This is a genomic window from Leuconostoc sp. UCMA20149 (genome assembly GCF_030400235.1).
GTDB lineage: Bacteria > Bacillota > Bacilli > Lactobacillales > Lactobacillaceae > Leuconostoc > Leuconostoc pseudomesenteroides.
In genome coordinates this window covers 1-56,683 of the sequence record NZ_VJYC01000001.1, presented here as the reverse complement: position 1 = coordinate 56,683, position 56,683 = coordinate 1, and the positions used below count along the sequence as shown (strand labels likewise).

64 protein-coding genes, 18 tRNA genes and 1 rRNA gene (1 of these 83 cut by a window edge) are annotated in these 56,683 nt (G+C 40.8%); 5 read left to right on the top strand and 78 right to left on the bottom strand.

Annotated features, from left to right (window positions below):
- Positions 1-446, top strand: partial view of a YigZ family protein gene (locus FF105_RS00415; RefSeq protein WP_010279364.1) — the 3' portion only. It extends 190 nt beyond the left edge of the window; only the last 446 of its 636 coding nucleotides appear in the window; the start codon falls outside the window, past its left edge; its stop codon occupies positions 444-446.
- A gap of 159 nt (positions 447-605) precedes the next feature.
- Here FF105_RS00415 and FF105_RS00410 read toward each other — a convergent pair whose 3' ends face one another.
- The 7 genes from FF105_RS00410 to FF105_RS00380 form a co-directional block, all read right to left on the bottom strand.
- Positions 606-1,577 (bottom strand): Ppx/GppA family phosphatase, encoded by a 972-nt coding sequence (locus FF105_RS00410; RefSeq protein ID WP_010278909.1) that lies wholly within the window; start codon positions 1,575-1,577, stop codon positions 606-608.
- Entirely contained in the window at positions 1,574-3,706 is a 2,133-nt protein-coding gene (locus FF105_RS00405; protein WP_010278912.1) for an RNA degradosome polyphosphate kinase, read from the bottom strand. The genes FF105_RS00410 and FF105_RS00405 overlap by 4 nt, the downstream gene beginning before the upstream one ends.
- A gap of 9 nt (positions 3,707-3,715) precedes the next feature.
- Positions 3,716-5,194: a Ppx/GppA phosphatase family protein gene (locus tag FF105_RS00400; RefSeq protein WP_010278917.1), complete on the bottom strand. Its 1,479-nt coding sequence runs from the start codon at positions 5,192-5,194 to the stop codon at positions 3,716-3,718.
- An 89-nt stretch (positions 5,195-5,283) separates the two neighbouring features.
- On the bottom strand, positions 5,284-5,898 hold the full coding sequence (locus FF105_RS00395) for a DNA-3-methyladenine glycosylase I (protein ID WP_010278921.1): 615 nt from the start codon (positions 5,896-5,898) through the stop codon (positions 5,284-5,286).
- Positions 5,899-5,970: 72 nt separating this feature from the next.
- Complete coding sequence (eno, locus tag FF105_RS00390) at positions 5,971-7,296, bottom strand: phosphopyruvate hydratase (RefSeq protein ID WP_036067776.1); 1,326 nt, start codon at positions 7,294-7,296, stop codon at positions 5,971-5,973.
- Between the two features lie 107 nt (positions 7,297-7,403).
- Positions 7,404-8,213 (bottom strand): triose-phosphate isomerase, encoded by an 810-nt coding sequence (gene tpiA, locus FF105_RS00385; protein ID WP_010280115.1) that lies wholly within the window; start codon positions 8,211-8,213, stop codon positions 7,404-7,406.
- Positions 8,210-8,545 carry a bZIP transcription factor gene (locus tag FF105_RS00380; RefSeq protein WP_010280114.1) on the bottom strand — a complete coding sequence of 112 codons (336 nt, stop codon included), beginning with the start codon at positions 8,543-8,545 and terminating at the stop codon, positions 8,210-8,212. The genes tpiA and FF105_RS00380 overlap by 4 nt, the downstream gene beginning before the upstream one ends.
- Positions 8,546-8,657: 112 nt before the next feature.
- Here FF105_RS00380 and FF105_RS00375 point away from each other — a divergent pair.
- Positions 8,658-8,743 (top strand) — tRNA-Leu (locus FF105_RS00375).
- 88 nt (positions 8,744-8,831) lie between these two features.
- On the opposite strand, the gene FF105_RS00370 is transcribed toward FF105_RS00375, so the two are convergent.
- The 13 genes from FF105_RS00370 to FF105_RS00310 all read right to left on the bottom strand — a co-directional run bounded on the left by FF105_RS00370 (position 8,832) and on the right by FF105_RS00310 (position 17,833).
- A tRNA-Gln gene (locus FF105_RS00370) sits at positions 8,832-8,903 on the bottom strand.
- 39 nt (positions 8,904-8,942) lie between these two features.
- A tRNA-Tyr gene (locus FF105_RS00365) sits at positions 8,943-9,025 on the bottom strand.
- A gap of 55 nt (positions 9,026-9,080) precedes the next feature.
- Complete coding sequence (locus tag FF105_RS00360) at positions 9,081-10,169, bottom strand: DUF871 domain-containing protein (protein ID WP_010280112.1); 1,089 nt, start codon at positions 10,167-10,169, stop codon at positions 9,081-9,083.
- A gap of 134 nt (positions 10,170-10,303) precedes the next feature.
- Positions 10,304-10,927, bottom strand: coding sequence for a hypothetical protein (locus FF105_RS00355; RefSeq protein ID WP_228934794.1), 624 nt, complete (start codon positions 10,925-10,927; stop codon positions 10,304-10,306).
- A 622-nt stretch (positions 10,928-11,549) separates the two neighbouring features.
- Positions 11,550-11,945: a 30S ribosomal protein S9 gene (gene rpsI / locus FF105_RS00350; RefSeq protein WP_004912888.1), complete on the bottom strand. Its 396-nt coding sequence runs from the start codon at positions 11,943-11,945 to the stop codon at positions 11,550-11,552.
- An 18-nt stretch (positions 11,946-11,963) separates the two neighbouring features.
- A complete protein-coding gene (gene rplM / locus FF105_RS00345; RefSeq protein WP_004912891.1) occupies positions 11,964-12,407 on the bottom strand; it encodes a 50S ribosomal protein L13 in 444 nt (147 codons plus the stop codon).
- Between the two features lie 137 nt (positions 12,408-12,544).
- Complete coding sequence (locus FF105_RS00340; RefSeq protein ID WP_290045892.1) at positions 12,545-12,955, bottom strand: pyridoxamine 5'-phosphate oxidase family protein; 411 nt, start codon at positions 12,953-12,955, stop codon at positions 12,545-12,547.
- Complete coding sequence (locus FF105_RS00335; RefSeq protein ID WP_010293115.1) at positions 12,952-13,458, bottom strand: hypothetical protein; 507 nt, start codon at positions 13,456-13,458, stop codon at positions 12,952-12,954. Before FF105_RS00335 ends, FF105_RS00340 begins: the two co-directional genes overlap by 4 nt.
- Before the next feature lie 15 nt (positions 13,459-13,473).
- Positions 13,474-14,244, bottom strand: coding sequence for a tRNA pseudouridine(38-40) synthase TruA (truA, locus tag FF105_RS00330; RefSeq protein WP_010293117.1), 771 nt, complete (start codon positions 14,242-14,244; stop codon positions 13,474-13,476).
- Positions 14,245-14,268: 24 nt separating this feature from the next.
- Positions 14,269-15,384, bottom strand: a complete 1,116-nt coding sequence (locus FF105_RS00325) for a GNAT family N-acetyltransferase (protein WP_010293121.1) — start codon at positions 15,382-15,384, stop codon at positions 14,269-14,271.
- A gap of 1 nt (position 15,385) precedes the next feature.
- Entirely contained in the window at positions 15,386-16,189 is an 804-nt protein-coding gene (locus FF105_RS00320; protein WP_010293123.1) for an energy-coupling factor transporter transmembrane component T family protein, read from the bottom strand.
- Positions 16,182-17,039 (bottom strand): energy-coupling factor transporter ATPase, encoded by an 858-nt coding sequence (locus tag FF105_RS00315; protein WP_010293125.1) that lies wholly within the window; start codon positions 17,037-17,039, stop codon positions 16,182-16,184. Before FF105_RS00315 ends, FF105_RS00320 begins: the two co-directional genes overlap by 8 nt.
- The gene (locus FF105_RS00310) at positions 17,015-17,833 is read right to left on the bottom strand and encodes an energy-coupling factor transporter ATPase (RefSeq protein WP_010293126.1); all 819 of its coding nucleotides are present in this window, start codon (positions 17,831-17,833) and stop codon (positions 17,015-17,017) included. The genes FF105_RS00315 and FF105_RS00310 overlap by 25 nt, the downstream gene beginning before the upstream one ends.
- A 174-nt stretch (positions 17,834-18,007) precedes the next feature.
- Between FF105_RS00310 and FF105_RS00305 the strand changes: the two genes are divergently transcribed.
- Together FF105_RS00305 and FF105_RS00300 are read left to right on the top strand one after the other, a co-directional pair.
- The gene (locus FF105_RS00305; RefSeq protein WP_010293128.1) at positions 18,008-19,678 is read left to right on the top strand and encodes an NAD(P)/FAD-dependent oxidoreductase; all 1,671 of its coding nucleotides are present in this window, start codon (positions 18,008-18,010) and stop codon (positions 19,676-19,678) included.
- Between the two features lie 67 nt (positions 19,679-19,745).
- The gene (locus FF105_RS00300; protein ID WP_010293134.1) at positions 19,746-20,744 is read left to right on the top strand and encodes a polyprenyl synthetase family protein; all 999 of its coding nucleotides are present in this window, start codon (positions 19,746-19,748) and stop codon (positions 20,742-20,744) included.
- 56 nt (positions 20,745-20,800) lie between these two features.
- Here FF105_RS00300 and rplQ read toward each other — a convergent pair whose 3' ends face one another.
- From rplQ to rpsL, 38 genes are all read right to left on the bottom strand, one after another.
- Positions 20,801-21,184, bottom strand: a complete 384-nt coding sequence (rplQ, locus tag FF105_RS00295) for a 50S ribosomal protein L17 (RefSeq protein ID WP_004899394.1) — start codon at positions 21,182-21,184, stop codon at positions 20,801-20,803.
- A 37-nt stretch (positions 21,185-21,221) separates the two neighbouring features.
- Positions 21,222-22,166, bottom strand: coding sequence for a DNA-directed RNA polymerase subunit alpha (locus tag FF105_RS00290; RefSeq protein WP_004911224.1), 945 nt, complete (start codon positions 22,164-22,166; stop codon positions 21,222-21,224).
- Positions 22,167-22,213: 47 nt separating this feature from the next.
- Complete coding sequence (rpsK, locus tag FF105_RS00285) at positions 22,214-22,600, bottom strand: 30S ribosomal protein S11 (RefSeq protein WP_004899402.1); 387 nt, start codon at positions 22,598-22,600, stop codon at positions 22,214-22,216.
- A gap of 127 nt (positions 22,601-22,727) precedes the next feature.
- Complete coding sequence (rpsM, locus tag FF105_RS00280; protein WP_002816010.1) at positions 22,728-23,099, bottom strand: 30S ribosomal protein S13; 372 nt, start codon at positions 23,097-23,099, stop codon at positions 22,728-22,730.
- 73 nt (positions 23,100-23,172) lie between these two features.
- Positions 23,173-23,292 (bottom strand): 50S ribosomal protein L36, encoded by a 120-nt coding sequence (rpmJ, locus tag FF105_RS00275; protein ID WP_002816013.1) that lies wholly within the window; start codon positions 23,290-23,292, stop codon positions 23,173-23,175.
- Positions 23,293-23,337: 45 nt separating this feature from the next.
- Complete coding sequence (gene infA, locus FF105_RS00270; RefSeq protein ID WP_002816015.1) at positions 23,338-23,553, bottom strand: translation initiation factor IF-1; 216 nt, start codon at positions 23,551-23,553, stop codon at positions 23,338-23,340.
- 103 nt (positions 23,554-23,656) lie between these two features.
- Entirely contained in the window at positions 23,657-24,223 is a 567-nt protein-coding gene (locus tag FF105_RS00265) for an adenylate kinase (RefSeq protein ID WP_010296127.1), read from the bottom strand.
- The gene (secY, locus tag FF105_RS00260; protein WP_147651110.1) at positions 24,216-25,550 is read right to left on the bottom strand and encodes a preprotein translocase subunit SecY; all 1,335 of its coding nucleotides are present in this window, start codon (positions 25,548-25,550) and stop codon (positions 24,216-24,218) included. Before secY ends, FF105_RS00265 begins: the two co-directional genes overlap by 8 nt.
- A complete protein-coding gene (gene rplO, locus FF105_RS00255; RefSeq protein WP_004911235.1) occupies positions 25,550-25,984 on the bottom strand; it encodes a 50S ribosomal protein L15 in 435 nt (144 codons plus the stop codon). The genes secY and rplO overlap by 1 nt, the downstream gene beginning before the upstream one ends.
- Positions 25,985-26,013: 29 nt before the next feature.
- Positions 26,014-26,196: a 50S ribosomal protein L30 gene (gene rpmD / locus FF105_RS00250; protein ID WP_004911238.1), complete on the bottom strand. Its 183-nt coding sequence runs from the start codon at positions 26,194-26,196 to the stop codon at positions 26,014-26,016.
- Between the two features lie 11 nt (positions 26,197-26,207).
- Positions 26,208-26,714, bottom strand: coding sequence for a 30S ribosomal protein S5 (gene rpsE / locus FF105_RS00245; protein ID WP_004911239.1), 507 nt, complete (start codon positions 26,712-26,714; stop codon positions 26,208-26,210).
- 19 nt (positions 26,715-26,733) lie between these two features.
- Positions 26,734-27,087 carry a 50S ribosomal protein L18 gene (gene rplR, locus FF105_RS00240; RefSeq protein WP_004911242.1) on the bottom strand — a complete coding sequence of 118 codons (354 nt, stop codon included), beginning with the start codon at positions 27,085-27,087 and terminating at the stop codon, positions 26,734-26,736.
- A 79-nt stretch (positions 27,088-27,166) separates the two neighbouring features.
- Positions 27,167-27,703 (bottom strand): 50S ribosomal protein L6, encoded by a 537-nt coding sequence (rplF, locus tag FF105_RS00235; protein WP_004911247.1) that lies wholly within the window; start codon positions 27,701-27,703, stop codon positions 27,167-27,169.
- A 24-nt stretch (positions 27,704-27,727) separates the two neighbouring features.
- The gene (gene rpsH / locus FF105_RS00230; RefSeq protein ID WP_010280531.1) at positions 27,728-28,126 is read right to left on the bottom strand and encodes a 30S ribosomal protein S8; all 399 of its coding nucleotides are present in this window, start codon (positions 28,124-28,126) and stop codon (positions 27,728-27,730) included.
- A 133-nt stretch (positions 28,127-28,259) separates the two neighbouring features.
- A complete protein-coding gene (gene rplE, locus FF105_RS00225) occupies positions 28,260-28,802 on the bottom strand; it encodes a 50S ribosomal protein L5 (RefSeq protein WP_004911253.1) in 543 nt (180 codons plus the stop codon).
- A 23-nt stretch (positions 28,803-28,825) separates the two neighbouring features.
- Positions 28,826-29,134 carry a 50S ribosomal protein L24 gene (rplX, locus tag FF105_RS00220; protein WP_002816025.1) on the bottom strand — a complete coding sequence of 103 codons (309 nt, stop codon included), beginning with the start codon at positions 29,132-29,134 and terminating at the stop codon, positions 28,826-28,828.
- 23 nt (positions 29,135-29,157) lie between these two features.
- Entirely contained in the window at positions 29,158-29,526 is a 369-nt protein-coding gene (gene rplN, locus FF105_RS00215) for a 50S ribosomal protein L14 (protein WP_004911257.1), read from the bottom strand.
- Between the two features lie 48 nt (positions 29,527-29,574).
- On the bottom strand, positions 29,575-29,841 hold the full coding sequence (rpsQ, locus tag FF105_RS00210; RefSeq protein WP_004911259.1) for a 30S ribosomal protein S17: 267 nt from the start codon (positions 29,839-29,841) through the stop codon (positions 29,575-29,577).
- A gap of 22 nt (positions 29,842-29,863) precedes the next feature.
- Positions 29,864-30,070 (bottom strand): 50S ribosomal protein L29, encoded by a 207-nt coding sequence (gene rpmC, locus FF105_RS00205; RefSeq protein WP_002816028.1) that lies wholly within the window; start codon positions 30,068-30,070, stop codon positions 29,864-29,866.
- The gene (gene rplP / locus FF105_RS00200; protein ID WP_002816029.1) at positions 30,070-30,483 is read right to left on the bottom strand and encodes a 50S ribosomal protein L16; all 414 of its coding nucleotides are present in this window, start codon (positions 30,481-30,483) and stop codon (positions 30,070-30,072) included. The genes rpmC and rplP overlap by 1 nt, the downstream gene beginning before the upstream one ends.
- A 14-nt stretch (positions 30,484-30,497) precedes the next feature.
- Entirely contained in the window at positions 30,498-31,169 is a 672-nt protein-coding gene (gene rpsC / locus FF105_RS00195) for a 30S ribosomal protein S3 (RefSeq protein WP_004911266.1), read from the bottom strand.
- Complete coding sequence (gene rplV, locus FF105_RS00190) at positions 31,169-31,525, bottom strand: 50S ribosomal protein L22 (protein ID WP_004911267.1); 357 nt, start codon at positions 31,523-31,525, stop codon at positions 31,169-31,171. Before rplV ends, rpsC begins: the two co-directional genes overlap by 1 nt.
- A gap of 14 nt (positions 31,526-31,539) precedes the next feature.
- The gene (gene rpsS / locus FF105_RS00185) at positions 31,540-31,818 is read right to left on the bottom strand and encodes a 30S ribosomal protein S19 (RefSeq protein WP_002816034.1); all 279 of its coding nucleotides are present in this window, start codon (positions 31,816-31,818) and stop codon (positions 31,540-31,542) included.
- Positions 31,819-31,835: 17 nt separating this feature from the next.
- On the bottom strand, positions 31,836-32,669 hold the full coding sequence (gene rplB / locus FF105_RS00180) for a 50S ribosomal protein L2 (RefSeq protein ID WP_010296466.1): 834 nt from the start codon (positions 32,667-32,669) through the stop codon (positions 31,836-31,838).
- Positions 32,670-32,691: 22 nt separating this feature from the next.
- The gene (rplW, locus tag FF105_RS00175; RefSeq protein WP_010296468.1) at positions 32,692-32,979 is read right to left on the bottom strand and encodes a 50S ribosomal protein L23; all 288 of its coding nucleotides are present in this window, start codon (positions 32,977-32,979) and stop codon (positions 32,692-32,694) included.
- Positions 32,979-33,602: a 50S ribosomal protein L4 gene (gene rplD, locus FF105_RS00170; RefSeq protein WP_290045867.1), complete on the bottom strand. Its 624-nt coding sequence runs from the start codon at positions 33,600-33,602 to the stop codon at positions 32,979-32,981. Before rplD ends, rplW begins: the two co-directional genes overlap by 1 nt.
- 32 nt (positions 33,603-33,634) lie before the next feature.
- Positions 33,635-34,321 carry a 50S ribosomal protein L3 gene (gene rplC / locus FF105_RS00165; RefSeq protein ID WP_010296472.1) on the bottom strand — a complete coding sequence of 229 codons (687 nt, stop codon included), beginning with the start codon at positions 34,319-34,321 and terminating at the stop codon, positions 33,635-33,637.
- Positions 34,322-34,396: 75 nt separating this feature from the next.
- Positions 34,397-34,705: a 30S ribosomal protein S10 gene (gene rpsJ / locus FF105_RS00160; protein WP_002816040.1), complete on the bottom strand. Its 309-nt coding sequence runs from the start codon at positions 34,703-34,705 to the stop codon at positions 34,397-34,399.
- Between the two features lie 244 nt (positions 34,706-34,949).
- Positions 34,950-36,032, bottom strand: coding sequence for an acyltransferase family protein (locus tag FF105_RS00155; protein ID WP_147651111.1), 1,083 nt, complete (start codon positions 36,030-36,032; stop codon positions 34,950-34,952).
- A gap of 7 nt (positions 36,033-36,039) precedes the next feature.
- The gene (locus tag FF105_RS00150) at positions 36,040-37,809 is read right to left on the bottom strand and encodes a membrane protein (RefSeq protein WP_010292939.1); all 1,770 of its coding nucleotides are present in this window, start codon (positions 37,807-37,809) and stop codon (positions 36,040-36,042) included.
- Positions 37,810-37,837: 28 nt separating this feature from the next.
- Complete coding sequence (locus FF105_RS00145; RefSeq protein ID WP_010292937.1) at positions 37,838-38,917, bottom strand: ABC transporter substrate-binding protein; 1,080 nt, start codon at positions 38,915-38,917, stop codon at positions 37,838-37,840.
- 1 nt (position 38,918) lies between these two features.
- Positions 38,919-39,746, bottom strand: a complete 828-nt coding sequence (locus tag FF105_RS00140; protein WP_010292935.1) for an ABC transporter permease — start codon at positions 39,744-39,746, stop codon at positions 38,919-38,921.
- Between the two features lie 9 nt (positions 39,747-39,755).
- A complete protein-coding gene (locus tag FF105_RS00135; protein WP_031941314.1) occupies positions 39,756-40,577 on the bottom strand; it encodes an ABC transporter permease in 822 nt (273 codons plus the stop codon).
- Positions 40,564-41,667 (bottom strand): ABC transporter ATP-binding protein, encoded by a 1,104-nt coding sequence (locus FF105_RS00130; RefSeq protein WP_010292931.1) that lies wholly within the window; start codon positions 41,665-41,667, stop codon positions 40,564-40,566. The genes FF105_RS00135 and FF105_RS00130 overlap by 14 nt, the downstream gene beginning before the upstream one ends.
- A gap of 93 nt (positions 41,668-41,760) precedes the next feature.
- Entirely contained in the window at positions 41,761-42,948 is a 1,188-nt protein-coding gene (locus tag FF105_RS00125; RefSeq protein WP_010292929.1) for a CynX/NimT family MFS transporter, read from the bottom strand.
- A gap of 80 nt (positions 42,949-43,028) precedes the next feature.
- On the bottom strand, positions 43,029-45,140 hold the full coding sequence (fusA, locus tag FF105_RS00120; protein ID WP_139968045.1) for an elongation factor G: 2,112 nt from the start codon (positions 45,138-45,140) through the stop codon (positions 43,029-43,031).
- 152 nt (positions 45,141-45,292) lie between these two features.
- Complete coding sequence (gene rpsG / locus FF105_RS00115) at positions 45,293-45,763, bottom strand: 30S ribosomal protein S7 (RefSeq protein WP_004899475.1); 471 nt, start codon at positions 45,761-45,763, stop codon at positions 45,293-45,295.
- A gap of 15 nt (positions 45,764-45,778) precedes the next feature.
- A complete protein-coding gene (gene rpsL / locus FF105_RS00110; protein ID WP_004911305.1) occupies positions 45,779-46,192 on the bottom strand; it encodes a 30S ribosomal protein S12 in 414 nt (137 codons plus the stop codon).
- Positions 46,193-46,435: 243 nt separating this feature from the next.
- Between rpsL and FF105_RS00105 the strand changes: the two genes are divergently transcribed.
- A complete protein-coding gene (locus FF105_RS00105; protein ID WP_010275974.1) occupies positions 46,436-47,086 on the top strand; it encodes a prepilin peptidase in 651 nt (216 codons plus the stop codon).
- Between the two features lie 34 nt (positions 47,087-47,120).
- Here FF105_RS00105 and FF105_RS00100 read toward each other — a convergent pair whose 3' ends face one another.
- The 20 genes from FF105_RS00100 to rrf form a co-directional block, all read right to left on the bottom strand.
- Positions 47,121-49,601 (bottom strand): ATP-dependent Clp protease ATP-binding subunit, encoded by a 2,481-nt coding sequence (locus tag FF105_RS00100; protein ID WP_010275971.1) that lies wholly within the window; start codon positions 49,599-49,601, stop codon positions 47,121-47,123.
- A 148-nt stretch (positions 49,602-49,749) separates the two neighbouring features.
- Positions 49,750-50,868: a peptide chain release factor 2 gene (gene prfB / locus FF105_RS00095; protein ID WP_010275969.1), complete on the bottom strand. Its 1,119-nt coding sequence runs from the start codon at positions 50,866-50,868 to the stop codon at positions 49,750-49,752.
- 50 nt (positions 50,869-50,918) lie between these two features.
- Positions 50,919-53,333: a preprotein translocase subunit SecA gene (gene secA / locus FF105_RS00090; protein WP_010275967.1), complete on the bottom strand. Its 2,415-nt coding sequence runs from the start codon at positions 53,331-53,333 to the stop codon at positions 50,919-50,921.
- Between the two features lie 128 nt (positions 53,334-53,461).
- Positions 53,462-54,769, bottom strand: coding sequence for a serine--tRNA ligase (serS, locus tag FF105_RS00085; protein ID WP_010275963.1), 1,308 nt, complete (start codon positions 54,767-54,769; stop codon positions 53,462-53,464).
- 328 nt (positions 54,770-55,097) lie between these two features.
- Positions 55,098-55,171, bottom strand: a tRNA-Ile gene (locus tag FF105_RS00080).
- A gap of 22 nt (positions 55,172-55,193) precedes the next feature.
- Positions 55,194-55,264, bottom strand: a tRNA-Gly gene (locus FF105_RS00075).
- 30 nt (positions 55,265-55,294) lie between these two features.
- A tRNA-Phe gene (locus FF105_RS00070) sits at positions 55,295-55,367 on the bottom strand.
- A gap of 20 nt (positions 55,368-55,387) precedes the next feature.
- A tRNA-Asp gene (locus tag FF105_RS00065) sits at positions 55,388-55,461 on the bottom strand.
- A 2-nt stretch (positions 55,462-55,463) separates the two neighbouring features.
- A tRNA-Met gene (locus tag FF105_RS00060) sits at positions 55,464-55,537 on the bottom strand.
- A 29-nt stretch (positions 55,538-55,566) separates the two neighbouring features.
- Positions 55,567-55,656: transfer RNA gene (locus FF105_RS00055), tRNA-Ser, on the bottom strand.
- 22 nt (positions 55,657-55,678) lie between these two features.
- Positions 55,679-55,752 (bottom strand) — tRNA-Ile (locus FF105_RS00050).
- 13 nt (positions 55,753-55,765) lie between these two features.
- Positions 55,766-55,839 (bottom strand) — tRNA-Met (locus tag FF105_RS00045).
- 29 nt (positions 55,840-55,868) lie between these two features.
- Positions 55,869-55,942: transfer RNA gene (locus FF105_RS00040), tRNA-Pro, on the bottom strand.
- 67 nt (positions 55,943-56,009) lie between these two features.
- Positions 56,010-56,083, bottom strand: a tRNA-Arg gene (locus tag FF105_RS00035).
- A gap of 5 nt (positions 56,084-56,088) precedes the next feature.
- Positions 56,089-56,172: transfer RNA gene (locus FF105_RS00030), tRNA-Leu, on the bottom strand.
- A 5-nt stretch (positions 56,173-56,177) separates the two neighbouring features.
- Positions 56,178-56,249: transfer RNA gene (locus FF105_RS00025), tRNA-Gly, on the bottom strand.
- 8 nt (positions 56,250-56,257) lie between these two features.
- A tRNA-Thr gene (locus tag FF105_RS00020) sits at positions 56,258-56,330 on the bottom strand.
- 46 nt (positions 56,331-56,376) lie between these two features.
- Positions 56,377-56,449: transfer RNA gene (locus FF105_RS00015), tRNA-Val, on the bottom strand.
- Between the two features lie 4 nt (positions 56,450-56,453).
- A tRNA-Ser gene (locus tag FF105_RS00010) sits at positions 56,454-56,544 on the bottom strand.
- A gap of 35 nt (positions 56,545-56,579) precedes the next feature.
- A 5S ribosomal RNA gene (rrf, locus tag FF105_RS00005) occupies positions 56,580-56,683 on the bottom strand; the annotation flags it as partial.

Below are 56,683 nucleotides of genomic sequence, written 5' to 3'. Positions count from 1 at the left end.
AAATACAACGTTTTAGTGACAATGGTGAACCTAATGGTACGGCCGGTGTACCAATGTTAGAGGTCCTCCAGAAAAATAAAATTCACGACGTTGTGGCCATTGTGACGCGTTATTTTGGCGGTGTCAAGCTAGGGGCTGGGGGCTTAATTCGTGCTTATGCTAGCACAACAGCAGACGGGTTGAAAGCAGCTGGCTTTGTCGAACGACTAGCGTTGCATCAAGTGACTATTACAATTGCCTACAAGCACGTTGATAGCCTAATTTACTGGTTAACACAAAATGACTATCAAATTATGAGCACAAATTACGATGAAAACGTTCATTTAATCGTCCCTGTGTCTGAAGAAGGGCTGCGTAGCTTTCAAAATACACTGACGAATCAATTTGCCGGTAACATTGTCTTTGATATTGGTGACATAACTTTCTTTGAAATTCCGGTCAAATAGGCTATAATTAAATAGTTATGATCCGCTAGTGTAATGGATCGCACGCAAGATTCCGGTTCTTGAAATCCGGGTTCGACTCCCGGGTGGATCATTATAAATGCTATGATATAACTTTGTAGCAAAAAAGCTGATACTGTTGATACAGTATCAGCTTTTTTATTAATCAATTGTCATAGCTGCCGGCTCTGGCGCTATGACATCATGTCCAGTTTCACGTTTGATTGTTTCAAATAAAATTCCTTCACGTAGACCAGACTGAGAGAAAATGACTTGCTGACCACTCAATAGAATCAGTAATTCCATCAAGGGTAGTAACCCACCAATAATAATGTCCCCACGTTCTTTAGCTAAACCAGCCATTTTTTTGCGTTCATCTAGATCTTTGCTTAAAATCATCTGATAAATTGCAGTAGCATCTTGCGTGCTCAAATGGTAGCCATGAACTGGTAAATCAACAATCTTCTTTTGTCGACGCGAAATCTTTGCTAATGTTCTATTGCTGCCCCCTAGCGCAACCAAAGGTAAATTTGCTGCCTCATTGAGCCATGAGACATCACCAAACATTCGCCGTAAGGCGACAGTGGCTTCAAATAATGAAGCAGCGCTCACGATATCTTTTTCTAGGTAACCTTCACTAATTGTGACAGCGCCAATGGGCAAACTCACTTCATGTAACGCTTCCTTGTTTCTGACTAGCACTAATTCAGCCGAAGCACCACCAGTGTCTAGTATCAACGCATCATTGATGTTAAGCGTATTGACAATACCAACGTAATCAAAATGCGCTTCCTGTTCACCAGTTAATACTTCCAACGGCCACACCATTGTGTTTTTAAATGCTACTAGAAATTCATCTTGATTAGCCGCCTGACGCACTGCAGCCGTCGCTACTGCCCTAACATTGATGTCGGCCTCAGGATAAACTGATAACGCTTTTTTAAAATGTTTTAACGCGTCTAGTGTTCGTGCAATAGCTTCGGGCTGCAAAATTTTATCCTCGCCCATGCCTTCGGACAAGCGTACCATTTCTTGATAACGCTCCAAAACCTCATAGTGACCATCCTGATGGTACTTACTAATCGTCATACGGACTGAGTTAGATCCTAGATCTATCACCGCTAGTATTGTCATACTTCCTCCCCTGTAAATGGATTATTAATTGGTTCAAAATCTCGGCGCCGATGTAACGCCTCTTCACGTTGTTGTAATTCAATTTGTTCTGCCAATGAAGCCGCAATAAAAAATTCTTGGGAGTTGCTGGCTGACAAACCGCGTCGATCTATTTTTTCAAACACACCATCGTCTTGTAAAACACGCGTTTTAACGTTGTCTTCCCACATGGTTTTGAAAATTGATAAGACACGTTGCCGAAGGGTAAGGTTCTTAATAGGAAACAACAATTCTACTCGGCGGTCCAAATTTCTAGTCATCAAATCCGCTGATGATAGGTAAACTTCTGGATCGCCATCATTTTCAAAACTATAAATACGACTATGCTCCAAAAAACGACCAACAATCGAATGTACTTCAATTTTATCACTAATTTTTGGAATCCCGACACGCAACATCACAATGCCGCGGACAATTAATTCAACTGGTACACCAGCTTCACTGGCTTCATATAAATGTCGAATCATGTGTTCATCTGAAAGTGAGTTAAATTTCATTTTAATACCTGCTGGTTTGCCAGCTTTTGCATTGGCCATTTCAGCGTGAATTTTGTCGTAAATAAACTCACGAATACCTTCCGGCGACATGTGCAATTGGTGGAAATACACGGGATCTGAATAGCCAGTCAAAATGTTGAAAATAGAAGCCACATCTGCCCCCAACTCACCATCACTGGTAAACAAGCCAAGATCTGTATAAAAATTAGCTGTCACATCATTATAATTACCGGTTCCTAGATGGACATACCGTCGAATGGTATCATCTTCCCGACGAACCACCAAGGCAACTTTGGCATGAACTTTTAAGCCTCGTAATCCATAGACAACATGAACACCTTTTTGCTCTAATTCCCTCGCCCAGTGAACATTATTTTCTTCATCAAAGCGGGCTTTAATTTCAACTAGTACCGTCACTTGTTTTCCTTGTTGCGCTGCGTCTGCCAATGCTTTGATGATTGGTGAATTACCTGAAACACGATAGAGCGTCATTTTAATTGCCAAAACATTTTCATCGCGAGCAGCCGTTTGAATAAACTGCACCACTGGTTTGAAAGTGTCATAAGGATGGTGCAATAGATAATCACGTTGTTTGATACTGGCAAACATTTTTTCGGGTACCAAATCAGGATTTTCATAGCCTTTAAAATGTGAAAACTCTAGCGTGGGGGCATCAATTAATTTAAGCCAAGCATCTAAAAACGTTAAATCGATTGCGCCATTCACATCATACACACGTTCATCCGGTACTTCTAATGCTTTAATTAGCTTATTCATCAACGTTTTGCTGGTATTGGCACTAACAATGACGCGAATAACGCGGCCACGCTCACGTTCTTGCAATTTACTTTGTACTTCCTGCAAAATGTTTGGCGTATCTTCATCATCAGCGACGTCTAGTTCCATATCACGCAAAATATGGAAGACTGTTGACTCTTTAATCGTATAGCCTTGAAATAGTGCGTCAAGAAACTGCTGGACGACTTCTTCGATCAAAATGACTTGATTAGACTCTGGCAATGCAATCACACGTCCTGATGTTGTTGGGACCTGCAAGACAGCTATATGCTTTTCTGATTTTTCATCGTCTTTTTTTAAGCGAACACCAATGTTTAACGTATCATTTGCCAAAAATGGAAACGGGCGCGTGCTGTCAATTGCCATTGGCGTTAAAACCGGTAACAATTCCTCATCAAAAAAACGCTTTAAAAAGCTTAACTGTTCGGCACTTAAATCATCTGCATGCTTTAACTCATAACCATTTCGTTTGAGTGCTGGTAAAATACTGCGATTTAATACTTGGTACTGGTTTTTAATTTGTTCTCCAGCTGCCTCAGAAATAATGTCTAGCTGCTCTTTGGGCAATAGTCCAGCTGCATCAGGTTTGTCATGGCCAACAAAAAATTGCTGCTGTAGACTCGCTACACGCACCATGAACCACTCATCCATATTTTTTTGCGTGATAGCTAAAAACTTGGCTCGTTCTAATAATGGATTTTGAGTATCTCTTGCTTCCTCTAAAACACGGTCATTGAACGCTAACCAACTTACTTCTCGATTGACATAGTATTTTGGTAATTTTAATTCACTCATAATCGTTACTTAGCCTCTCTTCCCTTGTCGTTTCAACACAATCGGCATGCCAAACACTGCCTCAAAAAATCTTGCTTTTTTAGTGAAAACATAAATTTCTAATTGCAAATCTAACGGTGTGTGTCCTGTCACAACAATTTTTTCTGCTTGCACAGACACCGTTAATTTAGTAATTTTTTGCAAGCGGCTATCATCCAACGCATCTGCTAATCTTAGCAGCGCGGCCATCTTAGCAATTCGGATACGTTGCCTTGGGGAAAATTCATTGGTGGCACGTAAAGCATTGTCCGGTGTTTCAGCGCTATGGTAGCGTGCTATGGCTGCAATCATGCGTTGTTCCGACGTCGACAAGCCATGAAAGTCAATTCCCTCCAATATTTCTTCCGAATACTGGTAATGTCGCTGTGAATTAATAAAACTACCAACATCATGTGTCAAGGCGGCAACCCCTAGCAAAAGACGATCGCGCGGGTCCAAACGATGAATCTTTTTCAGCCGATCAAATAATCGCCATGCGTACTGTAAAACAATTTCACGATGCTTATCCTCAACCATGTAACGATCAGCAATCCCACGTGCCGCCGTAATAATATCTTGTTGCGCCGTTGTGTCTTTAACAACTAACCCATCCAATACGGTTAAATTACTAATATGCAACTTTTTGGCAGAGACAGCAGACATCACATTGAGCACTAAAACAGCTTCCATGTAAATCATCCAAATATCTTTATTATCAATCGTATACTCTTCCGAAATTGCTTGATTATTCATACGCGTAAAATTTGTCACCAGATTCTCAACATCTTTTTTTGTAATGGTCACTGATGATTGGTGCACCAGAAACACATTGTTTAAAACATCGGCGCCTAACAAAACAACACTGTCGGCTTGATGAAAAGGTGGTAACATATGCCAAAAATCAGCAAGTTTACTATTAATAAATTCAGGTACAAGATCTGAAATTTGTGTGATTTCCGCTGTCATTTTGCGAATTGATTGGGTTAATCTAACTGGTCCAATAGCAGAATGTTGTGAAAATTTAAACTGTTCATCTTCAAAATATGACAAATCTATTCTTGTAGAACTAACACCTAAAACAAAAGCATTTCCGCCACTTAAAACCTTTTGTTCATGCATCCGTAATGCTAATTGCCGGTAGTAATTTTCTTGGTTAGCATTTAACCAACGCAATGTTAATCCTGTCACATTTTCTACCTGATCAACAAAGTACACAGCATTAGGCATTTTTGACAAATTTTCACTACCAAATAGACGAACAGTCGTCACATCGTAATCCCGCAATAACTGCTGAAAACGTTGTAATTGGGATAAAGCACGCTGCATGACCTCGGTTGAAAAGTGCCTCAGCTCTAAATCATTTTCACTGTATTCTCGTTTAACAGTTTCAATTTTATGACCACTGCCATCAACAATTTGTAATTCTGCAACACCTGAGTTGAGTAAAATAATACCTTGTAATTTCGCCATTAAAAGTGTCCTCTCTGGCTAGTTTAACATATTTTTGTAAAGATATTGTTTACAATTATCATTAAAATACCATAATAATATTCTGACACTCATTCTGGATTAAAAGCACATGCCGCCTCATGGTCGTTAATAACACCCATCGCTTGCAAATAAGAATATATCGTCACCGGACCGGCAAATTTAAACCCCTGTTTTTTCATATCCTTAGCCACCCTTTGAGATAATTCATTCTGCGCGACAATCTCTGATAGTCGCGTAATATGATGATTAATGGTTTGATTATCAGTGAAGTGCCACATATATTCAGATAAGCTACCAAAAGTAGCCTGTAAATGCTGAATAATCCGAGCATTGTTAATTGTAGCCGCAATTTTTAAACCATTACGAATGATATTTTCATCTTGCTTTAAACGCAAAACATCCGCTTCCGTCATACTTGCGACGCGGTCAACGTCAAAATGAAAAAAAGCTTCGTTCAATCCAGAGCGCTTTTTTAATGATATTTCCCAACTTAACCCAGCCTGAAATATTTCCAAAGTGAGCAATTCAAATAACTTAACATCATTATCCCGTAATGGTTGTCCCCACTCAGTATCATGATATTTTGTCATCATGTCAGTGGCTGAATAGTGGCTAACCCACTCACATCGTTTAATCGTATTGTTAGTCGAAGCGGGTTTTAAAAGATTATCTGTTGGTACCATGATTATTTTACCCTTTTGATTTTTTAGATACTAAAAAATCATCTCTTAACGAGATGATTTAGTAAAGTTAAATTACTTGTTTTCAATTGCTTCGCGAGCATCAGCTGACAAGTTGTAGAATGAGTGGATACCCTTATACTTTGCAGTTGTGTCCAACAATTCTTCAATACGGATCAATTGGTTGTACTTTGCAATACGGTCAGTACGTGACAATGAACCAGTCTTGATTTGACCAGCGTTAGTAGCAACAACCAAATCAGAAATTGTTGTATCTTCTGTTTCACCTGAGCGGTGTGAAACAATAGCTGTGTAGCCAGCTTCTTTAGCCATTTCAATAGCTTCCAAAGTTTCTGTCAAAGTACCAATTTGGTTAACCTTGATCAAAATTGAGTTAGCGGCACCCATCTTGATACCCTTAGCCAAGTATTGTGTGTTAGTAACGAAGAAGTCATCACCAACCAATTGAACTTTTTTGCCCAATTCAGCAGTAATTGTAGCCCAGTCTTCCCATTCATTTTCATCAATAGGATCTTCGATTGAGATGATTGGGTAACGATCTGCCAAATCTTCAAGATACTTGATAAATTCAGGTGTTGTGAATTCTTCACCTGTTGACCAACGCAACTTGTATGTCTTTGATTCTGCATCATACAATTCTGATGAGGCAACATCGACAGCAATCGCAATATCTTTTCCTGGCTTGTAACCAGCAGCTTCAATCGCACGAATCAAGTACTTCAAAGGTTCTTCGTTATCAGCAAAGTCAGGGGCAAATCCACCTTCATCACCAACTGAAGTTGCCTTACCGTCAGCTTCCAACAATTTCTTCAAAGCGTGGAAAGTTTCTGAACCATAGCGAATTGCTTCTTTAACTGTTGGGGCACCAACAGGCATAATCATGAATTCTTGGAAGTCAACTTTGTTAGCTGAGTGAGCGCCACCGTTGATAACGTTCATCATTGGTGTTGGCAAAACGTATGAGTTCATACCACCAATGTATGAGAACAAAGGCACACCTAATTCATCAGCAGCAGCACGAGCAGCAGCAATTGAAACGGCCAAAATAGCGTTGGCCCCCAACTTACCCTTGTTTTCTGTACCGTCCAATTCGATCATAGCTTGGTCGATAGCGCGTTGATCAGTAACATCAAACTTACCAACCAATGCCTTTGCGATAACATCGTTAACATTGGCAACAGCCTTTGTTGTACCCTTACCTGAGAAACGTGACTTGTCGCCATCACGCAATTCAACAGCTTCGTGTTCACCTGTTGAAGCACCAGAAGGCACCATACCACGACCAAAGCCACCTAATTCTGTGATAACTTCAGCTTCAAGTGTAGGGTTTCCACGTGAGTCAAGGACTTCGCGTGCGATAATATCAGTGATTAAAGACATGTGTCTATTCTCCTTTGGTTTTCGGTTTTATACCATGTTTATTATATCACACAGCAACGATAATTTGCCAAAAATTGATAGTGGGATCACGACCAAATAATTGTTGATTAAACCTCTTCTGTATTAAAATCAGGAATAGTCGGGTTGTGGGCAATCGCTACCAATTCCAAAAACTTCTGTGGATCCAACGCTGCGGTACCGACCAGCACCCCATCAATATCTTCTTGGAGCATAATTTCTCGGGCATTTGCGGGTGTAACAGAGCCACCATATAAAATTCTAACTTGTTCCGCAATGACTGGTGAATAAAGTTTGGCTAACGTTTGTCTGATCAAATGAGCAGCTTTTTGTGCTTGGTCTGCACTTGCTGCTTCTCCCGAGCCAATCGCCCAAGTTGGTTCGTAAGCCAATGTGACATTACGAATTTGATCAACTGAAACACCCGCCAATGCAGCCGCAACTTGTGCCACAGATGGTTCAGCATCCATAAATTGGGCATACGTACTCATATCTTCATCAACATCAATAATAGGACGTAAGCCGTTACGTAAGGCAGCAGTTACTTTTAGGTTAACCGTTGAATCGGTTTCATTGAAAAACTTGCGTCGTTCAAAATGGCCAATCAATACATATTTAGCACCAATATCCTTGAGTGCCTTAGGGGAAGTTTCTCCCGTATAGGCGCCACTATCTTCCCAGTGAACATTTTCTGCTACCACATGAATAGGCGACTTTTCTGTGGCACGTACCATGTCTGCCAAGAATAAATCTTGAGCAGCAATACCAGTTTCGACAACTTTTTGGTCAGGTACTTTGTCGTTAACCTCATTCAAAAACGCCATCACATCTGCCTGCAACTTATTAATTTTCCAGTTAGCAACCACGAATGGCACACGTGCCGCTTTATGTTGACTCATTTTTCGTCTCCTTTGAGCATCATGAAAATAAATGCTGCTTCAATTAACAGTAACCAAATAATATCGCGTGATGATTCACCAACGACTGACAGTAGAATATAACTCAAAAACAAAGCGGCTAGTCCGCCACCTGTCTTAACCAACGTCCGATAATATTTGCTTGTTGTTAGCAATTCGGAAAGACGCGTATTTTCGGCTTTAAGTTCAGTGACATCAAGCTTCAGTGCTTCTATTTGGTCTAGTAAATCATCGTTTTCATTTTGTAAAATTTCAGTTTGCGCCTTAATTTCAGGATTATCTTCTTCGGCTTTCTTGCGATTAAAAAATTTCATGTCATTTCTCCATTACCTCCATTTTATCAAACTTCGAGGTGTCGCGTCAGTAGAATTCTATTGACGTGTCAGCATTAAATGGGTATAATTATAGAGTTGCCAATTATAATATGCAGCTGTGGCGGAATTGGCAGACGCGCAGGATTAAGGATCCTGTGCCCGTTTTAGGGCGTGCGGGTTCGACTCCCGCCAGCTGCACTACGAACGTTCACATTAGTGAGCGTTTTTTTGTGGGCACTATAATTAATCAAAGAAAAAAAGCCCCTATGGTAAGAGGCTTTTTAGATTGCCCCTGCTGGATTCGAACCAGCGCATGTCGGTACCAAAAACCGATGCCTTACCGCTTGGCGAAGGGGCAATAGTTAATTTATTTTGCCGTTAACTATTAAATCGGCAATGGGAGCGGTAGGATTCGAACCTACGAACCCGAAGGAACGGAGTTACAGTCCGTCGCGTTTAGCCAGACTTCGCTACACTCCCATATCTCAAACAACTCTACTATCATATCAAATATCGTTGTTCTTGACAACCCCTTTTAGCCACGTATCAAATCAAAATTGCCCCATGGTTGAATTAGTGGTAATAAATTCAAGTCATCTTCATGAATGTGTCCAACTATGTTGATGCGACCATCATTAGGTAAATCGCGCAACGCAATTTGCAACTCGCCTTTATATTGACCAAATTCATTATTGTCAATTAATAGGTCACCACGTTTAATCGCGTCGGTGTGTTTAGCTGGAAAATCTTCGTCTTTATAGATAACACGTGTCATGGAAGACCGCAAAACATAGTCAGATTTGTCGCCACGATACATTTGTTCTTGATTAAAGAGCACCGCTTGCTCTGCTTGACTCAAGTCACTTTCTGTCACAACGCGTAATTGTGGACGTCCAAGCTTGAAGGCATCACTAGCCGCTTTTAAATCGAGCTCAGAAGCAAACGCATTACCTATGATAACATCATCGATTAAACCGCCCAGCCGTAGTTCTTGAATCTGTGTTGCGATTGGTAAGCTACGATGATCTTCAAGTGACACGAGACCATCCGATACTGGCCAAGGACCAAAAGTGCCACTAGGCGCATTTACGAATGCGGCTGTCCGTAAGTGATGATTACGATATTGTGTTGACGTGTTCGCAAAATAGTCACGTCCCAATCCCGTAAATCGCTGTGGGTAAAAATTATGTGACCCAATCAAGTTATCACGATTTGGCACATAATCAACGATTTGATCAATATAGTGTGTTCCTCGAGACATATTGACCTCGATTTTGAGACCATAGGGATTTTGCGTCATTGCCGCTTCTTCTTGCCCTGTAAAACCCAAATCAAGCCGTATGCCCCAAGCGCCCAAGTCAGCAAAGAATTTCAAATTGTTGTAATCAACACCCAATTGGTCAAAAAGGGCTGGATTGATGTCAAGGATTGTTTTCATCCCCAAGTCATTACCAACAGCAATTATTTTTTTAAAATCAGCAATAACTGCCTCAGCATCACCTTTTATTTCTAATAACGATGTAAAAATTCTTGTAAAACCAAACTGTGCAGCTTGCTTTAGATAAGCTGCATTATCTTCAAAACTTGCTTGTGATGGATAAATTGATAGTCCTAATTCTGGCATTTATTCGCTCCTTTTCCATTAATACTATTATAACGTAACCGCTTACATTTTGTTGTTTTTTATTAGGAGAAAACAACAAGCGTCTAATACAAGGATTAGACGCTTTGGAATCACCAGAGAGATTATCTGTGATCTTAAACAACTGTTGAATCAGCATTTTGAGTTACTGGCTTATTTTGATTGACAGTGCCTTTACGCAAAACCAACATATAAATGATCGTACCTGTCAGAATAACGATCCATAGTAAAGGTATAAAGACTGTATTAAAATTGATATTTGAAGCAGCTATAATGCTTAAAATCATAGCTGCGTCTCCCCATACATATAGTTCAAGGTTTTCTGAAAATGGTGCTTTTTTAATTTTCTTAATAGTTGGAATAATTGCTAAAGCTTCAATAATTGCCAAATCAATAAGTAACCAACTTAAAGGAATTACGTTTAAAAGAGATAGTGCCGTTGGTACTACTATGAAGAAAGCCATAGTGCTAAGAAACTTAGCTGAGATAGGCTGTTGCTTGATAAACTTGATGCCCTTTAAACCAAAGAAAAAACAAAATACTGTTGTCACAACTGTTGACGTTGCAGCCCAACCTCCATGGCTACTCAAAATAATGATTGCCTCAATAAATGAAATAGTAGCCCAGATAAAGCAGGTTGGTGAACTAGGCTGAAACGTTCCTTTTTTCAGAGCAATTAGTGCAGGAACATTTCTATAAATGATTGCCCCCATTGCGATGACACCTAGAATTGAATGCACAATATGTAAATTCCTTTCAAATATAAGTAATAAATAGCGACTTTCCGAAAATTATTATATCACCTCAATTTGCCGATTAAACGGAATTCACAATTTGTTCGATTACTATTCACAAAGCCCAATGCATTTTTCATCACATAAGTACATGACCGAAAGACAAATTTTTGTGTTATTCGTATAAAACTTTGAGCTGCATAATAATGCGTTTCAATATTCCTTAATTTATTCCTGATAAGATTACATTACTAACCCACATTGTAAGCCTTCTAAAATATGTGTATTTATGTCATGATTTATAGAGGCGTACATATCAAGCAGCACTATACCAACCCTACAATATTTCGTTACTTGTTAATAGCTTCGCTTCCCACATATTTCAACATCATCCTAAATCAATCAACTGTTTCAATGAGTTCCTTATAAACTTCCGTTAGTTTAACTGGCACATATCTTACCAACGGCGCTATTTAATTTAGCAAATTATATCCAATCCAAAATCATAAACTATTACATTTATTAAAAATGCAGTAAAAAAGTGCTGAACGAATTTCGCTCAACACTTTTAATCACGCTATAAATCAAAAACGCTTATATATTAAGAGTCTATATAACCAATAAAATATTAACGCTTTGAGAACTGTGATGCCTTACGGGCTTTCTTCAAACCTGGCTTCTTACGTTCCTTCATACGTGAGTCACGAGTCAACAAACCTGCTGCCTTCAATGCTGCACGGAAATCAGGATCTACTGTCAACAAAGCACGGGCGATACCGTGACGAGTTGCACCAGCTTGACCAGAATAACCACCACCAACAACGTTAACTAATACATCGTAGTTACCCAATGTTTCAGTTGCGTTGAATGGTTGCAAAACAACTTCACGCAAGTTAGCGAAAGGAATGTATTCTTCGATTGCCTTGCCGTTCATTGTAATTTGGCCATTACCTGGAACCAAACGTACACGAGCAACTGAATTCTTACGACGACCTGTGCCGGCATATTGTACTGCTGTAGCCATAATTCAGATTCTCCTTTCTTAAACCAACTTGTTGATGTCAAGTGCTTCAGGCTGTTGTGCTGCATGATCATGTTCTGATCCTGCATACACGTGCAAGTTCAAGCCTTGCTTACGACCCAAAGTGTTCTTTGGCAACATACCCTTAATTGATAATTCAAGCAACTTTTCAGGGTTGAATTCACGGTAGTTACCTGCTGTGCGAGCTTTCAAGCCACCTGGGTGGTTTGAGTGGTGGTAATAAATCTTATCAGTAGCTTTCTTACCAGTCAACTTAACTTCGCTTGCATTGATGATGATGACATTGTCACCCATGTCAACGTTTGGTGTAAACGTTGGCTTGTTCTTACCACGCAAAATTGAAGCTACTACTGTTGACAAACGTCCCAAAACGACGTCTTTGGCATCAATAATATACCACTTCTTTTCGATTTCACCTGGTTTTGCTAAAAATGTTGTACGCATGTTTGCGCTCCTTTGATTAGTTGTTTACAGGCTCGGCCGTTCCTTGCCAAGCAATTACAATAAGTTTCCGGGGCTTATCGTGAGGTAAACAATACCGTCTACAATCTTACCTAAAAAACCGTGCAATGTCAATGGTTTTAATCAAAATTAACTATTTCCGTCCCAGCATATGAAGCAAGACGAGCTGAGTGAATTTCTAATACTAAAATCACTTCATTTTCAACATCTGGATGTGCGTGAAGATAGGGCTTATTGTTTGCAAAAAGGTCTTTAATGTCAGCCCATTTTTTATCCGATCGACGCATTGTGGCGTGATTAGATTCAATTCTGGCACCATTTTGGTTTAGTGGCGTTATGATTGAAACGTTCTCATTAACCGCCAAGTCAATCATCTTCTCAGTATTTGGCTTCGAATTAAAATACCAAATATTTGGTTGATCAGGATCAGGCGCAAACCCCATAATACGTACACTTGGTTGATTTTGTTTGCTAGTGGCAACAAATGCTAATCCTCGTGATGCTTGAATATACTCCTCAAAAAGTGTCATAAATTTTTTCCTCCAAATAATAGTTCATCCCAATTTTGTTTCACAACAAAATAAGTACCTCGAACATCTCCAGCTAATTTAGACCGTTGATGCGCAAATTTAAATTTACCAACTAAAGCATCTGGTATTTCCGCCCCTTCGACCAGAACAATTCCCACTGCTCGCTTAGGATTTTTGCCATCTTGACCGTGCTTTTCATACAGTAAATTTAGCACCATACCATTTTGATAATAAAATTCGGGCCAGAAAACATCCGCATCCTCATACAGTGCCACTGCGATAATGGGTGAATCAAATATTAATTGCCGCTCCTCTAGTAATATTTGATTGAAATGCGAGATTTCCCTTTTCTTTTCATCAGGAGAAAATGAGACATAGTGTGAGTGATATTTTCGCGAAAAATACTTCGCCTTGCCGGCACGAAAGCCTGCTAGTGAAGCTGATAATGATGAATCCGTTAGCCCACTGTCACTGACGATTTTAAAATCAACCACATCACTCATTTTTCATTTACCTCTTTAGTCATTATAAGAAATTTCGTCTAAATATAAACCACTGGCAGGTGCTGTAAAACGTGCTTGCTCCCGATCTTTAACCGCAATTAATCTTTGAATATCATGAACAGGCCGTCGTCCAGTGCCAATTTCTAGCAAAACGCCAACCATAATTCGAATCTGATTATATAAGAAAGCATTACCCTCAAAAACCAAAACCAGTTCATGTTCTTCAGCTTTCTCAGTTAATTCAACGCGTGTAATTCGGCGCACGGTGGTAGCCGTTTCGTTACCAGAAGCGGCAAAACTAGCAAAATCATGTTCACCTATGAAATCAGGCAACGCTGATTTCATGCGATCGACATCTAAATGCCAATGAAAATGTCCAGTATAATGCCGTTTGAACGGATCTGTATAGTCTAACGTTGAAATTCGATAAATATAACGCTTGGCATGCGTATTAAATCGCGCGTGAAAATCATCAGACACGCGTGTCACAGATTTAACCAGAACATCGCGAGGCAACAAGGTATTCAACCCCTTGCGAAAGTTATCCGATGCAATATCATAAGGAAAATCAAAATGCACGACTTGTCCAAATGCGTGTACGCCCGTGTCTGTTCGTGATGCGCCAACCACTTTAATGGGTGGTTGAGGCTTTTTAGCCATTTGGTTAACCACTTTGTTAAGTTCACCTTGGACGGTACGAGCTGACTCAACGCCGTTTTTTGTTTGAAGTTGAAACCCAAAAAAATCTGTACCATCGTAGGCAACAATTGCTTTATAACGTGGCATACTGTATTTTTACCTCTATCTGCTTTAAAAATAATCTGCTAAAACAGGTCGTTGACTGAAATCAATGACCTGATCTAATCTGCGGGCTGATTGTATATCACCACGCAATTCACCGGTTTGTAACAATATTTCTGCGCAACGCGCATGCAACAAAACTTTTGTCCATGCTTGAACCGTACCACTCAATTGGGCGGTTGCGGTTGATCTCTCACCATTGATTTGCCAATGACCGGCGTTTTGTTCAAAATCATCAGTAACATCAATGACCATTTCGACTGGTAAGGCAAGTATCCTTAGCAAAGCAGCTATATTGACAATGCGTACCATCATACCTGCCTGTTGTTGTATCTTTACTGCCATTGGTTCTGCAGATAAATCACGCCAATCACGAGTTTGCCCGTCCGTTAGTTGAAATTGCTTGAATGTGCCTGCTCGACTACTAATAAAACGCCACAATGCCAGTTCAGCATCATGAGTAAGCGTAACTAATTCCTGTATGATTAGCTTCTCACCTTCAAAACGATACATCACGTAACCATTTTCAGTCGTAGCGATTTTTAAATCAGAGAGGCGCACTGTGTAGCGAAACCGCCACCACCAATCATCTCGCGCTAAAGCACCAAATTGAAAATCTGGGTGCTGTCCGATAATTTTTTTCATTGTAGGTAACGCTTCATCAAACGATGCTCGCTTGACTGGTGTTGTTTTGGCACCTATTGGAACCGTATGATCGTCCCAAGTATACTGTTTTTGATCAAATAGCCACTCATAGCCAAATTGACGATAGAATCGATACGAAAACGGCGCCAAGTAAGACAGTATAGCGCCATCTTCATAAGCATCAGACTGAATTTGTGCCATAATGCGACGGATGGCGCCATTACCGCGAACTTCAGGATATGACGCAACATTGCCAATGCCAACCATTTTAACAGTTGCGGTATTAAGCTTAACATGCAACGGTAACGCGAACACTTGACTAGTGATAGTGTCATCATTAATATCACCATAAACCGTCGCGTTCTTAACAAGCTCACGACGATACATTGTCTTAGTCCCCACTGGATAGCCAAAAGCATCGGCATCCAGAGCAAGAATTTGCTCAAAGTTCGAAGGCGTGATAGCAACTGTTTTAATCATATTAAACCCCACTTATTTTGATACCGATAAAAATTAAAACGAAAATTAGTGTACCGATAAATGCTACGACATCCTGTCTGCCATACAACAAAATACGATACTTTGTTCGTGATGCTGCATCCTTGAAACCACGAATTTCCATCGCGTTGGCAAGATCAAGAGCACGCTGTAAGGCCCCAACAAATAAGGGAATCAAGAGCGGTACAATAGCACGAGCTCGTTTGATGGGTCCACCAGTAGAAAAACTCATGCCTCGTGATTTCTGCGCATTCATAATTTTTTGTGTTTCATCCATTAAAAGTGGCACAAAACGTAATGCAATTGACAACATCAACGCCAACTCCGCAACTGGCACATGAATTTTATTAAGTGGGGCCAATAATGACTCTAATGCGTTGGCAATGCTAGTTGGTGGTGTACTTAATGTCATAATAGTTGACATCAAAATAATCAATGTAAACCGAATCATAACGTAAATAGCATTTAAAATACCTGGCCATGTCACTTGAAGTGGTCCAACATGCAACACAACAGGTGTTCCTGGCGTTAAAAATAACTGCAAAACGACAGTAAATAAGATGAGCCAAAAAATCGGTTTTAATCCATCCCAATAAAGTTTAAAAGGCTGTTGTGTCAATCTTATTGCCAAAACCACAAAAACAGCTGACAGTGCATAGGTGCCCCATGATGAGGCAAATAGCATCACAAAAATGAACACAAAAGTTACAATCATTTTCGTTCGTGGATCTAATCGGTGTACCCAAGAAGATCCCGGCACAAAACGACCAATCATAATATTATTCATGCTCGTATTCCTCATTTATCATGGTTGCCAATTCAGCTAAGGTTAATGGTCGCCGACTGAGTGACACACCATTAGCACGTAATTGCTCGGCAAATTGTCCTGCACGTGGTAAGTCCAAATTCACACTTTTAAACCAGTCAATGTCGCGATTGAATACATCAGCCGGGGTTCCTTGTGCCGCAACATGACCGTCCTGCATGACAATCACTTGGTCAGCAACTGATACAACATGATCCATTTGATGCGAAATAAAAACAACTAGTTTTCCCGCTTCTTTTAAATTGCTCACCAATGCCAGCAGTTCTGCCTGTCCCTTAGGATCCAAACCAGCGGCTGGCTCGTCCATAACCACAATATCTGGATTACTAGCCAAAGCACCAGCCATTGCAACACGGCGCATTTGACCACCCGATAATTCAAAGGGTGACTTTTGCCACAAATTTTCGGCTACATTTACCATTTTTAAAGCTGATTGTGCGGACTGTTTAGCCTCATCAGTTTTATAGCCAAAGTTCAATGGTCCATACATCACATCTTCCAAAACTGTGTTTGCAAATAATTGGTTTTCGGGAAATTGAAACACCATCCCAACTTTTGCCCGCAACTTCGTTAATTGCTTTTCTTTAGTGGTATTTGTCACAATTAAATCATCCACAATGACTTGACCCGTTGTCGGTTTTAACAAACCGTTTAAATGCTGAATCAACGTGGATTTGCCGGAACCAGTTTGCCCAATAATAGCAGTTACTTGGTGGTCCGCAATCGTAATATTGATGTCGTGCAAAATAGGATTGGCCAGAGTTGTGCCGGCACCATAACTAAAATTTACTTGTTCGAAGGTGATAGCCAATGTATTAATTCTCTCTCATCCAAATATTTTTCTGGTTTAACGGTCAACCGCGCTGTTAGTTCACCGGCAAACGGTAGCTCTAAGCCATTATCATGCATGGTTTGTGATTTTGAAAAAACAACATCTGGGCTGCCATCTAAAATAAGCCGTCCATCATTAATAACGACGATACGGTCTGCCAACGCAGCCTCGTCCATATCATGCGTAATTGTAATCAATGTCAATTCTGCACCAAATTGCGCCTTTAGGTTCTGAAGTGTGGTCATGATGGTCGCCCGTCCTTCTGGGTCCAACATGGCAGTGGCCTCATCCAGAATAATAATCTTTGGTCCCAAAGCTAAAACGCTGGCTAAGGCCACACGTTGCTTCTGCCCACCTGATAAAGTATGTGGTTCACGCTCTTTGAAATTTTCCATGCCCACAGTGTGAAGTGCTTCATCAATTCTTTGTGGCATTTCATCACTGGGCAACTCAATATTTTCCAAACCAAATGCCACATCATCAGCAACTGTTGCGCCAACAAATTGATTATCTGGATTTTGAAATACCATCCCAATCTGGGCGCGAATATCATTGACACTATCAACGGTTAGACGTTCACCAAAAACATCGATATCCCCACCGTTGGCAACGATTAAGCCAACAATTAATTTTGCCAAGGTTGATTTACCGGAACCGTTATGGCCGACAAGAGCCACCCATTCACCGGCTTCAACCGATAAATTGAAACCATCAAAGAGATCCTGATCATCATATTGATATGTTAAATTGTTAATTGTGATTGCTTTAGTCATTATCCTATATTTTACCACATTTTTCTGTCAAAAATAGTTTATGCCATATCCAATATTTATACAATGTAATTCACAAAGAAATTATCTCATAAACCTAGTAAATTAAGCTAAACTAGTCTATACTAAAAAGAGTAAAATACTAATAAATTAGAAATTTCACAAAGGGAGTATTTCATGACAGAAAAAAATATTGTCATCGTTGGTGCCGGATTTGGTGGCGTTTTTGCTGCAAAAACACTATCTAAGAAGTTGAAAGGTCACAAGGATTACAACATTATCCTCATTGATAAACATTCATATTTTACTTATATGACTGAATTGCATGAGGTGGCATCACAACGTGTTAAACCAAAGCACGTACAAGAAGACTTAGAACATCTTTTCTATCAAAATAAGAATGTTAAGTTGCTCACAGCTGAAGTTAATGGTATTGATAAAAACGCCAAAACCGTTTCAACAACTGAAGGTGATATTCCTTATGAGAAGTTAGTATTAGCTGTTGGCGGTCAATCCAATGATTTTGGTACCCCTGGTGTCAAGGAACATGGTTTTGAATTATGGTCAATGGAAGAATCATTGGCAATTCGTTCGCACATTGAACACACAATTGGTCAAGGCGCTGCCGAACTTGATCCCTCTAAGCGTGAAAAAATGCTAACCATCGCCGTTGTCGGGTCCGGTTTCACTGGTGCTGAATTAATGGGTGAATTTATTGAACAACGCAGAGTATTGGCGCAAACTTATAAATTATCCGAAAGTGAAATTAAGTTAGTCTTACTTGAAGCTTCACCATCAATTTTGAACATGCTTAAGGATCGTAAATTAGCGGATAAAGCCTTTAAATATATGGAAAACAACGGTGTCGACATTCGCTTAGGTGCGCGTGTCACTGGTGTGACTGAAGATGGTGTCGTATTTGCTGATGACTCGACGTTGCCAACAAAATCATTGATTTGGACGGCCGGTGTTAAAGCAAAATCATTCATCTCTGATTGGGGATTCAAGTATGGTCGCGGTGGTCGTATCGAAGCAGACGACTACATGCATGCAACCAAAGATGATGATACACCCGAAAAAGATATCTACGTTGCCGGTGATACATTATCATACGTAGATGACAAAACTGGGCCAGTACCACAAACTGTCGAAGGTGCTGAAAGTGCTGCACGTGCTGCTGCCATCAACATTCTTGCAGACTTAGGCTTTGGTAAATCAAAGACTTTTGCTGAAGCTGTTAAATATCATGGCTTTGCTGTTTCGATTGGTTCCCACTACACGGTTGCAAGTCTAATGGGATTGAACTTCTCAGGATTTTTTGCAAGTATCGCCAAGCACGGCATCAACTTATTCTTTTACTCACAAATTCGTTCTGCTTATTCTATTTTCCACTATTTGATGGATGAATTTTTCAGAACAGAGGATGGTCGTAATCCTTTCAAAGGCAGCATATCAAGATTAGGCAATGTACTTTGGTCAACACCGCTTCGCCTCTTCCTTGGATTCTTCTGGATTTTAGCAGCATTGGGCAATATTGGTAGCCTCAATGAGTTGTTCTGGCAACACGGATTTGCTAGCTTCTTAGAAATTATTACAGGTGCCGGCCTTTTCCTTGGTTTGTTCACTTGGCCATTAGGTCTTTTATCAATTATCCTCACAATCGTTGCTTGGTCAACAAACGGATTCGACATGACACACTGGTTTATTATTTTGAGTAGTTTAGCTGTTATGAACGGTTCAGGTCGTGGATTTGGGCTTGATTTCTACGTTGTCCCATTCTTACAAAAGACTCTCGGTGGTCTTTGGTACGGAAAAGCCAAATCAACATATAATGAACTTGAAAAATAAGTTATAATAATAAAGTGCGAGAATGTGCGTTCTCGCACTTTGTACATATTAATGAAAAGAGATTTCCATGGCCACGCCATCCCTTCCAACTATATGGGATTCTTTCCCAGAACTAAACGAACCATTACAAGCGGTATTAACCAAAATGTCAAACAGTTGGCGAATTGGTTTTTCAGAAATTGACAATGCAATTCGTTCACAATTAAACGCTGGTAAACTTGTCCGACCCGCTTTGACACTCTTATTTTCTGAATTAACTGCGCAACCTTACAACAAAAAAGCTATTGCCCTCGGTGCAAGCGTCGAATTGTTACATCTAGCAACGTTAATTCATGATGATATCATTGATGAATCCAAACTGCGACGTGGCTTTGAAAGTATTCAATCGCAATTTGGTAAAGATACCGCAGTCTACGCAGGGGATTATTTGTTGACGGGTATGTTCTCTCTTCTGAGTGAAGCCGATGATACTGGCGCAGACAAACTTGCTTTAAGCGCGCTGCAAGATATTTTATTTGGCGAGCTCAGCCAAAAACAAAATCGCTATCAAACTAATATCACTTTCCAAAGCTATATTTCACAAATCAGCGGTAAAACCGCTGCATTATTTAAGTTAAGCGTTATGTTTGGTATCAGTAGCGACAGTGTAGATGATCCCAATCTCAAACAAATTGTTCCTCAAATCGGTGAAACACTAGGTATTGTCTTTCAATTATTAGATGATTATCTTGATTTTGAAGTCTTATCAAAGAATTTGGCACTAGGCAAACCAATTGGTCAAGATATTAAGAATGGTATTTATACCGCGCCAATTCTATTTGCTCTAGAAGACAGTACAATCCACAATGAGTTGATTAGTCTTCTTCAACTTCGCGATGACATTTCTGATACTGAACTTAAACGTGTTCATACCCTCGTAGATAGTAGTGCAGCAATGAGTCGCCTTAACTCCTTGCTAGTTAAATACAATGAGGAACTAAATCTATTAATTGATCAGTTACCACAACAAAATATTAAAACTCAAATCGAACAATTAAGCGACATCTTGTTGAATCGTCAATATTAATGGTTACAAAAAACACTCAAAGCATTAAATGCTTTGAGTGTTTTTATTACAATTGATTAATCAACGAGCTCCAAGATGACCAATTGAGCGGCGTCGCCACGACGTTGGACAGTCTTGAGAATTCGTGTATAACCACCATTACGTTCGGCAAAGCGAGGGGCAACATCATCAAAAAGCTTTTGCAAAGCTGATTGAACCTTGACATTGTCACCATCTTCGATAACATCCGCAACTTCATTGCGGACAAAGGCAGCAGCTTGACGACGAGCAGCCAAGTCACCACGCTTACCTAATGTAATCATCTTATCAGTCGTTTTACGCACTTCTTTTGCGCGGGCTTCTGTTGTCGTAATACGACCATTGATCAAAAGATCAGTAGTCAAATCACGTAACATAGCCTTACGTTGTGAAGACGTACGACCCAATTTACGATATGGCATTGGTGAATCCTCCTTTATAGTAGTTTAAAAACATGTGTTAATCTTCCTTGCGGAATCCCAAGTTCATTTCTGTGAGCTTTTCCTGGATTTCGTCAAGTGATTTCCGACCGAGATTACGCACTTTCATCATGTCAGCTTCAGTGCGATCTGTCAACTCCACGATGGTGTTGATACCGGCCCGTTTGAGACAATTATAAGAACGAACAGACAAATCCAAATCTTCAATTGGTGCAGAATCAGATGCACTAACTGCAACTGGCTCTGCCTCAACCATAACGCTGGCTTCTGCAGCTACTGGTGAGATGTCCATAAACAAGTTCAAATGCTCTGCTAAAATTTTAGCACCTAAGCTGAGCGCATCACTTGGTTTGATGGAACCATTTGTCCAAATATCAAATGTGAGTTTATCATAATCGTCACGTGCACCAACACGTGTGTTCTCAACTTGATAGTTAACACGTTCAATTGGTGTATAAATCGAATCAACCGCCAAAACACCGATAGGCATTTCATCGCGTAATTTTTTGTTTTCATCTGCTGACGTATAACCGCGGCCTTTAACTGCCGTGACTGTCATATGCAGTGACTTACCTGCTGCCACAGTAGCGATATGCAAATCAGGATTGAGCACTTCAACGTCTGCGCCACCCTGCAAATCTGCAGCTGTCACATCAGCTGGACCTTGAACATCAATTTCAAGAGAGCGCTCATCATCAGAATCGATCGCCAACACAACTTTCTTAAGATTTAAGATAATTTGTGTGACATCTTCAACTACGCCGTCCACAGTTGAAAACTCGTGAACCACGCCGTCAATTTGTACCGTGTTAACGGCTGCGCCTGGAAGCGAAGATAGTAAGATACGACGTAAAGAGTTACCTAATGTCGTACCATATCCCCGTTCAAGAGGCTCTATGACAAACTTGCCATAGCGGGCATCCTCTTCGATGTTATGAATATTTGGCTTTTCAAATTCAATCATCTGTAAATTCTTACCCCTTCTTTCACAGCAAGAGCAATGAAATTCAATTAAACACGACGACGCTTTGGTGGGCGTGATCCGTTGTGGGGAACTGGTGTAACATCTTTAATAGAGGTCACTTCCAAGCCCGCTGCTGCCAAAGCACGGATTGCTGATTCACGACCAGAACCTGGGCCTTTAACAGTTACTGCAACTGTGCGCATGTTCATTTCCATGGCACCTTTTGCTGCAGCTTCTGCTGCCATTTGTGCAGCGAACGGTGTCGACTTACGACTTCCTTTGAAGCCAAGTGCACCTGCTGATGACCAAGCAACTGCGTTACCTTGAACATCTGTAATCATGACGATGGTGTTGTTGAATGTTGAATGGATGTGAGCCACACCAGCTTCAATATTCTTCTTCACACGACGCTTACGCGTTGTACGACCTGCCATTTGTTTGCCTCCTTTTCAATACTTTATATATAATTTCTCGGGTTAACAGATTGTTAACCAACATTACGCAACTATGGTTGCGATAATCATGTGCCGTATCGATGAGGATACAACCAGAAAAAGTATATTACTTTTTCTTACCAGCAATTGCTTTAGCTGGGCCTTTACGTGTACGAGCGTTGTTTTTCGTGTTTTGTCCACGAACTGGCAAGCCCTTACGATGACGAATGCCACGGTACGAAGCGATTTCTTGCAACGATTTGATATCAAGTGATACCTTACGGCGCAAGTCACCTTCAAGTTGCAAATTCAACTTGTCAACTGTTGCACGGATAGCGTCTTCTTGGTCTGATGTCAAATCGCGAACGCGAACGTCTTCAGACACACCAGCTTCAGCTAGAACCTTTTGTGCAGTAGTATTACCGATTCCGTAGATGTATGTTAAGCCAATGACAATTCGCTTGTCACGTGGCAAATCAATACCTGCAATACGAGCCATAACAATTTACCTCCTTTAGTATTTTGAAAACGACAATTATGTCCTTATTCAATCAATAATTAATGCGCGATAATTACTTACCAGCGCGTTGCTTGTGCTTTGGGTTAGCAGAGCAGATGATCATTGTTCGACCATTGCGCTTGATAACACGACAAGCATCACACATCTTTTTAACTGATGGGCGTACTTTCATAATCTATTCCTCCTATTCGGTTAACTGATTATTCCAAATCTTTCCTTATCGGAAACGATAAGTAATACGACCCTTAGTTAAGTCGTATGGTGACATTTCAACAGTGACGCGATCACCTGGCAATATTCTGATAAAGTTCTTACGAATTTTTCCAGAAACATGTGCCAAAATCACAGCACCATTTTCGAGTTCTACTTGGAACATCGCATTTGGTAAAGTTTCTTTCACCTTACCTTCAATTTCAATGACATCATTGGCCACGCACTCAACCTCCTGTGCTTATCATGTTCTACATTGTTGATAAGTGCCTAACCTATCAAATTATACCAGAAATAATGGTATTTCTCAATGACATTTCAGATAATTAATCTAAGTTATCTAAAACTTCCTTAACATCACGATACACGTCAGCAAGTTGGCGACCTCCATCGATGGTGTGCAACACACCAGCACGTTGGTAATAATCTACCAAAGGCAAGTTGGCCGCTTTATTAACGGCTAAGCGGTTATCAATTACCTCAGGCGTATCATCTGCACGTCCACGTCCCAAAAGACGTTGACGCAATAATGAGTCAGAAACTTCAAAGTATAGTGTTGCTGAAACTGCCTGATTATTATCAGACAGGTAGCTATCCAAAAATTCAGCTTGTGCTTCATTACGAGGATAACCGTCAAGCATAAATCCAGCTTCTTCAACATCACTTTGACTCAAACGGTCAGCAACCATAGCATTCGTAATTTCATCGGGAACTAAGTCACCAGCATCCATGAATTCACGAGCTTTTTGACCTAATTCTGTGTTATTGGCCAAATTAGTACGGAAAATATCTCCAGTACTAATATGAACCACAGGATAGTCCTTCACGATGAAGTCTGCCTGTGTACCTTTCCCGGCACCAGGTAATCCCAATAAAATCAAATTCTTAGCCATTGATTGCCTCCCGAGCTGCTAATTGATCTTTTGTAATAAATCCAACATAATTCTTTTTCTGCATTAAACCATCGATTTGACGAATCAAATCCAGTGCAACACCTATTGAAATCAATAGACTAGTGCCACCCAAACCGATTTTCTCGTTTAATCCCCACACGTCAGATGCAATCAATGGTACTAATGCGACAACACCCAAGAAAATTGAACCAACAAAGCTCAAGTTTAATAGAAGTTTTGAAACAAAAGCTTTCGTTTGATCACCAGGTCGAACACCAACAATGTAAGCCCCTTGTTTCTGTAGATTTTCAGCTAACTTTTCAGGGTTAACTTGAACAAACGCGTAAAAATATGTGAAAACGACAATTAACACAGTGTAAAGTATTGCTCCGGGTAAAGTCGTCATGCTAAATATTTGTTGCATAACTTGATACCATTGAGCAGAAGAATATTTATCTTGAAAGGCCAACAACACTGTTTGCGGCGTGCTAATAAATGATGAGGCAAAGATGACAGGAATCACACCTGAAACATTGACTTTCAAAGGTAAATACGCTTCGCTACCATACGAAGTAGCCGAACGTGTGTACTGCATTTGTAAACGGCGTGTGCCTTCATATGACCATGTTGTAAACGCAACAACCAAAACCATTGCTACTAACAACACAATCATAAACACCCAACCATTTAATACTTCACCATTACCAGCTTGTAAAATATTTTCTTTGAAAATTTCATACAAACCTTCTGGCGCTTGCGCGATAATACCTGCAAAAATAATCATAGAAACACCGTTTCCAAGACCTTTTTCAGTAATCATCTCACCCAGCCACATCGCAAAAAACGTTCCAATCGTCATGACCGAACCGATCACAATAAAAGACATCACGTTATTTGTTTGGCTAACTAATCCATAGGAAGACAGTGAATTAAATCCTGCCGTAATACCCACAGATTGAACAAAAGCAAGCACAAGTGTCAACCAACGTGTGGCGTTGTTCAACTTTCGCCGACCAACTTCACCTTGCTTACTCCATTCAACAAAGCGAGGCACGATATCTAATTGCAAAAGTTGCACAACAATTTGTGCCGTCACGTATGGTGAAACACCCATAGCAAACAATGAGTAATTCATCAAGCCACCACCAGAAAAGATGTTCAAAATGTTCATCAATCCTGAGTTAGCCATATCAGACATAGCAGCAGGATTAACACCTGGCACAGTGATGTGTGTTCCAATTCTGTATATAAACAAAATCAAAAATGTCCATCCCAGCTTTTTGCGTATGTCTTTTTCACGTACTGCATTAAATAACGTGCTAAGCATTAAAGTACCTCAGTTGACCCACCGGCTTGTTCAATAGCAGCAACAGCTGCTGCTGAAAACTTATGTGCCTTCACAGTCAACTTCTTTTCAAGTTGACCTACAGCCAAAATTTTAATACCTGACTTTTGATTCTTAACAATACCGTTTTCAATCAAAAGTGCTGGTGTAATTTCAGTGCCATCATCAAAGCTGTTCAACTTATCCAAGTTAACAACTGCAAATTCCTTACGTGAAATGTTAGTAAATCCACGTTTTGGAATACGACGGTACAAAGGCATTTGACCACCTTCAAAACCCAAACGCACTTTTCCACGAGCCTTTTGACCCTTTTGACCACGTCCGGATGTTTTACCGTTTCCAGATGATGTACCACGACCAACACGGTTACGTACGTGACGTGAGCCAGCAGCTGGTTGTAATTCGTTCAAATTCATCTTTCGGTACCTCCTATTTTAATGTGTAATTACTTAACTTCTTCAACGTTAACTAAGTGAGCAATATGGAAAATTGCACCACGTGTAGCTTCGTTGTCAGGCTTCACCACTGAACTAGATACGCGACCAAGTCCAAGAGACTTAACAATCGCGCGTTGCTTAGGTAAGCGATGAACCGCACTCTTAATCAAAGTGATTTTCAAATCTGCCATTTTATCGCTCCTTATTCAGCTAAGTGTTCCAAAGAAACACCACGCAACTTAGCAACTTCTTCGGCATCTTTCAAGCTTGTTAGCGCATCGAAAGTTGCACGAATAACGTTAACTGGTGTTGATGAACCAAGTGACTTAGCAGTCACATCAGCAATACCTGCAAGTTCCATAACAGAACGTGCAGCACCACCGGCAGCAACACCAGATCCTTCTTCGGCTGGCTTGACCAAAATCTTACCGCCGCCCCATTCGCCAAGGACTTCATGAGGAATAGTTGTAGCAACTGTTGGCACAGTGATCAACTTACGCTTAGCATCTTCAATAGCCTTGCGGATAGCTTCAGGAACTTCTTGTGCTTTACCAGTACCAAAACCAACGTGTCCTTGCTTGTCACCAACGACAACCAACGCTGCAAAACGCAAGCGACGACCACCCTTAACAACCTTTGTGACACGGTTAATAGCAACCACGTTCTCTTCTAATTCACCAAGTGACTTAGGATTAACGAATTCAACCATTTTAATATTCCTCCTTTCCTTAGAACTTCAAACCGTTTTCACGGGCTGATTCTGCTAGTGCTTGAACACGTCCATGATAAACGTAACCACCACGATCAAAGACAACTTCTTCAACCTTTGCGGCTTTACCACGTGCGGCGATCAATTCACCAACTTTAACTGCTTGTTCAGTCTTTGATCCCGTTACTTCGGCATCATGACTTGAGGCACTTGCTAGCGTTACACCCGCTACGTCATCAATTAATTGAGCGTAGATGTTTGCATTAGAACGGAAAACGTTCAAACGTGGGCGAGCAGCAGTACCAGAGATTTTTCCACGTACACGCTTGTGGCGCTTTACGCGAAGCTTATTCTTATCTGGTTTTGAAATCATAGCTGTGCTTTCCTTTTCTTATGGCTTATGCCATTTTAAAATATTTTTTAACAGAACTTGTACTACTAGCAGTAAATACTTACTTACCAGTCTTACCTTCCTTACGACGAACAACTTCACCTTCGTAACGAATACCTTTACCTTTATAAGGTTCTGGTGAACGAACGGCACGAATTTCAGCTGCTAAATCGCCGACTTTTTGCTTTGAAATACCTGAAATTTTAATTGTCAAAGCATCTGGTACTTCAACAGTTAACGCTTCACGATCTTCAAAGACAACTGGGTGAGAATAACCAACACTCAAAGTCAACTTTGAACCTGACTTTGCAGCACGGTAACCAACACCAACAAGTTTCAATGTCTTTGTGAATCCTTCAGATACACCTTCGACCATGTTTGCAACGTTGGCACGTGTAGTACCATGCAAAGCTTTGGTCTTGTTGTCGTCACTTTCACGTGTGAAAGAAACTTCAGTCCCTTCAACATTCATTGTGATTGCTGAAACGATTTCACGTGACAATTCACCCTTTGGTCCTTTAACTGTAACAACTGCACCTTCTTGAGATACAGTTACATCAGCAGGCAATGTGATTGTTTTGTTTCCAATACGGCTCATGGTAAGTCTCCTTTCTTAGATATATTACCAAACGTAGGCGAGTACTTCGCCGCCAACTTGCTTTGAACGAGCTTCTTTGTCAGTGATCACACCGGCAGAAGTTGAGATAATAGCAATTCCCAAACCATTCAAAACCTTTGGCAATTCTTCAGCCTTAGCATACTTACGCAAACCTGGCTTTGAGATACGCTTAATACCAGTAATCACACGATTACGGTCTTCTCCGTACTTGAGAAATACACGGATAACACCTTGCTTGTTGTCATCAATATATTCCACATCGCGGATGAAACCTTCTGATTTCAAGATTTCAGCGATACTCTTTTTAATTTTTGATGCTGGAATTTCAACAACTTCGTGATGTGCCAAGTTGGCATTACGAATGCGTGTCAATAAATCAGCAATTGGATCAGTCATAGACATCTATCGATATCCTCCTTTAAATTTTGAACGTAATCATGCAAAATGACACGCTCTTAACTATTATAGACTATTTTAGTCGATAACAGTTAAAAACGCGTCACTCATTTAGAGTAACAACATTTTTATTCACTAATTACTTAGTAAATGGCATTCCCAATTGTGTTAACAACTCACGACCTTCTTCGTCGTTTTGAGCAGTTGTAACAATAACAATGTCCAAACCGCGAACACGGTTAACTTTGTCAAAATCAATTTCTGGGAAAATCAATTGTTCACGAATACCCAAAGTGTAGTTACCACGGCCATCAAAAGCCTTTGATGATACACCACGGAAATCACGAACACGAGGCAATGAAATGTTGATCAACTTGTCTAAGAAGTCATACATACGTTCACCACGTAGTGTTACCTTAGTTCCGATTGACATACCTTCACGCAAACGGAAACCAGCGATTGACTTCTTTGCCTTTGTGATAACTGGTTGTTGTCCAGCAATCAACTTCAATTCTTCAACCGCTTCATCCAAGTTCTTTGAGTTTGAAACTGCATCACCAACACCCATGTTCAAGACAATTTTATCAATCTTTGGGGCTTGCATTGATGATTTGAAGTTAAACTTTTCGATCAAAGCAGGTTGAACTTCATTAACATATTTTTCTTTTAAAGCGTTAGCCATGAAAATGATTTCACCTTTCGATATTAGCCTAGTACGTTACCAGACTTTTTAGATACGCGAACTTTCTTGCCATCTTCCACTTTGAACCCAACACGTGTTGGTTCATTAGTTGAAGGGTCAAGCAATTGCACGTTAGAAACATGGATAGGTGCTTCGATATCGATAACACCACCTTGTGGATATTCGTTAGAAGGCTTTTGATGCTTCTTAACGATGTTCACGCCTTCGACAACGACGCGATCTTTTCCAGCAACAGTCTTAGTGATTGTGCCTTCTTTTCCCTTGTCTTTGCCGGCAATGACGCGAACCTTATCACCTGTTTTTACAAACATGATTTGGCTCCTCCTTGTCAGTATTAGAGCACTTCTGGTGCCAATGAAACAATACGCATGTAGTCGTTGTCACGTAATTCACGTGCAACTGGACCAAAAATACGCGTACCAACTGGTGATTTGTCGTCCTTCACGATAACAGCGGCATTTTCATCAAAATTAATGTATGAGCCATCTGCACGACGAACGTCAGATACAGTACGAACGATAACAGCCTTAACGACGTCACCCTTCTTTACGTTACCACCAGGGATAGCTTGCTTAACTGTTGCAACGATCATGTCGCCAACACCTGCAAACTTACGGCCTGAACCACCGAGCACTTTAATCGTCAAGATTTCACGTGCGCCAGAGTTATCAGCCACTTTTAAACGACTCTCTTGTTGAATCATGGTTCTTCCTCCTTGTTAGCAATTAATTACGACGTTTTGGGTCGAACATTAAAGAATAACAGCCTCTTCAACGATCTTAACCAAACGGAAGTGCTTAGTTGCAGACAAAGGACGTGTTTCCATGATTTGAACAATATCGCCTTGCTTGGCACTATTGTTTTCATCATGGGCCTTGAACTTCTTTGTGTACTTGACACGCTTACCATAGACGGCGTGTGTTAAATAAGTATCAACAGCGACAGTAATTGTCTTGTCCATCTTATCTGAAACAACGCGTCCTTGGTAAACCTTACGAGTATTACGTTCTTCACTCATTTTTCAGCTTCTTCCTTTCGTCTTATTTGTTGGCGTTTGCCAATTCTTGTGCACGAATAACTGTCTTAACTCGTGCAATGTCCTTACGAACTTGTGCGATACGCGCCGTGTTTTCCAATTGACCAGTAGCCAATTGGAAACGAAGGTTGAACAATTCTTCCTTGAATTCGGCTTCGCGCTTTTGCAAATCCGCAAGTGACAATTCTTTCAATTCACTTGCTTTAGCCATTATTCAGCCTCCCGAGCAATAATCTTCGTACGTACAGGCAACTTATGTTGTGCCAAACGCAATGCTTCACGTGCAGTTGCTTCAGGAACACCTGCCACTTCAAACATTACTTTGCCACGCTTAACAGGTTCAACCCATCCTTCGGGAGCACCCTTACCGTTACCCATTCGAACACCAACACCTTTTGATGTATATGACTTGTGAGGGAAGATTTTAATCCAAACCTTACCACCACGCTTCATATAACGTGTCATTGCAATACGAGCAGCTTCAATTTGACGGTTAGTGATCCAGCTTGATGTTGTTGCTTGCAAGCCAAAGTCACCAAATGTCACCGTCTTGCCACCTTTAGCTTCGCCACGCATGTGACCACGGTGTACACGACGGAATTTAACACGCTTTGGTACTAACATGTTTGCTTCCCTCCTTACTTACTGTTTTTCTTTTGTGGTAAAACATCACCACGGTAAATCCAAGTCTTGATACCCAAGTTACCATAAGCAGTCATTGCTTCATCCCATGAGTAGTCAATGTCTGCACGTAAAGTATGCAAAGGAACAGTTCCTTCAGTATATTGTTCAATACGGGCAATATCTGCACCGTTCAAACGACCTGAAACCATAACTTTGATACCCTTGGCACCGGCACGAGTAGCACGTTGAATGGCACCGCGCATTGCGCGACGGAAAGCCACACGGCGTTCCAAATCACCAGCAATTTGTTGTCCAACCAAATGTGCACTCAAGTCAGGCTTCTTGATTTCAACGATATTAATGAAAACACGCTTTGAACGACCCTTTTCATCTTTATCTGTCAATTTTGCCAATTGAGTACGAAGTTTTTCAACTTCTGACCCACCCTTACCAATTACCATTCCAGGCTTGGCAGTGTGGATTGAAACGTCAACACGTGACTTAGTGCTGCGTTCAATTTCAATGCGATCAACTGAGGCATCAGCTAAATTCTTTTCGATGTACTTACGAATACGCAAGTCTTCGTGAAGTTGGTTAGCATAATCAGCCTTGTCAGCAAACCACTTTGCGTCCCAGTCGCGAATAACGCCAACACGGAACCCAGTAGGGTTAATCTTTTGACCCATTACTTTGCCTCCTTCTCAGCAACCACAATTGTAATGTGGCTTGTACGCTTGTTGATAGGTGAAGCAGAACCTTTGGCACGTGGACGGAAACGCTTTAGCGTTGGTCCTTCGTTCGCGAAGGCTTCCTTCACAATAAGATCTTCTCTGTCTAGTGAGAAGTTGTTTTCAGCATTAGCAACTGCTGAGTTCAAAACCTTGTAAATATCTTCAGTAGAAGTATTAGGTAGGAACTTCAAAATTGCGTATGCTTCGTTAACGCTCTTACGGCGAATAGTGTCAAGAACTAAGCGTGCCTTACGTGGGGCAACGCGAACGATCTTAGCAGTCGCGCGAGCTGATGTAACTTGTTCAGCCATTTTTCACTTCCTCCTTATTTACCAGTCTTTTTATCGTCGTTCTTGTGTCCCTTGAACGTACGAGTTGGTACGAATTCACCTAACTTGTGACCGACCATATCTTCTTGCACATATACTGGAACGTGCTTGCGACCATCATAAACGGCAATTGTAAAGCCGATGAAGCTTGGGAAGATTGTTGAACGACGTGACCAAGTTTTGATCACTGATTTCTTTTCAGAATCAACTTGCGCTTCAATCTTCTTAAGCAAGTGTGGGTCCGCAAATGGTCCCTTTTTTAAACTACGAGCCATTAGTTGTCTCCTTTCCCTTACTTACTCTTACGACCGCGAACGATGAACTTTGTTGAAGCCTTCTTCTTATCGCGAGTCTTCTTACCGGCAGTCTTCTTACCCCATGGTGACATAGGACTTGGACGACCAACTGGTGCTTTACCTTCACCACCACCGTGTGGGTGATCGTTAGGGTTCATAACTGATCCACGAACATGTGGACGCTTTCCACGCCAACGGTTACGACCAGCTTTACCCCAGTTAATCAATGAATGCTCTGCGTTACCAACTTCACCAATTGTGGCGCGGTTAGTAGCCAAGACCAAACGTACTTCACCTGAAGTTAATCGAACAATGATGTACTTGCCATCACGTCCCAGAATTTGTGCTGATGTACCTGCTGAACGAGCCAATTGACCACCCTTACCAGGCTTTAATTCGATATTATGAATCAAAGTACCTTCAGGAATAGCACTCAATGGCAAGGCATTGCCGGGCTTAATGTCGGCATCAGGACCAGATTGAACTTTATCGCCAACCTTCAATCCCTTTGGCGCCAAGATATATGACTTAATACCATCTTCATATACCAACAAAGCAATGTTAGCTGTGCGATTTGGATCGTATTCGATAGCCTTAACAGTAGCTGTCTTGTCATCTTTAATACGCTTGAAGTCTACGATACGGTAGGCTTGCTTGTGTCCACCAGCATGGTGGCGAACTGTCATACGGCCTGATGCATTACGTGCACCAGTCTTTGACTTTTTAGCCAACAAACTCTTCTCGGGCGTTGTCTTAGTGATTTCAGCAAAATCTGAAGTCGTCATATTACGACGTCCGTTAGAGGTTGGCTTATATTTCTTGATAGCCAATGTCTTATCCTCCTATTTAGAATTAACCTTCGTTAAAGATTTGAATATCTTTTGAATCTTTTGACAACGTGACAGTTGCCTTCTTCAACTTACGTGTGTAACCAACATAACGACCTTGGCGCTTGAGCTTACCACGAACGTTTGCTGTGTTGAGACCTGAAACTTTAACATTAAAGATTTCTTCGATAGCTTTCTTGATTTCAGGCTTTTTCGCGCGAGTATCTACTTCGAAGACATAACGCTTACGTTCTGTTTGCGCCATTGAAGCTTCGGTGATGATAGGGCGACGGATAATATCGCGTGCATCCATTAGGCAAGACCTCCTTGGATTTCTTCGATTGATGATTGAACAATCACCAGCTTATCTGCATTAACAACGTCAAGTACGTTGATACCCTTTGTTGTCATAACTTGAACATTAGCCAAGTTACGTGCTGACAAGATTGCGTTTTCATTGTCTTCATCAACAACTACTAATGTCTTTGTGTCAGCTGACAAGTTAGCCAAAAATTTTTTAAAGTCTTGTGTCTTTGGTGCTTCAAATGACAAAGCATCAACAACGACCAACTTGTTATCAGCAACTTTTTGCGACAAAACTGACTTCAAAGCCAATTGATAAGCTTTACGGTTGATACGATAAGCGTATGAACGAGGTGTAGGACCAAAAACAATACCACCGCCACGGAACTGAGGCTCACGGATTGAACCAGCACGTGCACGACCAGTACCCTTTTGCTTCCAAGGCTTACGACCACCACCAGAAACAGCAGAGCGGTTCTTGACAGCATGTGTACCTTGACGCAATGATGCACGTTGCATCAATACTGCATCTGTAATAACGGCGTTGTTAGGTTCGATGGCGAAAACTGCGTCATTCAATTCGATTTCAGCAGCTTGACTACCATCTTGCTTTAATACAGCAACTTTAGTCATGATTGATTGTTCTCCTTTCTATATAGTTTGGATTAAGCTTCTTCTGAATCAGCGGCAGGTGCAGATACACCAGCCATTTTGATTTCAGGATGCTTTGCATTAACTTTAACAGTTGATTTGATTGTCAAAAGTGACTTGTTAGCGCCGGGAACATTTCCCTTCAATAGCAAGAGGTTATTTTCAACATCAACATGTACAATGGCAACATTTTGCATTGTGCGCTTGTTGTTACCCATACGACCTGGCAAGAGCTTACCCTTGAAGACGCGGTTAATAATCGCACCCATTGAACCAGGACGACGGTGATAACGTGAGCCGTGGGCCATAGGTCCACGAGACTGACCAAGACGCTTAATTGAGCCTTGGAAGCCATGTCCTTTTGTGATGCCCGTTACGTCGACGTATTCCCCTGCTTGGAATGTATCCACTTTGATTTCATCCCCTGCGTTAAATTCGCCTTCCGCGTCGCGGACTTCACGAACGTAGCGCTTAGGGGTCGTGTTTGCTTTTGAAGCGTGACCTTGTTCAGGTTTGTTTGACAAAACTGCACGTTTGTCTTGGTAACCGAGTTGAATAGCACTATAACCGTCTGTTTCTGCATTTTTTACTTGCAAAACGACGTTTGGTGTTGCTTCAACTACGGTAACTGCGATCAATTCGCCAGATTCTGTGAAAACCTGAGTCATACCGACTTTGCGGCCTAAGATACCTTTAGTCATGACTAATCTCCTTAATTATTTTGCTTGACTTATTTTTTGTCTCTAAGTTGAGACGCGAAGTTATATCCGTTAAGATTACAACTTGATTTCGATCGCAACACCTGATGGCAATTCAAGTTTACGCAATGCGTCAACTGTCTTGTCAGTAGGGTTCACAATGTCGATCAAACGCTTGTGCGTGCGCATTTCAAATTGTTCACGGCTATCCTTGTGCTTATGTGGTGAACGTAGAATTGTATACAATGTACGTTCAGTTGGCAATGGGATAGGACCAGCAATTTCTGCGCCCGTACGCTTAGCCGTTTCAACAATTTTTTCTGCTGATTGGTCTAAGATGCGGTGTTCGTATGCCTTCAAACGGATACGGATCTTCTTTTGTGCCATTATTTCGTGCCTCCTCGTTGATTTTGTAAATCAGCTAACTTCGATTAAAAACCGACAACACTGCTTGTGTTTTGCGCGCCCATGGCAACGCGGCCGCGCGTGTCGCAACCTTAATCATCATCGCTAAACATTGATACACCAGGCTTTCGGTAGGTTTATATGTCTACTGTTCCAAAAGCGTACTTAAATATAATAACAGAAAAACCCCTGCATTGCAAGGGTTTTGTACGATATTTCTTAATTATCAATAAAACAGTTTTCGTAATCCATTCATAACTTTATTTCCCAGTAATTCAACTTTGAATAACCTGAATGCCTGTTGTCGTAAGGTATCAAATACAAATACTAATCCGTATGTCAAAATTGCAAAAACGGGATATAAAATGCTGTTTAAGTAAAGTAGATGAGTTGTTTCATTCATTGGTAGATGATGCACAAAATTAAACAATTCATGAACGATATAGACCGCAAATGCCACACTAGCTGTTTTGTTTATCGCCTTACTATAAAAGGGTTTAAAGTTCATCATCACCACAAATAATAATACTGCGCTCACAAGAGGCATTGGACCGTAAGTGAAATCTACCCAAAATATCATTAGACAGTAAGTAAACGCTAAAGATATCATTAACCATAGCAAAGGATGTTTGATTGAAGTGCCAAACTTTTTAATATATATGCCAATTAAAAATGGACTAATAATATAGCCTAAGGCATTTCCCTGTCCCACATTGAAGTTAGTATTCGTGTACATCGCCAAGCTACTAAAAATAGTCACAGCTACAATAAGATAACTCAATTTTTGTTTTGATATTTTTGAAGTAACCGCTGTAATAAACGGCGCTAATACCATCAACATGACGAAGGCTTGAAAAAACCATAAAGTACCTAATGAGAACGGAAATATATCAGTCAAAATCTGTCGGATCAAACCTCTATTTGTCATAGAACCAAAAAAATTTGCAGGATTAATAATTTCAAAAATAGCTGTCAAAGCACCGTAAAACCACACCTCCGTCCACAACATCCACACCTTTTTGAACGACTTAGAAACTGTCATAATTTTCCCCGCAGAGAAATAGCCAGTAATTAAAACAAACAACGCCACCCCTATTTTTCCATACGGTCTGTAAAAATACACACCAATGATATTTAAAAGTTGTTCTAATGAGTTTGGAACTAATATAGGAGTTGATACAAAATTAATGTGGTACTTAATAATAGTCGGATCAATATATTGTGTTGAAGCAAAACTCAGATGATGCATCACAATCAAAATCATGGCTACTATACGTGCCAGTTCAATACGACTATCTCTCACTTTCACCACCAAACTATCTCCCGTCAAAATATGATCTGCCCATACCTAATCGATTTCGCCAATTTTTATATAACAAAAAATAAAATATTATGCCTACCAATGTTGTCAAGCTCAATAATATTGATATTTTATGCGCAAACGTTTTTTGATAGTGTAACCTGATCGTTGAACTACCATGTGGCTTGATAGATATTTTTCCCTTCACTACACTTATTTTCAATGGATGTCCAGCATCATTTGTAACTTTCCATCCCAAGTAATTTGTCATAGGTAGTGTTATTTCATGGGCCTGTCGGGGTATTTTATTAACCTGAAACTCATATCCTTCGTGAATTAACTTTAATTGACTCACTTTGCCATTAACCAACACTTGCGTGGCGTCCCTTTTATCTCCCCACATGCCAATTTGATAATTACCTGAAAATACAACACGATTTTTCGATAAATAATCCTTACTACCAATAGGTAACTGATAATAATTGTTAATTTGGTGGACAAAATTATTGTTCGTCACGGTATTGGGATATTTGGCTGACTTGGTACCATAATCACCTGTTTTATTATTCTGATAATAATAATTCATCTGCATAGCCCAAGCGCTGGAAATTGCTAAAAATACGCCTATTATCAAAATCCACCGAGATGTTAATTTTTGAATATAGCCCTCACGGACCAATATATCAATGCCCGCCACAACAAACAATGTACTGAACGTCATAACAATCGGATAAAATCGTCCCATCACTTGAAAGACATGTAACGGTGTTTTATACAAAATTTGTGTTGGTGCGTATGCAATAAGTAGAACGCTGGCAACCAACGCTATGCTAAGATGACGCATTTTGACAGAATAATTACGCGTGACTAGCAATGCACTACTAATCATGATAACCAAAACAAATACAAATGTTCCTACTGGTATTGCTGTCCAATTCAAAGTAGCCTCATTTTTTAAAGAAGCAGTGATTGATCCCCATACATCTAGTGGCTGCCACTGGCTATTGGGCCCAGCAATATGAACTGCTAAAGACTGCTGAATAAATGGCACAATATAAAATGCCGATAGCAGAAAAGTTGTTATCGCAGCTTTAATAAGCGCCAGAATAGTTGATTTAAGTATTAGCCTTTGTAATAGTGCAGTGATAAACATGACGCCCAACACCAAAAACAGTAACACGACAGACAACGCATGGTTGGTGAGCGTAATGGCACTCAGTAAACTGGCTATAAGCCATTTGTTCTGATGCTCAAACAAAATGAGATAAAATGCCCCAATAACCGCCGGAAACATTAAAATGCCAATTAATTCACCTGGTAAACCGCGGACAACTAATTCACCAAATGTGGCCGGAGCAAGAACATAAATAGTTGCAAATAGAAATGCTTTAAAACGTTTATCGTTACCCTTAAAGAAATGTGTACCAATATAATAATTGATTCCCATTGCTCCAGAAAGCAACAATACATAACCGATTAAAACTGCTGTCACTGCTTTTTGTACAACTAAATAAATCAAAGCCACGACATAAATAAACGAATATCCATAAAAAAGATTAACACCATAACCATTTTCACCAAACGTATAAGCCGAAATATCCGGAACCCATTTTCCGTTAAGAAATCCTTGGTAAATTTCGTACATTCTCGACAAATGAAAGGGGACGTCCCAGGAATTGATTACCATTGTTTGCTTGTAAAATTGAGGTAATATGGCAACAAACGCCAGCAGGACAAAAGATGCACCAATCTGCCACCCTTTAATTTTATTAACGCTATACTTCATTACTTTGATCTCCCAGCATGTTTTTTGATCATCTCTGTGTCATTTTAAATTCCAAAAAGGCATCATTATATTTTTCTGTCCATTTTTGCCCTAAGTCTGAATATACTTGCAAGTGACTCACAGTTTTGGCGTCTGGATAAAACTGTTTGTCCTCACGAATACTCTTAGGTAATAGTGCTAATGCCTTTTTGTTTGGCGTTGCATAACCGATATATTCTGCATTTTGGGCCGCATTTTTTGGCTCACTAATGAAATTTAAGAAAGCGTAGGCAGCCGCTGTATGTTTAGCAGTTTTGGGCATAACAATATTATCAAACCAAAGATTTGATCCCTCACTCGGCACGACATAATGCAAGTGTTTATTATTCGCCATTGCTTCAGACGCCTCACCTGAGTATGTTACAGCAATTGATGCTTCGTCTTGTGCCATGTACATTTTGATTTCGTCAGCAATAATTGCTTTAACATTTGGCATCAAGGTTGTTAGTTTGCCTTGAGCCGCCGCCAAATCAGCTGTTGACTTATCATTGACAGACTTTCCTTGTGTAATCAATGTAAAACCTAATACATCACGTGCCGAGTCAATTAACATGACTTGGTTTTTAAACTTTGACGACCATAAATCATCCCAATGTTGGACATCACTGGCCTTTAGGTACTTATCATTGTAGATAATACCTAAAGTTCCCCAAAAGTAAGGTACAGAATATTTGTTGTGTCTATCAAAAGATTGGTTAAGGAAGCGACTGTCGTAATTTTTTAACCCAGTCAACTTCTGATGATCTAGTGGCAACAATAAATTTGCAGCCTTCATTTTTTCAATCATATATTCCGACGGCACAGCTAAATCATAGGATGTCCCGCCTTGCTTAACCTTCGTAAACATGGCTTCATTGGAATCAAAAGTTTCGTAACTGACTTTGTAACCTGTCTCTTTAGTAAACTTTTTAAGTAAGGCGGGATCAATATAGTCTCCCCAGTTATACAAATTCAAAACTTTAGACCCACCTTCACCACTGCCGGTTTTGGCAGCCAAATAGCGCTGGGCAGTAAACAAAACAGCGACAACGGCTAGAATAGCAACAACGCTAGTTAATAACTTTTTCATGTTATAAACCCTCCGTAGCCGGTGTTACCAATCGCGTACCGCGCTTTTTATTTTTAGATGAGCGCGTTGAAATAACGTAATATAGTAAGACCAGCACGAGCGATACAACAAACATCATTGCCGACAAGGCATTAATTTCCAAGCTAACCCCTTGACGGGCCCGAGAGTATATTTCAACAGATAACGTCGAAAATCCATTACCAGTTACGAAAAATGTCACCGCAAAATCATCCAAAGAATACGTAAATGCCATAAAAAATCCAGCCAAAATACCTGGCGATATAACGGGTAAAATCACGCGCGACAACATTTGCCAGTTATTAGCGCCTAAATCTTTAGCAGCAGCAACTAAAGATTGATTCATTTCTTGGAGTCTCGGCAAAACCATCAACACAACAATCGGAATACTAAAGGCAATATGTGACAGGAGCACTGACGCAAATCCTAATGAAAAACCGACAACTGTAAACAATATCAAAAACGAAGCGCCAATAATAACATCGGGTGATACCAACAAAATATTGTTTAGCGATAAGAAAATATTTTTAATCAACTGATTGCGCTGATCATAAATATACAGCGCACCAGCCGTTCCCAAAATGCTAGCCAAAAGCGAGGACAATAATGCAATTAAAAAAGTATTAACCACAATCTCAATAATGCGCGTATCTGCGAACAGCTCAGCGTAATGCTTCAACGAAAAGCCATCCCATCCTTGCATCACATCACCTGCATTAAATGAATAAATAATCAAGAAAAAAATAGGTAAGTACAGCAAAATGAAAACAAACCACAAATATAAATTTGACCATTTAAAAGCTTTTTTCATTTATATTACTCACTTTCTCGTGTTCTTTTTGACACGATCACGCGTCAAAATCATCGTCACAACCATCGCTACAATTAAAATCACACCAATTGTCGATCCTAGTTGCCAGTTTTGGGTTACTAAAAAATGTTCCTCAATTGCTGTACCTAACGTAATCACACGATTACCGCCTATCAAACGTGTAATCATAAACAATGACAAACTTGGAATGAAAACAGCTTGAATGCCCGCCTTCACCCCCGGCATTGATAATGGCAAAATGACTCGTCGTAACGTTTGCCATTTATTAGCACCCAAATCACGACTAGCTTGCTCCAGTTTTGGATCAATTTCTGCCAACGAATTAAAAATCGGCAAAATCATAAACGGAATTTCAATGTAGGCAGCAACTAACAAAAAACTCCAATCAGAGAACAACAGTTGCTGTGGTGCAATGCCAAAAAAGCTCATAAAATTATTAACCGTACCGGTTTTTGACAATAGGCCAATAAACGCATAAGTCTTTAACAACAAATTAATCCACGTTGGCAGGATCACTAATAACAACCAAAATTGTTTTTGCTTGAGTTGATTGAGTAGGTAAGCCATCGGGTAGCTAATCACCAATGTAATTAGTGTAATCAGGAAAGCAAACCAAACTGAGTTAAACGTCATGCGGAGGTATGTACCACTACCAAAATAAACAGCATAGTTATGTAACGTTAACCCACCATTGGCGTTAGTTAGCGATTGAAATAACAATAAAACGAGTGGCGCAATAACAAATAACAATAACCACGCGCCATAAGGCACGAGATAAAATAACTGACGCTGTTGTTTACTCTTCATCATCATCCTCGTAACTTTCCAAACGCGCGTCAAAATCATCTTCAGACTCATTAAATCGCATGATGTGAATGTCTTCCGGATCAAATGTCAAACCAACTCGTTCTCCCACTTGGGCCGAGTTCGTTGCTTGAACTTGCCACTCGTTACCGTCATCATCAATTGCTGTAATTTCATAATAATCACCACGAAATGATTGATCATCAATTGTCACAATTAACTTACCATTTTCGATTGTGGTTAAATCTAAGTCTTCAGGGCGCAAGACAACTTCAACACGTTCATTGGGTCGCATTCCAGCATCAACATTTTCAAAATCTTTGCCCACAAAATGAACAACATAATCCGTTTTCATGATGCCATCTACAATGTTACTCTCACCAATAAAATCCGCAACAAAATGGTTAATTGGTTCATCATATATATCCTCTGGTGTCCCATTTTGCTGTATGACCCCGTCATTCATCACAAAAATCCAATCAGACATAGCTAGTGCTTCTTCTTGATCATGCGTCACAAAAACAAAGGTAATACCAAGTCTTTGCTGAATTTCACGGAGCTCATACTGCATGTCTTTGCGCAACTTGTAATCCAATGCAGACAATGGTTCATCGAGTAACAAAACTTTTGGATCATTAGCCAAAGCGCGCGCAATCGCCACACGCTGCCGTTGCCCACCTGACAGCTCACTAATATCACGATCAGCATATTGGTCAAGTTTAACCAACTTCAACATGTCATGAACCTGCCGTTCAATATCGTTCTTTGACATTTTTTTTATGGACGGACCAAAAGCCACGTTTTCAAAAACATTCATATTCGGAAATAATGCATAATCTTGGAAAACAGTGTTAACAGTTCGTTTTTCCACTGGCACATCATTGATACGCTTGTTTTCAAATAAAATATCACCTGAAGTTGCCGCCAATTGACCAGAAATCAAGTTTAAAATTGTTGTTTTACCAGATCCTGAGGGTCCCAACAAGGTATAAAATTTACCTTGTTCTAAAGACAAGTCGATGCCCTTCAAAATCTCTGTGTCACCATAAGCTAAGCTTACAGACTTAAATTCAATAATTGGTGTTTGCTCTGCCAAATTCTCAACCTCAACTCTTTTCGATAATTTCAATTTTACACTAATTTTGAAGACATAAAAAGAAAATCATATTTGACCATTTAGCTTCAGTGGCTATGCGTCAATGATCTTTTCACGATTTTCAACAACAACAATAGCAATTGTCATTAAGATGAACAAAATAACAATAACGATAATTTGCGGTGTCCAAGAATGCCACCAACCATATGCATAACCAAACATAGCTGGACCAACTGCCGCAATCAAATAGCCACCGCTTTGCGACATACCGGACAATTGTGCCGTTTGTCCCGGTGTGCTGGTTTTAAGCGTGAATGTGGTCATCAAATATGGAAACAACACCGAAGTACCGACACCAATAAATAAATTGACCAGTAACCAGTAGGTAAAAGTGCCTTGTGGATTCAGCAACAGGAGGTAGCCAATTGTACCTAAAATTGAAAAGCCAGCAACTAGCCACTGCCTTTGGCGTTTGTTCAATCGAACAACAATTGACGGTACTGTTAGTGCAAATGGTAGACCAATTAATGAGTTAAGACCAGAAAATAAACCAGCAGTTGCCGGCGTTAATCCAGTCTGAATCGCCATAGTTGGCCCCCACGCCATCAAAACATAGAACATTGCAGATTGCATACCACCAAAAAACAACAATAACCAAGCATTGCGATTTTTCCAAACGTTGAATCGGACTGTTTTCTTGTGATCACTCGCCATTTGAGTGACTTGTCTATTTGCCGCAAACCGTTCATTAGGTAACCAAACCAGCAAAGCACCAACGAGCAAGATTGTCAACAATCCCACAAAAACCTGCCAACTAGTTAATGCCGTTATTGGCGCTGCCAAACTAGCGCCAACTGCCGTTGCTAACATCATGCTAAATGTAAAGACAGACGTCATTGGACCGACTTTCATCGGAAAATACGTTCGAATAACACTAGGCAGTAACACATTCATGTGGGCAACACCAATACCAATCAGCATTGTCCCAATGTAGAGGAAAGTTGTATTAATAACTCTAATGCCAGACCCAACAATTAACAGCATCAACATCAATGCAAATGCCCTTTCTAGCCCAATCTTTTGAGCCACTTTAGGTGCTGTTGAAGAAAACAAGGCAAACGCTATCAGCGGAATAGTTGTTAGCATGCCCAATTGTCCAACAGGCACACCCTCTGATTTGGAAATACTACTCAAAATTGGCGGCATAGCTGTGAATGGTAATCGCAAAATCATGCCAACAACAACAATTCCTGGAATTAAAAACTTACTATGATTTTTCATTTCAATTTCCCTAATAATAACAAAACAGCGCCACTCTGTTGAGTGACGCCGTTTATACTGAACCATCAGTCAGTCAAAGATTAATTTTCTTGACCGTGGGTCTTGATAATTTCTTCTTGAATGTTCTTAGGAACAGCTTCGTAGTGATCGAAAACCATTTGGAATGTACCACGACCTTGCGTTGCTGAACGCAAAGTAGTTGCATAACCAAACATTTCTGACAAAGGCACCTTAGCCTTAACTGCCAAAACTGGACCACGTGACTCTTGACCTTCAATCATACCACGGCGTGCTGAGACGTGTCCCATAACATCACCCAGGTTGTCTTCAGGTGCAACAATATCAACGGCCATAATTGGTTCCAAAATAACCGCGCCGGCTGTCTTAGCAGCTTCGCGCAAAGCCAATGAAGCAGCAATCTTAAAGGCAGCTTCACTTGAATCGACATCGTGATATGAACCATCATACAACTTAGCTTTCAAATCAACTAATGGGAATCCAGCCAAAGGACCAGCATTCAATGCGTCCTTCAAACCAGCTTCAACTGATGGAATATATTCACGAGGCACAACACCACCAACGATGGCATCTTCGAATTCAAATCCAGCACCTTCTTCGTTTGGTGAGAATTCAATCCAAACATCACCATACTGACCTTTACCACCAGATTGACGCTTGAAGTAACCACGTGCTTGTACTGTCTTAGTAAAGGCTTCACGATAAGCAACTTGTGGCGCACCAACAGTGGCTTCAACATTGAATTCACGACGCATACGATCAACCATGATATCCAATTGCAATTCACCCATACCAGCAATCAATGTTTGACCAGTTTCAGGGTTAGTTGTGGCACGGAATGAAGGATCTTCTTCAGCCAATTTTTGAATGGCATTTGACAATTTGTCTTGATCAGCCTTTGTCTTTGGTTCGATAGCCAATTCGATAACTGGTTCTGGGAACTCCATTGATTCCAGAATCAATTGATGATCAACAGCTGTCAAAGAATCACCAGTTGTCGTGTTCTTCAAACCAATAGCCGCAGCAATATCACCAGAGAATACTTCTTCAATTTCAGTACGTGAAGTAGCGTGCATTTGTAGCAAACGACCAACACGTTCACGTGTATCAGAGGAGGTATTTTGTACGTATGAACCTGATTGCAATGTACCAGTATAGACACGCATAAATGTCAAACGACCAACGAATGGATCTGTCATGATCTTGAACGCCAAAGCAGCGAAAGGCTTTGAATCATCAGCGATCAAATCAACTTCTTCATCTGTCTTTGGATCTTTAGCGATATATGGCTTAACATCCAAAGGTCCTGGCAAATAGTCAACAACGGCATCCAACATCATCTGAACACCCTTATCTTTATAAGCTGAACCCGCAAGAATTGGGTAGAATTGAAGTGCTAGTGTAGCACGACGAATGGCTGCCTTCAATTCTTCAATAGAAATATCTTCACCTTCAAGATACTTTTCCATCAAATCATCATCGACATCAGCAACAGCTTCAATCAATGTATTACGCTTTTCTTCCGCCAAGTCTTTCAAATCAGCTGGAATATCACGTGGTTCCCACTTTTCACCAAGTTCATCAACTGGGTAATAAGCTTCTTGTGTAATCAAGTCAATAACGGCTTCGAAGTCATCCTCAGCACCGATTGGCCATTGGATTGCTTCAGCATTAACTTGCAAACGTTCGTGCATTGAGTCAACTGACATTTGGAAATCAGCGCCCATTTTGTCCATCTTGTTAACAAAGACGATACGTGGCACATCATAAGTTGTGGCCTGACGCCACACTGTCTCTGTTTGTGGTTCAACACCAGCTGCACCATCAAGTACGGCTACGGCACCATCAAGAACACGCAAAGCACGTTCAACTTCGATTGTGAAGTCCACGTGTCCAGGTGTATCAATGATGTTAACGCGATAAGGTGTCTTTTCAAATTGATCAAAGAAACCGTGCCAAACAGCTGTTGTAGCAGCTGATTGGATTGTGATTCCACGTTCCTTTTCTTGTTCCATGAAATCCATTTGTGAAGCACCATCATGTGTTTCACCAATTTTGTGAATTTTACCTGTATAGTACAAGATACGTTCAGTAGTCGTTGTCTTACCCGCATCAATGTGGGCCATGATTCCGATGTTACGTGTACGCTCTAGTGGGTATTCACGTTTTGCCATTGTGAGTTATCTCCTGGTTTAGTTATATATGCAACAAAAAGCGACACATAATTGTGTTCGCTTTTTGATGGTGCTTGTTTTGACAAACACCATCTATGACAATTGTACACTATTTGACGCGCAAGAATAATTAAATTCTTGTCATCAACAGATTACCAACGATAGTGTGCAAACGCACGGTTGGCTTCAGCCATTTTGTGCGTATCTTCGCGCTTCTTAACAGATGCACCAGTGTCATTGGCAGCATCCATAATTTCTTTGGCTAAACGCTCATCCATTGTGTGCTCGTTACGCAAACGTGAGTAGTTAACCAACCAACGAAGTCCCAAAGTCGTACGACGATCTGGACGAACTTCGATTGGCACTTGGTAGTTAGAACCACCAACACGGCGAGCTTTAACTTCCAATACTGGCATAATGTTTTCCATAGCTTGTTCGAAAACTTCCAATGGTTCATTGCCAGTTGCTTCCTTGATACGATCAAAAGCATCATACAAGATTGTTGAAGCTGTACCACGCTTACCATCAAGCATCAACTTGTTGATCAAACGTGAAACGAGTTTTGAATTGTAAATTGGGTCAGGCAAAACTTCCTGACGCTTAGTATAACCTTTACGTGGCATTAGTCAGTCTCCTTCTTACTTCTTTGGTGCCTTTGTACCATACTTTGAACGTGATGTCATACGACCATCAACACCCGCAGTATCCAAAGCACCACGGATAATGTGGTAACGTACACCAGGCAAATCCTTAACACGACCACCACGAATCAAAACAACTGAGTGTTCTTGCAAGTTATGACCGATACCTGGAATATATGCTGTTACTTCATACAAGTTTGAAAGACGCACACGGGCGTACTTACGCAAAGCTGAGTTAGGCTTCTTTGGTGTCATTGTACCAACACGTGTTGCGACACCACGCTTTTGTGGGGCAGCATTGTTAGTTGCTTTTTTCTTCATTGAATTGTAGCCAAAGTTCAAAGCAGGTGATTTTGACTTAGAAACCTTTGACTTACGTGGCTTACGAACCAATTGGTTAATTGTAGGCATGCTACAGTCTCCTTAAATTTTTCATTGATTTCACAGTTCCAGGTGTTTCATTTCTGTTTTCAAACAAAAATGCTCACCGGAAATCTGCTGACAGTTACCTTTACAGCGCCGTTCAGCACAGTGTGACGATGTCACAGAACAGATTACTTAAAAGCACGTTCAATATAATACCAGATTGAGCGATAAAGTCAAGTAGGTATTTACATTTTGTGAATAACTATTTGTTTTTTCGTACTATTCCACATGGAAAATATATTGATATTGATTTTTAATAGCATCATTGTTTCGTCAGTTATGTGTGTCAATGATCGCATCCAACATAATATTTCATTACTACATCCCAGATCGTTTTGCCTGATGTGTCATCATTTATTAAAGTGGTACGATCTCGTACCGTTTTTTTCGGCAGTTTTCACGTTTGCAAAATATCGCTATTGTCACAAACGTTTTGGTTGGCGCTATCCTGCATTAGAATTGACGTGCACACTGTTTGGCACCATTCTTTGGTATGCCTCGATCCTCCAATGGCTAATCGCAGTAGTACTACTGTTTTTATCCCTTGAAGACTGCGCGTCGCAGGCCATCCATAGCTACTTGATTATTCCGCTGTTATTGTACGCAATCCACCAACACCATGATCAATCGCACATTTTTCTAGCATTATTAATTGGACTGATCGCTTGCTATTTGGTTTATATACGGCACGCGTTAGGTCCCGGAGACATTCCAGTTTTATTGACACTCATTTTTTCAACCACCATGTTAACCTTTGTACTAGGCTTATTAATGGCTTGTTGTTTAGCCGCCCTCTTTTTAGCATTGTCATCACAAAAACGTTTACCATTTGTGCCTTTCCTAACCGTTGGTTGGCTACTTATTGGTGTCTTGATATAAAAAACACTTGAATTATCTTCAAGTGTTTAAACTATTAAGTTGCTGGCGATGTCGTTTTAAGTGGTTTCGTTGTAATTTTAATACTGCCATTCTTTGCGCCGATTGTAACGGCATCTTCAGTGGTAATATTACCTCGTAATAATTCTTCACTAAGTGCATCTTCAACACTTGTCTGAAGTGCACGGCGAATTGGACGGGCACCATATTCAGGATCAAAACCAGCACTGGCAACAACGTCAATGGCGGCGGGTGTCATTTTAATTGTAATCCCTTGTTCAGCAACACGTTGTAGCACTGAACGACTCATCAATTTTACAATTTCATGTAATTCTTGTTTAGTCAAGCTCTCGAAGACAATTGCTTCATCCAAGCGGTTGATAAATTCTGGCCTGAAAGTCTCTTTCAATGTTTCTCTAATTTTAGCTGCAACAGCTTCATGATCATTTTTCAAATCAACAGCACCAAAACCAACTGATTTTTCATCACGAAGACGTGTGGCACCTAAATTAGAAGTCATAATAATGATTGTATTACGAAAATCAACTTTTCGACCTTTAGAATCAGTCAAATAACCGTCATCAAAGACTTGCAACATCAAATTAAAGATGTCTTGATGGGCTTTTTCAGCCTCATCAAGCAAAACGACTGAATAAGGATGATTGCGTACTTTTTCAGTCAATTGTCCACCTTCATCATAACCAACATACCCAGGTGCAGAGCCGATTAATCGACTAGCTGACCAGCGTTCTTGATATTCGGACATATCGATACGAATGAGATTATCTTCGCTACCAAAAATAGCTTCGGCCAGCGCTTTAGCCAACTCCGTTTTACCCACACCAGTTGGGCCTAAGAACATGAAGGTTCCAATGGGGCGTGTCGGATCTTTCAATCCAGAACGCGCACGTCGAATAGCACGTGCAACTGCTGACACTGCAGCCTGTTGACCAACAACTCGTCGTCCTAGAACTTTTTCTAAATTAACTAGCCGCTGCTGATCATTTTTTTCTAACTGGGTTAACGGCACACCTGTTTGTTGAGAAATGACTTCCGCGATGTCTTGCGTTGTCACATGCAAATCATATTGCGCGCGCTCACCATTAACCATTGCTGCTTGTATTTTTGCCTCTTTTTTCGCTAGTTTTTTCTTGAGCTTCATTTCTTCGGTACGCAGTTGCGCTGCTTCTTCAAAGTTTAAAGCTTCAATAGCAGCATCTTTGTCAGCCTGAACTTGTTTAAGACGAGTGACTACTTTGTCATTAGCACCATTATTTTCTGTTGCCTCAATGCGAACTTTTGCGCCCGCTTCATCAATTAAATCAATTGCTTTATCAGGCAAAAAGCGATCACTAATGTACCGCGATGATAGCTTAACAGCGGCATTTATCGCGTCATCATCAATTTGCACTTGGTGATGCTCTTCAAATTTAGGTCGGATCCCATTCAATATAGCAATTGCATCTTCTTGCGTTGGTTCATCAACCGTCACTGAAGCAAAGCGCCGTTCTAATGCCGCGTCAGATTCGATATACTTTTGATACTCATCAAAGGTAGTTGCGCCTAATGTCTGTAATTCACCGCGCGCTAAAGCTGGTTTCAAAATATTTGACGCATCAATAGCACCTTCAGCACCACCAGCACCAATTAAAGTATGCAACTCATCAATGAATAAGATAACTTCGCCATCTTGATAGATTTCTTCGATTATTTTTTTTAAACGATCTTCAAACTCGCCACGATATTTGGTCCCAGCAACTAATGACCCCATGTCAAGCGCCATTAAACGCTTATGTGACAAATTTTCTGGTACTTCACCTGTGACAATTTTCTGAGCCAATCCTTCTGCAATTGCTGTCTTTCCAACACCTGGTTCACCAATCAAAACAGGATTATTCTTTGTACGTCGAGATAAAATTTGGACAACGCGGCGAACTTCTTTAGACCGCCCAATAACTGGATCCATTTTTTCATCACGCGCCATTTGTGTCAAATCACGCGCCAGACCATCTAACGTGGGTGTCCCAGCTGCTGCTTGCTGCTTCTCACGTTGTTTCATTTGTTTGCGAATATCTGTGACACCCAATTTTCGCAAGATCCCGCGACGTAAATCTTGCAAATTAGCATCTAAAGCCAACAAAATTCGTGAGGACAAGATACTTTCATCTTGCAGCAGCGCTAATAGAATATGTTCAGTTCCTACTTTGGGTTGTGCCAAAGCACGAGATTCTTCACCAGCTTGTCGTAAAATATCAGCTGCTTTTGGTGAATATGGTAAATAAACACCCTTTTCATAGCGGCTTGACATACCATAGCCAGTAAAGTGCTCAATTTCTTCACGGATATCATCATCTGTGACATTAAACTGTGTCAAAATTTTGCTGGCAATGCCCTCTTGTTCGATGGCTAAAGCTAGCAACAGATGTTCTGTGCCAACTGCTTGATGCTTAAAATATTTTGCCTGTTCTTGTGCCAAAGCCAGAACGTTTTGAGCACTCGGTGTATAGTTATTATCCATATATGCCTCCTTAAAATTCGGCTGTGTTTGTATAATATTGACTTATATTATAACCCAATTAGATGTTATTAGGAAATCATTTGTTTGTATCAGCGACATTTAATTACAATTCAAAATTCAAAAAGCCGAAACGACTGTTTCGACTTCATTAATTTGGGTTTTTTAGCGATAATTGCCACTGCAAATAGGCGTTGATGAAGGGATCCAAATCACCATCTAGAACCGCTTGCGGCTGATTAGTTTCATAGTTAGTCCGATGATCTTTAACCATTTGATAGGGGTGCAAAACGTAAGAACGTATTTGTGATCCCCAGCCATTTTCCATTTTTTCGCCAGTAAGCGCTGCTCGCTCGGCTTCTTTTTTCTCAAGCTCTAATTGATAAAGTTTACTTTTTAATAATCGCATGGCATAATCGCGGTTACCATATTGTGTCCGTTCAACTGTTGATGAAACAACAATACCCGTTGGTTCGTGTGTCAATCGCACACCCGTTGAAACCTTGTTGACGTTTTGGCCACCAGCACCACCCGAACGGAACACATCCATTTTGACATCGTCATCACGCACTTCCACTTCAATTGAGTCGTCCAATTCTGGCATGACATCAACCGATACGAAGCTCGTATGACGTCGCCCAGCACTATCAAAAGGTGAAATTCTAACAAAACGATGGACACCTTTTTCACTGCGTAAAAAACCGTATGCATTGTGTCCTGTCACTTTTATCGTAGCGCTATCAATACCAGCTTCGTCACCCGCATGGTAATCAAGCGTTTCCACTTGAAAATTATGTTGTTGCGCCCAACGAGTATACATACGATACAAATTAGCACCCCAGTCAGTTGATTCTGTTCCGCCAGATCCTGGATGAATTTCCAAAACGGCGTTATTAGCATCATAAGGTTCTGTCAATAATTGTTCCAAGTTGTAAGCATCAATATCTTGCTGTGCCTTTTCAATACCTTCAGAAAGTTCATTTTCTAAGTCTGTATCTTCAGGATCTTCAGCTAACATTTCCGTCAAAACTTCCAAATCCTCAACTTGACTAGTCAAATTCAAGAAGGAATCACGCCGATTTTTCAAAACATTATTTTCTTCAATGACTTTTTGCGCTTTATCATTGTCATCCCAAAAACCAGGCTCAGTCATACGATTTTCGTAGTCTGCAATTTCTTCCGTTAATGCCTCCAAGTCAAGACTATTACGGAAGCGCGTGATATTTTCTTGCATATCAGCAATCGCATGTTTGGCATCAATAATTTCCATAGTATTTCCTTTCAAAATAAAAACGAACAAAGTTCGCTTTTATTTGTCTATTAAGCACGTAAATTCTGGCGAATTTCAGCTTTCATGAAGGTACGCGTGGCATCATATTCGACGTCAGCGATCATTTTATTGAAATTAGCGTAAGCTTCATTTTGGTACTCAATCAAAGGATTTAATTGACCGTAGCCTCGTAAACCAACACCCTGACGCAGACGGTCCAATGAATCGATATGATCAGTCCAATGTTGATCGACCGCTCTCAAAATAACTACTTTTTCAAATTCTAACATTTGGGCGGGATCATAAAGTTGGGCTTGCTTTTCTTTATAATTATCTTTGGCTAGTCGCAGTAATTTCGCTTTGATATCGTCACGAGACAAGCCTTTCAACTGTTCAACCGTGAATGCATCTTCATGTCCTAAAGCATTACCAACAAAAGCAACGATTTGAGCCAACTCCCAAGTCTTGTCATCTTTAGATTTTGTTTGTGCATCAACAACTCGATTAATCGTTCGCTCGACCATAGGCATCAAAACCCATTCAAGCGACTTGGTTTCATCTATCACGATGTCTCGTTCGTGATAGACTAATTCACGTTGCTCACGCACAACATCATCATATTGTAATACGTTTTTACGTGTGTCATAGTTGTTTCCTTCAACACGCTTTTGAGCTGATTCAACAGATCGTGTAATCATACGATTTTTGATTACTGTGTCTTCTTCATCCAAATTAAGTCGTTGCATAAGCAAACGCACACGATCAGCACCGAATCGAACCATCAAGTCATCTTCCAATGATAAGAAAAACTGTGAGAAACCGCGGTCTCCTTGTCGACCAGCACGCCCACGTAACTGGTTATCAATTCGACGTGACTCATGGCGTTCAGTTGCAATAACTGCTAAACCACCTAGTTCTTCGACCCCAGGGCCCAATTTGATGTCAGTACCACGACCAGCCATGTTAGTCGCCACAGTTACAGCACCACGCTGACCAGCATTAGCAATGATTTCGGCTTCTTTGGCATTGTTTTTAGCGTTCAAAACATTATGTGGCACATTTTGCGCCATCAAAATTTTAGAAAGCAATTCTGATGCTTCAACTGAACCCGTACCAATTAAGATGGGTTGACCCTTTTCATGAAGTTCAACAATAAGCTTTACAACAGCATTATACTTGGCACGAACTGATGGATAAAGCAGATCTGGGTAATCCACACGTTGGATTGGGCGATTAGTCGGAATCGTAATCACTTCCATGTTGTAAATTTCACGTAATTCTTCTTCTTCAGTCTTAGCCGTTCCTGTCATACCTGACAATTTTTTATACATACGGAACAAATTCTGATACGTAATTTGTGCCATTGATTTGTTTTCTTCTTGAATTTCAACGCCTTCTTTGGCTTCGATTGCTTGATGCAAACCATCTGACAATCGTGTTCCCTCAGAGATACGACCAGTTGATTGGTCAATCAGCTTCACTTCACCATCCTGCACAACATAGTCTTTGTCGTTGATGTAGTTGAAATTAGCTCGCAAAGCTTGATCAATATGATGAGTCAAAGCAGTATCATTTGCATCATACAAATTATCCAAGTTGAAGAAAACTTCACCCTTGTGGATACCTTCATTGGTCAACATTGTTGCTTTAGCTTCTTCATCTACCTTGTAGTCTTCATCACGTTGCAAAGTTTTCACAAAACGATCTGCTCGAGCATACATTTGTGAAATACCTGATCCTGGGCCAGAAATAATCAAAGGTGTTCGCGCCGTATCGATCAAAATTGAATCAGCTTCATCAATCAAAGCAAAGTTCAAACCACGTTGCATCACGCGCTCTTCCGCTCGACGAACCATGTTATCACGCAAATAATCAAATCCAATGTTAAAGTTCGTTGAATAGGTAATATCGGCATCATAGGCGGCACGTTTTTCTTCAGCAGGCGCGTCACCAACGTTGACACCAACTGAAAGACCAAGCCAATTATAGAGTTGCCCCATCTGCTCCGCATCACGTGCTGACAAATAATCGTTAACAGTGACAACGTGAACCCCACGCCCTGGTAACGCATTCAAATAAACAGCCATTGTTGCTGTCAAGGTTTTACCTTCACCAGTGCGCATTTCGGCCAAGTTACCATCATGTAATACAGCCGATCCCATAATTTGTACTCGGAAAGGATAAAGACCCAAAACACGTTTGGCCCCTTCTCTAGCAACAGCAAATGCTTCAGGTAAAATTTCGTCAAGAACCTTTGCTAAGGCTTTGTTTTGTTTTTCCTTATTCTTGATACCATCTGTAGCTTTGTTGATGGTTTCCTTAAATTCACCTGTTTTAGCTTGTAAGGCCTCATCAGACATTTTTGACATTTGATCAGCATAACTTTCAACCTGATCAGCAATATTGTTTAATTTTTTGAGTTGTTTTTTTGAATTATCAACTAATTTACGTATTGGATTATTCATGTTATTTAGCGTGTCTTCAAGAAATTGACACGTTTCTCCTCTAAAACCTAAATTTGTGTGGTCTAGCGCACAATAGTCTACGTTCCATTATAACAAAAAAAGAGCCCAAAAAATAGACTCTTTTATGCTTAATAATGAGATTTTGCTTCGAGTTTTTCTTGACCACCCATGTAAGGACGCAAAACATCTGGAATCGTGACAGATCCGTCTTGATTCTGGTAGTTTTCTAAAATGGCTGCTACTGTTCTACCCACTGCAAGGCCTGAACCATTCAAAGTATGAACTAGCTGTAACTTGTTATTTTCATCACGGTATGTGATATGCATACGGCGTGCTTGAAAATCTTCTGTGTTTGAAACTGAAGAAATTTCACGGTACACATTTTGTTGTGGCATCCAAACTTCAACATCATAGGTTTTAGCGGCGGAGAAGCCCATGTCGCCAGTTGAAAGTAGAATAACGTGGTAAGGTAACGCTAATTTTTGCAAAATATTTTCCGCATTAGCTGTCATTGCTTCCAACTCGTCATATGACTGTTCAGGCTTAGTAAACTTAACCATCTCAACCTTGTTGAATTGGTGTAAACGAATTAATCCACGCGTATCCTTTCCAGCAGACCCAGCTTCTTTTCTAAATGAAGGTGACAACGCCGTAAATTTAATTGGCAAATCTTCTGCTGGCAGCGTTTCGCCGGAATAATAATTTGTTAAAGGTACTTCTGCTGTTGGAATATATGTTTGATCTAGGCCAGCTACCCGGTAAGCATCATCTTGAAACTTTGGATACTGACCGGTTCCAAACATCGCTGAATCATTGACTACAATTGGCGTAATCATTTCAGTGTAGCCTTCCTTACGATGTTCGTCTAGCATAAAATTATAGACAGCACGTTCTAAACGAGCGCCATCACCAACATAGTACAAGAAACGTGCACCTGAAACCTTTGCGCCACGTTCAAAATCAAGAATGCCAAGCGCTTCTCCAATATCGTAGTGAGCTTTCACCCAATCTGTTTTCACCAAGGCTTCAGGACGATTATCATAATGTGCAGGCGCCCACTTACGTTGTTCAACGTTGGCAGACTCATCTGGACCAACAGGCACTTCACTAGCCGCCAAATTAGGCAAGTGAGCAGCAATCTCATTTACTTGCTCATCTAATTCTGCTTGTTTGGCGTCTAACGCCTTTATATCGCTACCAACTTGTTGCATTTGAGCAATCGCGTCACTAGCATCTTCTTTTTGACGTTTTGCATAAGCAATTTTGTCAGAAACTTCATTTCGTTGCGCCTTCAAATTTTCAACACGTTGAATGGTATCGCGTCGTGCCTGATCTAATGTTAACAATTGATCAAGTGTTTCTGCTTCAACACCTCTATCACGCAATCTCTGCTTTGCTTCTTCACTATTTTTTCTCAAATAACGCATATCTAACATAATATTTCCTCATTCTTCCAAATAAAAAGCGTTCTCGTCTTGTTGTTAAACAAGGGACGAAAAACGCGATTCCGTGGTACCACCCAATTTCTATAACCTAAATTATAGCACTTCATTACCTTTAACGAGGGTACCGGGCAGCATTACCTGCCAAGCTAAGATTAATGGAGTTTCACGCTGTTATTTCTCATCAACCAATAACTTTCTTTGATGCGCTACTTATAATAATCACTAAGAACATTCTATCCTATTACAAATTAAAACACAAGGCAAAACAAAAGGAGGAAGCAAGTGTTACGTTACCATAACACTTGCTTCCCCTTTAACATGGGCCATCCAGGACTCGAACCTGGGACCTCTGCGTTATCAACACAGCGCTCTAACCAACTGAGCTAATGGCCCATATTTTGATGCTCTAACATCAAGCGAATGACGGGAATCGAACCCGCATAGCCAGCTTGGAAGGCTGGAATTCTACCATTGAACTACATTCGCAAGTAGTTCCTGTCGGAAGTCTCCTCCCTATGGCGCTGGACGGAATCGAACCGCCGACACATGCAGCTTCAATGCATTGCTCTACCAACTGAGCTACAGAGCCATCTCATTGTTCCCAATGAACGGTCACAGCGGGGCTCGAACCCGCGATCTCCTGCGTGACAGGCAGGCGTCCTAACCAGCTAGACCATGCGACCAATTGCGGGAGCAGGATTTGAACCTACGACCTTCGGGTTATGGGCCCGACGAGCTACCAGACTGCTCCATCCCGCGATAATTTTATTGCGACATCTTCATGCCTAAGGAGAATGTGGGATTCGAACCCACGCGCCGGTTTCCCGACCTGACGGTTTTCAAGACCGTTCCCTTCAGCCAGACTTGGGTAATTCTCCATTATCTTTACTTCGTCCTGCATGGACCATGTTGGACTCGAACCAACGACCGGACGGTTATGAGCCGTCTGCTCTAACCAACTGAGCTAATGGTCCTTTTTCGAGCCTATCGCGGCGGGGGGAATCGAACCCTCGACCTCTCGGGTATGAACCGAACGCTCTAGCCAGCTGAGCTACACCGCGATCCTCTTCGGCTAAGTTCCCTTAACCAATCGGGATGACAGGATTCGAACCTGCGACCCCCTGGTCCCAAACCAGGTGCTCTACCAAGCTGAGCTACATCCCGAAAAAGTCTTCCTGAGCTTTCGCCCTTCTGATACTTAAAAAAAGAGTTTGAATTCCTTCAACCTCTATGCACCTAGCAGGAGTCGAACCTGCAACCTCCTGATTCGTAGTCAGACGCTCTATCCAATTGCGCTATAGGTGCATATATGCCGGCGACCGGGATCGAACCGGTACGATATTTCTATCGCAGGATTTTAAGTCCTGTGCGTCTGCCTATTCCGCCACGCCGGCATAAAAGCGGAAGACGGGATTCGAACCCGCGACCCCCACCATGGCAAGGTGATGTTCTACCACTGAACTACTTCCGCATAATTCATGCCGACTAAAGGACTCGAACCTTCGACCCCCGCTTTACAAGAGCGGTGCTCTACCAACTGAGCTAAGTCGGCATCGCTTATCCCGACGTGCCGGTTTCTTTCTTGACCCTGAAGTCAATGGACGCTACAGGGATCGAACCTGTGACCCCCTGCTTGTAAGGCAGGTGCTCTCCCAGCTGAGCTAAGCGTCCATGATGGAGAGGAAGGGATTCGAACCCTCGAAACGTGTCGCCACGCTTACACGGTTTCCAACCGTGCTCCTTCGGCCAGACTCGGACACCTCTCCGTTTCTCCCTACTGCTCTCGTTCTTCTTATGTACGGCACCGCATCGTCCTATCCTCGCAGGAAGCGATCCTCCAACTACTTTCGGCGCTATAGAGCTTAACTTCTGTGTTCGGTATGGGAACAGGTGTGTCCTCTATGC

Bases quoted from the DNA above. Each gene is read 5' to 3' on its own strand.
- FF105_RS00410 (WP_010278909.1), bottom strand. From the start codon at position 1,577: ATGACAATACTAGCGGTGATAGATCTAGGATCTAACTCAGTCCGTATG.
- FF105_RS00405 (WP_010278912.1), bottom strand. From the start codon at position 3,706: ATGAGTGAATTAAAATTACCAAAATACTATGTCAATCGAGAAGTAAGT.
- FF105_RS00400 (WP_010278917.1), bottom strand. From the start codon at position 5,194: ATGGCGAAATTACAAGGTATTATTTTACTCAACTCAGGTGTTGCAGAA.
- FF105_RS00395 (WP_010278921.1), bottom strand. From the start codon at position 5,898: ATGGTACCAACAGATAATCTTTTAAAACCCGCTTCGACTAACAATACG.
- eno (WP_036067776.1), bottom strand. From the start codon at position 7,296: ATGTCTTTAATCACTGATATTATCGCACGCGAAGTCCTTGACTCACGT.
- tpiA (WP_010280115.1), bottom strand. From the start codon at position 8,213: ATGAGTCAACATAAAGCGGCACGTGTGCCATTCGTGGTTGCTAACTGG.
- FF105_RS00380 (WP_010280114.1), bottom strand. From the start codon at position 8,545: ATGAAATTTTTTAATCGCAAGAAAGCCGAAGAAGATAATCCTGAAATT.
- FF105_RS00360 (WP_010280112.1), bottom strand. From the start codon at position 10,169: ATGCCAGAATTAGGACTATCAATTTATCCATCACAAGCAAGTTTTGAA.
- rpsI (WP_004912888.1), bottom strand. From the start codon at position 11,945: ATGGCTACAGCAGTACAATATGCCGGCACAGGTCGTCGTAAGAATTCA.
- rplM (WP_004912891.1), bottom strand. From the start codon at position 12,407: ATGCGTACAACATTTTTAGCAAAACCAGGTGAAATCGAAAAGAAGTGG.
- FF105_RS00340 (WP_290045892.1), bottom strand. From the start codon at position 12,955: ATGACACTTTTTGAGGAGTATATTCAAGCATCACGAGGATTAGCATTT.
- FF105_RS00335 (WP_010293115.1), bottom strand. From the start codon at position 13,458: ATGAGTGATGTGGTTGATTTTAAAATCGTCAGTGACAGTGGGCTAACG.
- truA (WP_010293117.1), bottom strand. From the start codon at position 14,244: ATGCCACGTTATAAAGCAATTGTTGCCTACGATGGTACAGATTTTTTT.
- FF105_RS00325 (WP_010293121.1), bottom strand. From the start codon at position 15,384: ATGATTAAAACAGTTGCTATCACGCCTTCGAACTTTGAGCAAATTCTT.
- FF105_RS00320 (WP_010293123.1), bottom strand. From the start codon at position 16,189: ATGAATAATATTATGATTGGTCGTTTTGTGCCGGGATCTTCTTGGGTA.
- FF105_RS00310 (WP_010293126.1), bottom strand. From the start codon at position 17,833: ATGACTAAAGCAATCACAATTAACAATTTAACATATCAATATGATGAT.
- FF105_RS00305 (WP_010293128.1), top strand. From the start codon at position 18,008: ATGACAGAAAAAAATATTGTCATCGTTGGTGCCGGATTTGGTGGCGTT.
- FF105_RS00300 (WP_010293134.1), top strand. From the start codon at position 19,746: ATGGCCACGCCATCCCTTCCAACTATATGGGATTCTTTCCCAGAACTA.
- rplQ (WP_004899394.1), bottom strand. From the start codon at position 21,184: ATGCCATATCGTAAATTGGGTCGTACGTCTTCACAACGTAAGGCTATG.
- FF105_RS00290 (WP_004911224.1), bottom strand. From the start codon at position 22,166: ATGATTGAATTTGAAAAGCCAAATATTCATAACATCGAAGAGGATGCC.
- rpsK (WP_004899402.1), bottom strand. From the start codon at position 22,600: ATGGCAGGTCGTACAACGCGTAAGCGTCGTGTGAAGAAGAATATTGAA.
- rpsM (WP_002816010.1), bottom strand. From the start codon at position 23,099: ATGGCTCGTATTGCAGGTATTGATTTGCCACGTGACAAGCGAATTGTC.
- rpmJ (WP_002816013.1), bottom strand. From the start codon at position 23,292: ATGAAAGTACGCCCATCAGTTAAAAAGATGTGTGATGCTTGTCGTGTT.
- FF105_RS00265 (WP_010296127.1), bottom strand. From the start codon at position 24,223: ATGGCTAAGAATTTGATTTTATTGGGATTACCTGGTGCCGGGAAAGGT.
- secY (WP_147651110.1), bottom strand. From the start codon at position 25,550: ATGCTTAGCACGTTATTTAATGCAGTACGTGAAAAAGACATACGCAAA.
- rplO (WP_004911235.1), bottom strand. From the start codon at position 25,984: ATGAATTTGAACGAATTACAACCAGCTGCTGGCTCACGTCACGTACGT.
- rpmD (WP_004911238.1), bottom strand. From the start codon at position 26,196: ATGGCAGATTTGAAAATCACTTTGATTAAGAGTGCGGTTCATCGCTTA.
- rpsE (WP_004911239.1), bottom strand. From the start codon at position 26,714: ATGGTTGAATTCGTTAATCCTAAGTCACTTGGTGAATTAGAAGAGAAC.
- rplR (WP_004911242.1), bottom strand. From the start codon at position 27,087: ATGATTTCAAAACCAGATAAGAATAAGCTTCGCGTAAAGCGCCACAAG.
- rplF (WP_004911247.1), bottom strand. From the start codon at position 27,703: ATGAGCCGTATTGGAAACAAAACAATCACATTGCCTGCTGATGTAACT.
- rpsH (WP_010280531.1), bottom strand. From the start codon at position 28,126: ATGTCTATGACTGATCCAATTGCTGATTTATTGACACGCATTCGTAAT.
- rplE (WP_004911253.1), bottom strand. From the start codon at position 28,802: ATGGCTAACGCTTTAAAAGAAAAATATGTTAATGAAGTTCAACCTGCT.
- rplX (WP_002816025.1), bottom strand. From the start codon at position 29,134: ATGTTTGTAAAAACAGGTGATAAGGTTCGCGTCATTGCCGGCAAAGAC.
- rplN (WP_004911257.1), bottom strand. From the start codon at position 29,526: ATGATTCAACAAGAGAGTCGTTTAAAAGTGGCTGATAACTCTGGCGCA.
- rpsQ (WP_004911259.1), bottom strand. From the start codon at position 29,841: ATGAGTGAAGAACGTAATACTCGTAAGGTTTACCAAGGACGCGTTGTT.
- rpmC (WP_002816028.1), bottom strand. From the start codon at position 30,070: ATGGCTAAAGCAAGTGAATTGAAAGAATTGTCACTTGCGGATTTGCAA.
- rplP (WP_002816029.1), bottom strand. From the start codon at position 30,483: ATGTTAGTACCAAAGCGTGTTAAATTCCGTCGTGTACACCGTGGTCAC.
- rpsC (WP_004911266.1), bottom strand. From the start codon at position 31,169: ATGGGTCAAAAGATTAACCCTACTGGGTTCCGTGTTGGCGTTATTCGC.
- rplV (WP_004911267.1), bottom strand. From the start codon at position 31,525: ATGGCTGAACAAGTTACATCAGCTCGCGCGACTGCTAAGATCGTTCGC.
- rpsS (WP_002816034.1), bottom strand. From the start codon at position 31,818: ATGGCTCGTAGTTTAAAAAAGGGACCATTTGCGGACCCACACTTGCTT.
- rplW (WP_010296468.1), bottom strand. From the start codon at position 32,979: ATGGATGCACGCGATATTATCCGTCGCCCTATCATCACCGAAGCTTCA.
- rplD (WP_290045867.1), bottom strand. From the start codon at position 33,602: ATGACTAAAGTTGCTGTATTAAAGCAAGATGGTAGTCAAGCTGCTGAA.
- rplC (WP_010296472.1), bottom strand. From the start codon at position 34,321: ATGACTAAAGGTATCTTAGGCCGCAAAGTCGGTATGACTCAGGTTTTC.
- rpsJ (WP_002816040.1), bottom strand. From the start codon at position 34,705: ATGGCACAAAAGAAGATCCGTATCCGTTTGAAGGCATACGAACACCGC.
- FF105_RS00150 (WP_010292939.1), bottom strand. From the start codon at position 37,809: ATGAAGTATAGCGTTAATAAAATTAAAGGGTGGCAGATTGGTGCATCT.
- FF105_RS00145 (WP_010292937.1), bottom strand. From the start codon at position 38,917: ATGAAAAAGTTATTAACTAGCGTTGTTGCTATTCTAGCCGTTGTCGCT.
- FF105_RS00140 (WP_010292935.1), bottom strand. From the start codon at position 39,746: ATGAAAAAAGCTTTTAAATGGTCAAATTTATATTTGTGGTTTGTTTTC.
- FF105_RS00135 (WP_031941314.1), bottom strand. From the start codon at position 40,577: ATGATGAAGAGTAAACAACAGCGTCAGTTATTTTATCTCGTGCCTTAT.
- FF105_RS00125 (WP_010292929.1), bottom strand. From the start codon at position 42,948: ATGAAAAATCATAGTAAGTTTTTAATTCCAGGAATTGTTGTTGTTGGC.
- fusA (WP_139968045.1), bottom strand. From the start codon at position 45,140: ATGGCAAAACGTGAATACCCACTAGAGCGTACACGTAACATCGGAATC.
- rpsG (WP_004899475.1), bottom strand. From the start codon at position 45,763: ATGCCACGTAAAGGTTATACTAAGCGTCAGGAAGTTTTGCCTGACCCA.
- rpsL (WP_004911305.1), bottom strand. From the start codon at position 46,192: ATGCCTACAATTAACCAATTGGTTCGTAAGCCACGTAAGTCAAAGGTT.
- FF105_RS00105 (WP_010275974.1), top strand. From the start codon at position 46,436: ATGGAAAATATATTGATATTGATTTTTAATAGCATCATTGTTTCGTCA.
- FF105_RS00100 (WP_010275971.1), bottom strand. From the start codon at position 49,601: ATGGATAATAACTATACACCGAGTGCTCAAAACGTTCTGGCTTTGGCA.
- prfB (WP_010275969.1), bottom strand. From the start codon at position 50,868: ATGGAAATTATTGATGCCAAACATGCGATTGCTGATATGCAAGAAAAT.
- secA (WP_010275967.1), bottom strand. From the start codon at position 53,333: ATGAATAATCCAATACGTAAATTAGTTGATAATTCAAAAAAACAACTC.
- serS (WP_010275963.1), bottom strand. From the start codon at position 54,769: ATGTTAGATATGCGTTATTTGAGAAAAAATAGTGAAGAAGCAAAGCAG.